Below are 57,671 nucleotides of genomic sequence, written 5' to 3'. Positions count from 1 at the left end.
ATCCCCCTCCGGGTACACCGGAGGGGGTTTTCGCATGTCGGGGCTCGAACGGCAGCACAGCGCTCGTGGGCCAATGGGTTTCAGTGGACGGCCACCCGGCATCCATCACCTGCGACGCGGGTGAGCGTCACGTCTCAAGTGATGCGTCATCCGCACGTCAATTCGCTATGTTGCAAACCCGGGTGTCTGTTGACAAAAATCTGGGGGTTCTGTGCTTGACAAGGCCTTGAGTTGGTGCGCGCTGTTCCTCGCGATCGTCTCTCCGGTGATCACGGTCGGTTCGCTGTTTCAGGGGGAGTGGTGGACGGCGGCGACCTTCGCGTTCCTCTCCTACTACGGAATCAGGGAATGGTGCAAAGAGCGGAAGCGACGACGAGCTTTGGCCGAGTGGCCGCGGGAGCGGGTGACATCTGTTGTCAGTGAGTGTGACGATCTGTTGGACGCTGCCCGGCGGTTGCGCGAAATCGATCACCGGTTGGATCTGCTGAGCTCGCTGGAGTTGGTCACGCGCACCGAGGGTGGCGCGGGTGATGCCTGAAATCCAGGATTGTGACGGTGGGGACAATTCGGGCCACAAACCAGCACTCTTAACTAGGGCGTTTCTCCCAATTCCCTGTGCGGGTCTTGGCGGCCCGATTGCGCCTGGCCGCGTTGTCGTCGGTCACGGTAGCTGCCGCTATCGCTTCCTCCTCCGCCTTGCCAGAACGCAATCGTTCGCGCCAATCCCTCGCAGAAGAACTGGGAGACACACCCTAGCGGGTAAGGGTTCGAGCCCCTGATGGCACAGGCACGGCCCCGCGGCCGGTAGTGGCCAGTCGCGGGGGCCTTTTTCGTGGCCCGCGTCAGGTGCTCGAGTCGGCGCGACGCGTATCGAAGCGGTCACGGTCTCACGGGTTGAACTTGGCAATGGAGGCACCGAGCGCAACGATGTCTCCATGAGCGACAACCCCTCGACCGCGGCGCCCGACGACAAGCGCCAGGGCGGACTCCCATCGTGGGCGGTCAAAACCATCGCCCTCGCCGTGGTCGCCGTACTCGCGGTCATCGCGTACTTCGTCCTGGCGGCGCTTCTGCCGCGCTGGTGGTCGCAGAAGATCGGTTCGGCGGTGGACCAGAGCATCACCACCGGCAGCCTCTATGGCATCGCGTTCGGGGTGGTGTGCACGCTCGTCTCACTCTTGTTGCTGGTGCTCGCCTGGCGCGCCCGGCGTTGGGGTCAGACCCGATATTGGGCGCTGGCCTTCGTCGTGCTTGCCGTCGTCGCGTCGATACCGAATCTGCTCACCCTGACCGTGGTCGTAGGCAGAGGGAGTGGCGCGCATGCGGGTGAGCGCATCCTCGACGTCGAGGCTCCGGGATTTCGTGGGGGCACACTGGTCGGCGTGATCATCGCCGCGGTGATTTTTGTCGTCGGCGCACTTCTGCGGATTCGACTCCGCCATCGTCGGAGTGCGCCCACCACAACCGCCACGACGACCGAGCGGCCCGCCTAATCCACCATCGGCTGTGCGTGGCCTCCGGGCGAGGCCGGCACGCGCGTCATTTCGGTCGGGCGGGCTCGTCAGGCACGACAACTCGGTCATATCCGATATCTCGTACACTTGGTGCGGAATTCGCCGACTCTTTGATGTGAGGGTCGGTACCTGCGTCAGGTGGGAGTGAGATGGGGAACGGTCGGACTCGGCTGCGATCTTGGTTGATGATCAGCGGGCTCCTCGTGGCGGTCATCGCATTGATGACCGCGTGCTCGCAGAAGCCGCAATACTCCAACGCCGTCGGCAGTTCGGTGCTCTATGACGATCTCCTCAAGCCTGGGGTGGAGATCACCGAATGGAACGAGCAGACGCTCGCCGACAATGCCGTCGGAATCCAGCCGGGCGCGCCGATCCGGGTGAGGGCGAGTGAGGGCGCGCTGACCGGTGTGCGCATCGGCAAGGCTGACGGCTCCATCGTTCGCGGGACCCTGTCGAAAGACGGTACGGAGTGGGTCAGCGGAGAACCGCTGGGTTACAACCGGACCTACACATTAACCGCCGACGCGGCCGGTGTCGGCGGTTCGACCACCAAAGAGGTCTCATTCACCACGCGGGCGCCGAGCAACCTCACGCAGGCATATCTGACACCCAACAACGCCGAAACCGTGGGAGTCGGCCAACCCGTCGCGGTGAAGTTCGACGAGGCGATCACCAACCGCCGCGCTGCGCAGAACGCAATCCGGATCACCACTAATCCGCCGGTGCAAGGTGCTTTCTACTGGATCAGCGACACCGAGGTGCGCTGGCGTCCGGCCGAGTACTGGAAGCCCGGCACCACCGTGGACGTCGCGGTGAACACCTATGGCATCGACCTCGGCGGCGGACTCTTCGGCCAAGAGAACCTCAAGTCCGCTTTCACGATCGGCCGGTCGATGGTCATCACTGCCGACGACAACACCAAACAGGTCACGTTCGTCCAGAACGGCAAGGTCGTCCGGAGCATGCCGACGTCGATGGGCAAGGACTCCACCCCCACCGACAACGGGGTGTATCTCGTGTCGGACAAGCACGACAACATCATCATGGACTCGTCGACCTATGGAGTCCCCGTCGGATCGGCCGACGGTTATCGCACGCCGGTGGACTACGCGACCCGAATGTCCTACAGCGGCATCTTCTTTCACTCTGCACCCTGGTCGGTGTGGGCACAGGGCAATACCAACACCAGTCATGGCTGCCTGAATCTGAGCCCGGACAACGCCCTGTGGGTCATGAACAACACGCTGCGCGGTGATCCGGTCATCGTGAAGAACACCGTGGGCGGCACCCTGTCGGGCACCGACGGACTCGGGGACTGGAACATTCCCTGGGCGGTGTGGGCGAAGGGCAACGCCTGAACTCTGCGCCCCAAAACGACATTGCCATTGGTGATTGTTACGCTCATCTCTGACACGATTCTCGACGACGATGGGATTGCACCACCATGGGCGAACGCTCTTCCTGGGAAAACGACGACCTGACCGCCTTGCGTGACCTTGCTCGCAGCTTCTGTGAGAAGGAGGTCAAGCCGAATATCGACAAGTTCATCGAGCAGCACCATGTCGACCGCGACCTCTGGAACAAGGCAGGCGAGCTTGGTCTGCTATGCATGTCGATTCCCGAGGAGTACGGGGGCGGTGGCGGCACCTTCGCCCACGAAGCAGTGCTCATCGAAGAGCAGGCGCGCATCGCCGACTCGTCGTGGGGTGTCAGTCTGCACAACGGCATCGTCGCCCACTATCTCCTCCACTACGGGTCGGAGGAGCAGAAGACGACATGGCTGCCCAAGATGGCCAGCGGTGAGGTCGTCGGGGCCATCGCGATGACCGAGCCGGGCACCGGATCCGACCTGCAGAACGTCAAGACCAAGGCGATCGCGCAGGGCGATGAGTACGTCATCGACGGGTCGAAGACCTTCATCACCAACGGTGCCCAGGCCGACCTGATCATCGTTGTGGCCAAGACCGACGCGAGCGAGGGAGCCAAGGGGATTTCCCTGATTCTCGTCGAGGCCGACCGTGAGGGATTCCGCCGAGGCCGCGTACTCGACAAGGTCGGGCAGCGTGGCCAGGACACCTCGGAACTGTTCTTCGACGGGGTACGCGTGCCCACGAGCAACCTCCTCGGCAGCGAAGAGGGGCAGGGGTTTATCCAGCTCATGCAGCAGCTGCCGCAGGAACGGCTGATCATCGCCGTTGCGTCGGTCGCCGGCATGGAGACCGCGCTGCAGCACACGCTGGCGTACACGAAGGAACGAACGGCGTTCGGGCGCCCCATTTTCGGCTTTCAGAACACGAAGTTCAAACTCGCCGAGGTGGCGACTGAGTCCCGGATTGCGCGCGTCTTCGTCGATGACTGCATCACCAAACACATCGACGGCAAGCTCGACATCCCGACCGTGGCGATGGCCAAATGGTGGACCAGCGACCGTGCGATGGTCGTCGCCGACGAATGTCTGCAGTTGTTCGGGGGCTACGGCTACATGAACGAGTACCCCATCGCCCGGATGTGGGCCGATCAGCGCGTCCAGAAGATCTACGCCGGAACCAACGAGATCATGAAGGAGATCATCGCGCGGACGCTCTGACGAGTGCCTCGCGGCAGGCGCGATGTGCTGAGGTGGAATGTATGGCACGCCGCTGATGTCCCTGGCGCTCGGCAGGGCGACCAGGATCGGAAACGACATGTGTCGCAGCGATGCCGGTACTCGATACCTGCCACATTCACCGTCAGTGATGCCTGTGGTGAGGATCTTTCAGGTGATGATCGAGCTACCCTGACGTCACCGGTGGCCCGGGAGTTCGAACGCTGATGCATTGCAGTGCAACAGGATTCGTAGGATCTCCAGGTGGCTGGGGTGTCCCATCGCCGCGAATCTCTCCGTCGTGGTGGCGGCGGAGAGATTCGGAATCGCGGCCGCGTTGTAGAGCCGATTCGCCATCGGATGGGTCCGGCGAGTTCGACGCTGCCCTGGTTAAGGAGCTGTGTTCTCGTGCAGCGCGGCGTCCATCGTGGGCGGTCTCCCATCGGCCGGCGGTGCCGGCCGCCGTCGGTGGGTCGGTGCCGCCGACCTCCGGGCCGCGATCGTCGTTGTTGCCGACGCGGGCTTCGAGGAGCTCGATGCATACGGCCAACGCCTGCACCACGGGTTCGAGGTCGTCGCTGACGCCACGCACCGTAGCGCGGTGGAGCTGGGGGATTGGGGCAAGGCGTTGAGGAGCAGGCGCTCGACGCCGTCGCCGGAGATCGCCGAGGCCAACGAGGTCGATGACGACGCCGTCGCGGTGATCGATGACGCGGCCCGAGTGGCGCCGGATCAGTCAACAGAGGCCCGTCCGCACCCATTACGACGCGGCGACCGCCGGGTCGGCGTGAAACCGACGGCGGCCCGATCCTGGTCTGTCTCGGGTCTGCCGATCCAGGGCCCACATCGGTGCGGTGCCGGGCGATGTGGTCGACGCAGCCGACAACGGCGGATGGGTCCGACGTGGTGGTGCTCGGCCAGTCGGTGAGTGGGATGGTCAGCGCGCGCGAGCAGCCGATCGGTGCTGGCCGTCAGTTCGGCCAGAAGGACCAGTGACGATCGTGACGAGGGTGATGATGATCGTGCTCTTCACGACACTCGCTCGACGGCGAACCTCGCAGTTGGGACAACACCCGATGACGGACTATTCGGGAAAGAATCGAGGGCACAACCCTACTTGCGGTCCTTGATCAGTGCCGTGACCTCGTCGGGGCTGATGTTCTTCGCCACGAGCTTGCCGTTTTTGACCTTTCGCACCGAGTAGAGGTCCTTCTTCTTACCGGGGGCGACGCTGAGGCCGACCTTCTTGGCCGCCTTGTTCAAGTCCTCGAGCATGCGCCGCAGATTAGGGCATGAAAGTGAACAACAACGAATCGGCATTGATCGGTTCGGGTGCAGACAGCGGATCGGAGCCGCGCGCTGGTGCATGAGACGCCGTCGTCACCTCCCCTCCAGGTGACGACGGCGTGGCTGTTCGTCATGAACAGCGGTCGTCAGTGCAGAGCCACGACGCTGAACTAACTGTCAGGCACAGTACCGCAATATGGCGGTATCGCAAATCGGTTCATCAAAGTCGCGTAGCGCGAGCGCGAGAGATTTCGACGAGAATCGTCATCTGCCGGCGATAGAGGTAGTTTTGTTGCGTTCTGTGCCATGAACCGACTGTCACCAACGGGGATTGAGTGGTGGTCCACAATCGCCCATATCAACGTCGGAAAATGATAGGTGTATTTACATGAAGTGCCATGCGCGACATCTGACATCGCAGCCGGGCGTCGGGGAGTCCGGGTGAGCGACTCCGGCCGGAGGTTGCGGCGGGCCAATGGTCTCGGGCGAGTAGTTGTCGGTCACACCGTGCGAACAACGACCACGCGTGCCACGGCGCCGCTGCGGAGTGCCGAGGCGAATGCCCGTAGGCGCGACGAGGCAATTCTGTCGTTCGCCGATGATCTGGTGCGAGTCCTCGGCCCGATGAAGGGAGCCGCGCTCAAGATTGGACAGATCATCGCCCTGTTTGATTTCGGTCTGTCCAACCGGGCCACACGTGACGAGTTCGCGGCCCGTCTGGCGCCGCTCTTTGACGGGGTGGTGCCGATGGAGTGGTCGGCTATCGAGAAGGTGCTTGCCCGCGAACTCGGCCGCGGCCTGCGCCGACTGGACATCGACCCCGAACCGCTTGCGGCCGCCTCGCTCGGCCAGGTCCATTTCGCGATGCTCGACGGCACTATGCCGGTCGCGGTGAAGGTGCAATACCCCGGGATCGATGCGGCCGTACGCGCGGACCTCAAGAACCTCAAGCTGTTCGCGAAGGTGGGCGGCCCGGTGATGCCGGGTTTGAATCTCGACGCGATCATCGACGAGATCGCCGTCGAGGTCGCGCGTGAGTGCGACTACATCACCGAGGCCGGCAACCAGGCCAGGGCGTGGTCGCTGTGCGTCGACCATCCGTGCTGGAAGGTGCCACGCGTGTTTCCCGAGATGAGTACGGGACGGGTGATGGTGAGTGAGTTTCTCGACGGGGTGCAGTTCGCAGATATCGTCTCCGGCGACCGGGATCGTGCGGAGTACGCGGCCGAAGCGATCTATCGCTTCTACGGTGGCGGGATCTACGAGGCGGGCGAGTTCTGTGCCGATCCCCATCCGGGAAACGTGCTCGGCCTGCCCGACGGACGCCTGGGCTTCATCGACTTTGGGCTCTACATTCGGATGTCGGCCGAATCGCTTGCCGACCAGGCACGAGTACTTCGCGCGCTGATCGAGGGTCGATACCATGACGCGTACCGCGACTGTCGGGATCTGGGTATGGCCACTGCCGGATCGGTCGGTGAGGCCGACATCGTCTCGATGATGAGCGACATCGGATTCTGGTTTCTGACGGAGGATCAGGTGACGATCACGAAAGATGTTGCGCGCCGCGCAGTCACGTCGCTGTTTGTCCCGGGTGCCGCGCATCTGAGCACTACCCGCGACACCGCGTTGCCCACCGGTCACATCTTCTCGCGGCGGACCGACCTGGCGGTGTGTGGTCTTCTCGGACAGCTCGAGGCGACCAATCGGTGGGGCGCGATCATCCGTGAGTGGATCGAAGGCCGTCCGCCCGCAACCGAGATGGGCGCCGATATCCAGCGGTGGCGTCAAGGACAATGACCGTACACGCTAAGGCGGACACGACTCATCGAGATTCACGGCCCGCACGCGAGCGTATCTCGGCGGCCGCCTTCGACATTCTGTGCGAGGACGGGTACGACGCGGCGAGTGTCTCGGCGATAGCCCGGCGCGCCGGCATCAGTACCGGTGCTGTGTACCAACACTTCGTCGACAAACAGGAGATCTTCGATACCGTCTTCGACGAAGCTGTGGTCACTCTCGTGGCGGCGATCGATCCGGACTCGCTCGCACAGCTCCCCGAGGATCGTGCACAAACGGTGGATCTGGTCCAGATCATTGTGCAGCGTGGGTTCGATCTGGTGGACAACCAGTCGCGGGTCCTCAAGTTCATTGTTGCCCAATGTAGTTCGAACAATGTGGAGATACGCCATCGGATTCTCGGACTCGAAGCGATGGCGGTCGGCCGGATCGGTGAAGCCATCCGGCGAGCCGTCGAACATGGCTGGATCGCCGCCGACCCGCGCTCGGTGGACCTCGTCGCTCGAACCCTGCTGGTCGTGTTGGTGGCGATGATCACCGCGCCGCCGCGCTCGGCGCCGACCCCGAACAGCACCACCAGAGACGCGTTCGGAGCGACCTGCGATGCCGTGCTGCGTCGAGGGCTGATCCCCAATGTCGGTGAACTCGAGTCGCTCGAAGCGGCCTTGGCGGAACTTGCGAGCGAGCAACGCCGCGTGGACCTGGCCGTGTGCCACCCACATGACCGGCGGTCACGCCTGCTCGACGCGGCGCTCGACCTCTACGCCGTGCAGGGGTACCGACGGGTCCGCCCCGCCGATGTGGCTGCCACCGCGGGATTGGGCTATGGCACCTTCTACAACTACTTCGACAATCGCCGCGAATGCCTGCAGCAGGTGCTCGACCGCGAATTGCTGATCGTCGGGGGGCTGGTCACCATGGTCGCGCCAGTCCCTACGTCGCATGCGGGTATGGTCGACGATCTCACCCGCCTGATCGCGCGGGTGGCGATGTATGCCGAGGAGCGGGGTGTACGACTGGCAAGTGTCATCCTCGACACCGCCGGGATCGACGCGGCTGCACTGCAGTTCATTACCGGAGCATTTTCCCGTCTCGCGCAGATTCTCGCCGACTACCTTTCTCGCTGCCGCAATGCGGGACTACTCGACGATCAGGTCGATCCGGAGGCCGCTGGTGCGTTGGTGATGGCCGCGCTGGTCGCGATCTGCCTTCACTATGTGCAGGAGAGCCCGCAGGTGCCCTCGGTCAAGATGGTCACCGGCACCATCGTGCGGACCATCGGCTGGGGCGCCGAGCACACCTTCTGAATCTGCCGTTCAGCTGCGGGCCGGACCGAGTCCGAGGCCGCCCGCCAAGGTGGAGAGGGTGATTGCGACGGCGGCGTCCCAGTCGCCCGCGACGACGTCTGCTGTGGCGATGGTGTAGTGATTGGCCGGTCCGCTGACCGACGCCGACTGGAGAGTCATCGCGCGGTCGCGGTCGCCGCTATCGCCGAACCGGGTGAGCGCGTCCTGCAGGGCATGCAGGATACGGGTGATGGCCCCACAGGGGTCGTCGACGAGTGCCGTGGGAACCCGGGGCCTCGTCGTTGAGCACCTTCTGCCTGTCGATGCCGCGGCCGACCGGGTGGGTGCGAACGGGGTGGCGCACAGCGTGGGTGCAGACGAGGCGGTCTCGGTCTCGGGACCGATTGTGCGCTGCTTGTGGGAGTACGAAAACGACGCGAACAGGAGTTGGCGGGCAACTCCGGTTCTTGTCTCGGGGTGGATGACGGGACTCGAACCCGCGACAGCCAGGATCACAACCTGGTGCTCTACCAACTGAACTACATCCACCATCGGCGTCGGGAACCAGGGATGACTCGCCGGGTTCCAGAGCCAGGGTCATACTCTAGCGAATCGACGGCGCCGAGACCAATCGCTTTCTTACCTGGGCATTCGGGTCGGCAGCAGTCACGCGGGGCCGAGATGGGCGACGATCTGGCGGAGTCGGTCGGTGTCGGGGCCGGGGGCCGGGACGAAGGCTGCGGCTCGGTAATACGCGAGTTCTCGGATCGACTCACGGATGTCTGCCAGGGCGCGGTGGGCGAGGCCCTTTTCCGGTTGGCCGAAGTAGATCTTCGGGTACCAGCGACGGCACAGTTCCTTGATCGAGCTGACGTCGACCATCCGGTAATGCAGAAAGCTGTTCAGCTCGGGCATGTCACGGGCGATGAACCCGCGGTCGGTGGCGATCGAGTTGCCGGCGAGGGGGACCGCACCGGATGCGGAGATATGGGTCCGTAGGTAATCGAGCACCAGCTTCTCGGCTTCGGCCAGCGTGACGGTGGACCGCCGGACCTCCTGGGTCAGGCCGGAGGCGGCATGCATCTTCTGCACCACCTCGGGCATCGCGGCGAGGGCGTCGTCTGCGGCATGAATCACGACGTCGACGCCGTCACCGAGGATATTGAGGTCACCGTCGGTGACCAGAGCCGCGATCTCGATCAATTTGTCTGATCCGAGTTCGAGTCCGGTCATTTCGCAATCGATCCACACCAATTTGTCCTGCACCCGTCAACCTTAGCCAACCGCAGATGCCTTCCACCCAGAACCGACCGACTATCGTGATCGATGCATTTGTGATGGTCTGCGGCCCCGGCTTTCACCGGAGTGTCACAAGCCCCCGTTGTGTACTCGAGAGGACCCGACAGTGACCGATCCCGCCCAGTCCGCCGCATCCATCGCCGCAGGTTACGCGTTTTCCGGCGCAGCGCTCGAACTTGGAACCGTCAGCGTCGACGGAACGGTCGTCAGTGACGCGCATGTGCGTATTCCGCTGTCGATGATGAACCGCCACGGATTGGTCGCCGGGGCTACCGGTACCGGTAAAACCAAGACGTTGCAGTTGATCGCCGAGCAACTGTCGGCCAACGGGGTGCCGGTGGTGATGGCCGACATCAAAGGCGACCTCTCCGGACTGAGCAATCCGGGTAGCGTCAACGAGAAGATCACCGCCCGCGCGGCGCAAACCGGCGACGACTGGCAGCCGTCGGGTTGCCCGGTCGAATTCACCTCGCTCGGCTCGACCGGGATCGGGGTCCCGGTGCGCGCCACCATCACCTCCTTCGGCCCGATCCTTCTGAGCAAGGTGCTCGGCCTCAATGACACTCAGGAGTCGGTGCTGGGCTTGATCTTCCACTGGGCCGACGGCAAGGGTCTGCCGCTGCTCGACTTGAAGGACCTGCGCGCGGTGATCGCCTATCTGACCAGCGACGAGGGCAAGCCGGAGCTGAAAGCCATCGGTGGGGTGTCCACGCAGACCGCCGGCGTCATCCTGCGCGCTCTGAGCAACCTCGAGGCCGATGGCGGGGACACCTTTTTCGGTGAGCCCGAGATCGAGCCGGCCGATCTGCTGCGCACCGCGCCGGACGGTCGCGGGATCGTGACCCTGTTCGAACTCGGCGCGCAGGCCGCCCGACCGGCCTTGTTCTCGACCTTTCTGATGTGGATCCTCGCCGATCTCTTCGAATTCCTGCCGGAGGTCGGCGATCTGGACAAACCGAAACTCGTCTTCATCTTCGACGAGTCCCATCTGCTGTTCGACGATGCCTCCAAGGCGTTCAAGGACCAGGTGGTGCAGACGGTAAAACTCATCCGTTCCAAGGGCGTCGGTGTGTTCTTCTGCTCGCAGCTGCCCACCGACATCCCCAACGAGGTGCTCTCACAGCTCGGTGCGCGCATACAACATGCGTTGCGCGCGTTCACCCCCGACGATCAAAAGGCACTGACCAAGACGGTCAAGACTTATCCGGTCTCGGATGTGTACACGCTCGATCAGGCCCTGACGTCGCTCGGTACTGGTGAGGCGATAGTCACCGTCCTGTCCGAGAAGGGCGCGCCCACGCCGGTCGCCTGGACCGTCATCCGCGCGCCGCGGTCGTCGATGGATGCCATTGGTGCCGAAGGCATCACGGCCGCGGCCAAGGCGAGTCCGCTGTACGCCAAGTACGGTCAGTCGATCGATCGTGAATCCGCCTATGAGAAGCTGACCGCCAAGACGCTCTCGCCAGGCGAATCCTCGGATGCCCCGGCGCCGACTCCTCTACCCGCCCCGGCACCGGCACCCGCGCCGACTCCGGCTCCGCAGCCCGAGGAGCCGGGTATCCTCACCGAGGTGCTGACGAGCAAGCCGATGCAGAGCTTCCTGCGATCTGCGGCCACCGCGGCCGGTCGCGAGTTCAGTCGTGCGATCTTCGGCACCGGACGGCGTCGGCGGTGACATTAACCGGTATGCACCTCGGCCAACGCATCGAGACCACGTTGCGTTGCCGCGCTGCCGGCCCGGAGAAGTGGCAAACGCACCGATGAGCTTGGAATGCGTCGCTGTGCGGCCAGGACTGCCTTGATCACGACGGGATTGGGTTCGGCCATTAGGGCAAGGCTCAGAGGCACCAGCGCGTGGGTCAGTGCACGCGCACGTGCGACCTCGCCGCATCGCCAACGGTTGATCATGTCGACGAAGTGTTCTGTTGCGACACAGGCCGATGCGAGGATGGCTCCGCTACCGCCCATGGCGAGCATTGCGCCCGCGAGCGCGTCGTCGCCGGACAGGACGTCGATGTGATGGGGAACCTGCGCGAGAAGCTGTGCTGCGGTGTCGTCGAAAGTTCCTGCTGCGTACTTGAAACCGCAGATGTTCGGGATCTCGGCCAGGCGTAATAGCGTCGGAGTCGACAGTGGCATAGCGGTGCGGTGTGGGACGTGGTACACCACTACCGGCACCGGACTGGATGTAGCCACTTGTCGGAAGTGTTCGACCACGCCGTCTTCGGTTGGACGCGTATACGACGGGGTTGTGACGAGCGCCGCCGACACATCGGGAGCCAGCTGGGAAATCGCCCGCACGGTCTCCGACGTCGAGTTGGATCCGACTCCGATGATGTGGTGCGCGCGATGACGGGCGGCGACACCAGCGCAGACCTCGGAGATCGATAACCGTTCTGCGGAGGTCAACGTCGAGGCCTCCGCAGTGGTACCCAGCGACACGAGACCCGCCGCTCCGGCGGCGAGAACGGTGTCGGCGAGCGTCTCCAGTGCATCGAGGTCGACGGAGTCGTTCTCGGTGAAGGGGGTGATGAGAGGGACGAAGAGCCCGGAAAGAGTCATGACATCCACCATGACCCCGGTTAAGTCATCAAGAAAAGTTCGTATTCGTGGGATTGAGCGTAAGTTGATCTTATGCTCGATCTGCGTAAACTCCAGCTCCTCCGTGAGCTTTCGTATCGGCGCACCATCGCTGCGGTTGCCGACGCTGCGGCCTACACACCGTCGGCCGTCTCCCAACAGCTCTCGGCGCTCGAGCGGGATGTGGGCGTCCGACTTCTCGAACGCAGCGGCCGCAGTGTCGAATTGACTCCGGCGGGCCGGATGCTGGTCGCGCATTCGGAGGTCATTCTTGCCGCCGTCAATGAGGCGGAGGCTGACCTCGCAGTGAGTAAGGGTGCCCTTGTCGATGAGTTACGCATGGGGGCATGTCCGAGCGTCATCCGAACACTCGTGACGCCTGCGATTGTGTCGCTGAGCACGGCCAATCCGGGGTTAGGGATCGTGGTGAATGAAGTGGACCCGGCCCTTGCCCCCGACGCGCTCCGTGCCGGCAGTCTCGACATTGCGCTCGTGCAGGAGTATGACCATGTGCCATTGGTACTCGGTGACGGACTGGATTCCGAGCCGCTGCTCACCGAACGGGTCTATCTCGCCGCAACAATTCCCGATCTGACGAGTGCGCAATTGCGGGCCGCGACGTGGATCTCCGGGTCGGCAGGTACGCTGTGCGACACGCTTACCGAAAGATTCTGCTGGGCAGAGGGTTTCGCTCCCCGCGTGCGTCACCGCGTGGACGACTTCTCGGCGATGGCGGCAATGGTCTCGGCCGGACAGGGCCTCGCCTTGATACCGAGGCTAGGTGCCGACGACGTGCCTTCCAATGTGGTACTGAACCGGACCGGGATCACGCGCACCACATCACTTGCCTTCCGTCGAGGAACCCAACGTTCGCCGAGCGTCGCCGCAGCACGCGTTGCCCTCGTCCTCGCCGCTCGCACCGGCCCCGGGGATCGGTCAACCGCCGATCAGCCCTCACCGAGCTTGCGATAAAACGTGCCCACGATCGGTGCGACCACAGCGCGCGGGCTATAGCCCCCGGCCACCGACATGGCCTTCGACAAGGTGCCCGGGACGACACGCATCTTGTTGTGTTCCAGCGCATTCAGGCTCATCTCGGCGACCTTGTCGCTGGAGTGCCAGAGGAAATCGGGAACCAAACGGTCGACCACGGACGCGTCCTCGGGTGAGGGGATCTCGGTCCGCACCGGGCCGGGAGCGAGGAGCGTGACATGCACGCCGTGGATGGAGACTTCACCGCGCAGTGATTCGCTGAAGGTGTTCACGAACGCCTTGGTCGCCGCGTAGGTCGCGTTGTTCGGGATCGGCATGTTGCCGGCGGCAGAACCGACCATCAGGATGCCGCCGGCGCGGCGTGCCACCATGCCGGGCAGGACGGCCAGGGTCAGGTCGTGGACGGCGTTGACGTTCAAGCGAACCTGGGCGCGTTCGTAGGCGGCGTCAAGTTCGGCGACCGGCCCGAAAGTTGCGATGCCCGCGTTGTTGGCCAGGATGGAGATCTCCCGGTCGGCGAGCTCGGCGGCGAGGATTGCCACCGAGCTTGGATCCGAGAGATCGGTGGGGCGTACCTCGGCGGTCACCCCGTGATCGGCGCGGAGCTCCTCGGCGAGTTCCTCGAGGACCTCGCCGCGCCGTGCCACCAGGATCGGCGCGTGACCGCGTCGAGCCAGGGCACGGGCGAGAGCCATCCCGATACCGGACGAGGCGCCCGTCACGACGGCGCGGGCGGATTCGGACGGCACAGGCACTCCCATGCCGTCGATCGTATCCAGAGAGTCCCGTACTGACGGCGGCGGGCGCCGTCGGTTGGGTATGGGCCGTGGGCGGCCGGAGTCGCTGGGCAGGCGCGGTCAGCCGATGCCTGCGGCCACCTCGGTGCCTTGCCGGATGGCTCGTTTCGCGTCGAGTTCGGCGGCGACATCGGCGCCACCGATGACGTGGGTACGCACGCCGGCCACCGTCAACGGATCGACGAGGTCGCGGACCGATTCCTGTCCGGCGCAGATGACGATGTTGTCGACTTCGAGCAGGCGCGTGTCGCGGACGGTGCCGTCTTCTTCACGGAAGCTCAAGTGCAGGCCCGCGTCGTCGATACGGTCATAGGTGGCACCCGAGATCTGTTCGACGCCTTTCATTTTCACCGTCGCGCGGTGTACCCAGCCGGTGGTCTTCCCCAGTGACTTGCCCTGTCGGCCGGGTGTGCGCTGCACCAGGTAGACCTCGCGCACCGCGGGCAGCGGGCGCGGCTTGGTGACGAAGCCCGGCTTGCTCAGATCCTCGCTGACACCCCACTCCTGCTCCCATTCCTTGAGATTCAGGGTGGGTGACTCATCGACCGTGAGGAATTCGGTGACGTCGAATCCGATTCCGCCGGCACCGATCACGGCCACGCGCTTGCCGATCTCACGGTGTCCGAGCACGGCATCGGCGTAGGAGACGACCATCGGGTGGTCGACGCCGGGGATGGCGGGCATGCGTGGGGTGACACCGGTGGCGATGATCACCTCGTCGAAGCCCTTGGCGATGATGTCCTGCGCGGACACCCGAGTATTGAGATGCACTGTCACATTGTTGATCTCGAGTTCACGGGTGAAGTAGCGCAACGTCTCGTTGAACTCCTCCTTGCCGGGAATGCGCGCCGCGATCGAGAACTGGCCTCCGACCGATTCACCGGCCTCGAACAGTTCGACCCGATGGCCACGCTTGGCCGCCGACACCGCCGCCGACAGCCCTGCCGGACCCGCGCCGATCACCGCGATGCGCTGGGCGAGTCGAGTGGCCCCGAGGGTCAGCGTCGTCTCGCGGCCGGCGCGGGGATTGAGTAGGCATGACACCTTCTTGCCGACGAAGGCGTGATCCAGACATGCCTGATTGCAGCCGATGCAGGTGTTGATCTCGTCGGCCCGGCCGGTGCGCGCCTTGTCAGCGAAGTCCGGATCGGACAGCATCGGTCGCGCCATCGAGATCGCGTCCACTCGGCCGCGTTCGAGGATCTCCTCGGCCAGTTCCGGGGTGTTGATGCGGTTACTGGCGATGAGCGGGATGCTCACCTCGTCGCGCAGGCGCTCGGTGAACTTGACGAACGCTCCGCGCGGTACCGAGGTCACGATCGTCGGGACACCGGCCTCATGCCAGCCGATGTCGGTGTTGATCGCGTCGACTCCGAGTTGTTCGGCCTTGCGCGCCATCAGCGCGATCTCGTCCCACGTCTGCCCGCCCTTGACGAAGTCGGCGATGGACTGGCGCAGGATGATCGGGAAGTCACGGGGGACCTGGCGACGCATCTCGGTGATGATCTCGACGAGGAAACGCTGTCGGTTCTCGGTGGTGCCGCCCCACCGGTCGGTGCGGTCGTTGGTGTGCGGGCACAAGAATTGATTGATCAGATAACCCTCGCCGCCCATGATCTCGACGGCGTCATATCCCGCGCGGCGCGCCAGCTTGGCCGACGCACCGAACGTGCGGATGACGTGTTTGATGATCGGTTCGGTCATCTTGAGGTGTTTGAAGGGGTGGATCGGTGAGGGCTCGGAGCCCGCGGCCACCTTCAACGGCGTGTATCCGTAGCGCCCGGCATGAATGAGCTGCATCGCGATCTTGCCGCCCTCGCGATGAACCGCACCGGTGATGCGTCGGTGCCGGGCGACGTCGGCGTAGTTGGTCATCTTGCCGGCGAACGGAAGGAGCAGGCCGGTGCGTGAGGTACCGAACCCGCCGGTGATGATCAGTCCCACACCGCCTTTGGCGCGCTCGGCGTAATAGGCGGCCAGTTTGTCGGTGTCCCACAGACGGTCCTCGAGTCCGGTGTGCATCGAGCCCATGATCAGACGGTTGTTCAGGGTGACGCCGCCGAGTTGCAGCGGTTCGAACAGGCGCGGGTAATGAGGATTGGGCTGTGCGGATGGGGCTGACATCGCGTCACCTTTCGGTCGGTGCCGGCTGGCCGGCAGTGGGGCACGTTCTGGTGGTCTTCGTGATCTGGGGATGTCCGGTCAGGACGAGGCGTCGAGTTCTCGTTTCAGTGCGGTGAGGACCTCGTCACACCAGTCGATGAACCCTTCTTCTATCCGCACGCCACCCCGGAGCACGAGGTATTGGTGCAACTTTCGGCCGGTGAGGCGGTCGGGGGCGGGGTAGTCGTCCTTTTCGAAGGACTGGAACAGGTGCAGTCGCGCCACGTGGAGTTCGCGGTGGCGTTCGAGTTCGGTGATGAGATCGGGCAGTCCGGGCACGTCGGCGGCACGGATCTTCAGGCCGAGATCGTCTCGCAATGTCTGGATCGGGGTCGGGGTGGCGACCCACTCGCGCAACGCCGATCGACCTGCGTCGGACAACGAATAGACCTTCTTGTCGGGCCTGCCGTCCTGCACGATCGGCTCGTAACTCACCAACCCGTCCGCATGCAGTTTGCGCAGCGTGCGATAGATCTGCTGGTGGGTGGCCGACCAGAAGTGACCGATCGACCGGTCGAATTGGCGGCTGATCTCGTAGCCGGTGCCGGGCCGTTCGGACAACGACACCATGATCGCGTGTTCCAGAGCCACATGCGCACGGTAGCAGTGCACCAACGCGCTATGCAACAAGGTGAGTATGTGCGGGAGTGCATATCGGCGACTGTCGCAAGAGGCGTGGTGGCACCCTGGTGGCATGGGCGAGAACACCGGCCACGCCCCGCGGGCGGCCGCCGACGTCGAGCACACCGCGGACGGCCGCTACATCGTGGTGAACGGCCGCCGATGGCGCGCAACGGATCCGTTGATCCCCGCCGGCCGGCGGGAAGAACTGCAGCGCATCCTCATGGCGTGGCGACGCGAGGTACGACGAACCCGCGGTGCCGATGACGCGCGCGCCGGGGTTCAGGCGGCGAAAGTCGCTCTGGGCGAACGCGGTACGCCGTGGTGGGAGCAGACCGATGCGCAGCGCCGGCAGCGTTGGGAGACCGCCGTCGACGAGCCGTGACGCGGGCAGGTCAGTGTCGGCGCCCGCCGAGTGTGGGCACGTAGAGACGGGTGCCCTCGGCGAGTGAATCGAGGATCGGCGCGATCGCCAGGTTCTCCGTCCGTTCCGCGCTCGCGGCCGAGTCGTCGATCGTGTCCTCGGGGGCGATCCAGGGGGAACGATCGCGCAGGTGACCGTCGCGGAGTTCGACGACTCGGTCGGCGATCGCGGTGACCCGGCGGTCGTGGGTGATCAGCAACGTGGTGCGGCCCTGCGCAATACGCCGTAGCGGCTTCAGGATTCGCGACACGCTGGCGTCGTCGAGCCCCGACGTCGGCTCGTCGAGGATGAGCACCGGGGTGTCGCGGACCATCGCTCGTGCCATCGCGATGCGCTGGCGTTGACCTCCGGACAGCGTGAGTCCGCCGTCGTCGAGCCGGGTGTCGTAGCCGTCGGGGAGATCGCGGATGAAGGCGTCGGCGTCGGCGGCGACGGCCGCTCGCACGATCTGTGTCCGGTCGGCGTTCGGTGCGCCGTAGGCGATGTTGTCGGCGACGCTGGCGCCCTTGATGATCGGGGTTTGGGGGAGCAAGGTCACCAGGCCACGGATGTGAGCGCCGGTCAGCGTGTCGTAGTCGTCGCCGCCGAGGCGGATCGTTCCGGAGTCGGGGTGCTCGAAGCGGCACAGCAGTGAAGCGAGACTGGTTTTGCCCACCCCGCTCGGGCCGATGAGTGCCACGATCCGGCCCGGCCGCAGATCGAGCGACACCTCGTCGAGGACGGTGGTCTCACCGCGCTGCAGCGAGACCGAGCGCAACGACACGGGCAGTGCGGCGCCCGGTGTGGGGGAACTGTCCCGCGCGTCGGGTGCGTCGTGCTCGGCGGGTTCGAGGTCGAGGATCTCCGCGACGCGTTCGGCACTGACCACTGCCGAGGCGATCGCGAGCCGGGCATCGGCGATCTGTTGCATCTTCGGATAGAGCAGACCGAGGTAGCCGGTGAGGGCGAGCAACTGGCCGACGCTGAGATGGCCTTGGCGAACCTGCCACACGCCGGCGACGGCGATGGCCAGGGTGACCACCACCTGGCCGAAGCCCATCACCGCGCCGAACCCGGCCTCGACCCGAGTCTGGGCGAGACGTGCTGCGCGCCAAGCCAGTCCGTGGGCGTGCAGGGCTTGGTGTTCGCGCGCCTGCTGGTTGTAGGCGACGGCGGTCTCGTGGCCGGCCAGCGCGGTTTCGACGGCGTCGGAGATGTCGCTGTTGGCGCCCCGCTCGTCGCGGGTGACCGCCATCTGGCGGCGGGCGAAGATCGAGGACACACCCCACAGCATCGGGACGGCGGCCAGTGCGACCAGTGCAACCTGCCAGCTCATGAGGAACGCGGCGATCACCAGGCCGACGGTGTTGAAGATCGCGATGATGATCTGCATCACCCCGGACCCGACGAGATATTCGACGGCCTCGAGGTCGCCGGAGTGGCGACCGACGAGGTTGCCGAGACCGAGTCGACGATGCAGCACCGGGTGGAGCCGCTGGACGTGGGCGAAGAGTCGGTCCCGCAGCCGCAGGACCACCTGCTCGGAGACGCTCACCGCGACGACCTGGCCGAAGTAGTCGCCGGCCGTGGACACCGCGGTCAAACCCAGCCACAGACCGGCAAGACGGGCGAAGTCCCACACGCTGTGCGAATCGAGGGCGCCGTCGATGACGTCGGCGAGGACGAAGACCGAGACGATCTCGCAGAGTGCGGCGACCCCGAGGAGACTGCCGGCGAACGCGAATCGCGTGCCCTGGCCGCGCATGGCGGGCAGGAATCGTCGAATGGCAGTGAGGGTGTTCATCGGGACTCCGCAACCTGGTCATCGAGTGTGTCGTGGAAGAAGTGCGTTCGGACGCGCGTCGACGTTCCATGCGCGTCGACGCGTCGGAACCCGGCGCGAGTAAGCGGTTCGCGCCGGGTTTCCGATCGGGAGTGGTCAGGCGATGCGGGTCACTGCCACACCCAGATCCACCGGAAGGTCCGCCAGTCCCAGATGCGAACGCGGCGGCGGCGCGGCTGGGGCTCGAAACGGCGCTGCGGACCGGACTGACGGGGCTGTCCTGGCATGAGTTGTTCTCCTTCGGTCATGGCCGGCGTCGATGCCGACAGAAATGAAACTAGGAGCCGTTGCTGCGTCCGCGCTGCCTCGTCGCTGAGAGCCCGCTATCAGCGAAACCTGTACAGCAGCTGTGTGTTTCGCCGACGAAGAGGGCACGTCGCAGACCGGCCCGAGTCACCACATGCGCAGCGGTACATCGGGGATCAGAGGAGTGGGGAGCGAGGGAGGTGTGCCCGGTGGACCCGCATGCCCGCCATTGCCGGGCAGCGGCGGCACCGGACCGATCGTGGGTTGTGACGCGTCACGGATCCTGTCGAGGATCTCCGCGAGCGTCTCAGTGCTGGTGTGGTGTGTCCCGGTGATCACCCCGACCATCGACGCGAAGGCGTCCGACTCGGGGTCGTTGAAGTACGACCCGTGCGCCGACAGTCCGAACAGCCACTCCCCATTGCCATCTCGTCCGGTGGGCAATGGTTGGTAGCCCGCCAGGTCGGGGCTGTCGCCGAGGGTGTTGTCGGGTATGAGGCGCGACATCATGATGGGGTCGAAGGGTGCGGTGATGGTGTACCGGTGCACACCTGGACTGGTCGCAGCCGCCCCCAGTACGCCGGTTCCGGCCGACGACGCGTGAATGACGTTGTCGGCGCGCAATCCGAGCTGATCGGCGGTTCCCACGATGGTCCCGCCATAGGAGTGCCCGAGGTAGGTCGTCGTAGCCGACGGCGCGATCGAGGCGATCTCGGCGTCGAGGGCGTGGCCGAAATCCACCAGCCGCGGCGCCATCTCGAGTGCGAACTGCGGATCGACGGCGGAGTCGTCGAGGACCGATGCCAAGGCCTTGACCTGGTCCAGGGGATTGGTCGAGATCGGCAATTGCGGTGGGTTGACTACGTTTTGCGGAAAGTCGCCGTCGAGGTAGATGAACACCGGACCACGCGTCTGCTTCGCCAGGTTGTACGCCGCTGTCCAGTTGCCACCACCGTAGCCGCGCGCGTTGGTGCCGGTACCGGGTACGTAGACGGTGGCGTTGCGGGTAGCGGGTGTGAGCGCGCCGACCATCTCGACCAGACGCGGGTTGTCACCGTCGGTGAAGGAGACGAACACGCGCTCGGTGTGCGCCGTCAGTGGGGCGTTGGGAGCGTCGCCCTGGATCGGAGAATACGGCGCCGTGCGCTGCTCGAGAAAGGACTGCAGCATTCGTGCCCGGTCGGTGTCAACGCCGTGCGTGCGGATCTCGCCGGCCAGCGCGTTGCGGATGCTGATCTCGTTGGCGATGCCGCGCATCTCGAAGGGAACGCCGTTCAGGTTTCCCATGGTCTCGGGGTCGGCCTGGATCAGCCGCCGCAGATCGTCGGCGTCGGTCTGGGCGAGCACAGTGCGCCGCCGGTCGACATCGAGCGACTTCAGGGTCCGAACCATCGCATCCGGGTCCATGGTGCCAAGACCCGGCACCGTCACGTCCGGCTGACCGAGGATCATCGAGGCGAGGTCGGCGCGCAGATCGTCGAGTCTGGTGCCGTAGCGTTCGTCGACCTCGTCGAGAACTCGAAGACCCTGCTGTATCCAGGACTCGAAGGCCGCGGCGTCCGCCGATCTCGTCGCCCGCGGATGCGAGACCGTGCCCCCGTCGTCGACGGTGAAGCCCAGCCGCCGCGCCTCGTCGACGGCGGCGAGGAGCTCACGCCGTGCCTGCTCGAGGTCTGTGCGGGCGTCGGTGGCTTCATCGGCGATCTGCTGCAACACATTTCGCACCTCGTTGGCGTGATCGTGTTCCTGGCGTAGGCGGGTGAGGGCCGCGTCATGGGTCTTGCCGTGCCACTCGCTTGCCCGATGTGCGCTGCCGAGCGCGACGTCGAGTCCCTGCTCGAGAACACCCGCGGCAGTGGTGGCTGCGTCTGCGGCAGCAGAGATGTCGGCCACCGGCCAGGCTCGGGCAGCGGAGATGGACAGGCGCATCAGCGTTGTGGCAACAGGTCGAAAGCGCGTCCGGCCGCGGTGTCGCTAGCCTCCGAGTCGGTGCTGAATTGCTGCAGCGCAACGCTCATCGCCAGCAGGCGATCGGCGATCGAGTCGGCGGCCGCGCGACTCGGTTCGGCCAGTGAGCGCAGGGCTGTGGTGACGCGGGCCGGTGGTCCGTCTACATGCAACCCGTCGAACGGAATGTCGGCGATGAATCGGGCGCGTTCTCGCCAACTGGCGCAAATTCCGGCGAGTTCGTCCGGGTCTATGCCGAACAGTGTGTCGTCTTCTCCGAATACGCGCTCGATGGTGTCGGGCAGCATCGTCAGCAGGTGTGCGAGCGGTGTCATGGGGTCCCCTCTGGCGTCGTGGTTAGGTCGAGTCGGTTGACCTGATGCATTGGACGTGACGAGGGTGCCGATCGGTTCCATGCTCAGAGCTGAGTGTGCACACCTGACGGGGCGGCGCGCCCAGGGCCGTCAAGGTCCTTGCCGTTGGATGGGCCAGGTGTGCAGGGTGCGTCGGTCGTATTGGATGTACAAGACAACAGTGCCCATCGGGATGTGGAGGCACCGCAGACGGGGCGACGCTGTTCTGCTCCCACACCGCATCCGGCCGGCCGGAGCCGGAAGGGATGTCACAGTGCGCCTGCATGGATCTCTTTCACACACAGCAGGCGCACACCGGCCGGAGCCGGAAGGGATGTCACAGTGCCCCCGGCAGGATTCGAACCTGCGACCAGCTGATTAGAAGGCAGCTGCTCTATCCCCTGAGCTACGGAGGCGCGCCTCGGCCGTGAGCGGCTGAAAAGGCCTGGGAAGTATATCCCGGCTGGTTGCCAAGACGGCGACCGTCCCCTCCGCGGTCGCCGCCCTTGCCTGATCAGCATGCCCGACCGGGGGGTCTGTGTGGCGGACTCCGGCGCGTCCCTGTGGACAACTCTGGCCCGCCTCTCTACGGACCGGGTCAGGCGACGCATCGGAAACCGAGGTGTGAGGTGGCGGAGTCATCGGATTGCGGCGAGCGCGCGGCGGGCCGGTAGCGACGACAGTACTGGGGTGAACACAGGTGCGAGCCCCCTTTGGTGACTCGTATGGCAGTAGGAGAAGTACTGGGCGCCAAAAGATTCGGGCGTCCGTCGGCGGTGACCACCGGCATATCCGGTGAGAGGTGGCGTGATGTGAACACATCGCAGGTGCGCTCCCATACGTTGCCGATCATGTCGAACAGCCCGAATGGGTTGGGCGGGTAATGTCCGACCGGGCTGGTCCCGCCCCAGCCCTCGTTGCGGTAGGGGAATCGTCCGATCCACGTGTTGGCCACGACTACGCCGTCCGGGTGGAGTTCGTCGCCCCATGCGTAGTCGTGTCCGTCGAGCCCGCCACGGGCCGCGCATTCCCACTCGGCCTCGGTGGGCAGGCGGCGCCCGGCCCACCGGGCGTACGCGTCGGCATCTGCATAGGCGATCTGGGTGACCGGGTGGTCGAGCCGGTCGTCGACTCCGGAGTCGGGGCCGAGGGGATGGCGCCACGATGCTCCCGGTACGTAGCGCCACCACGCGCGCCAGTCGGTGAGGTTCACGGGGCCGTCGGTCGGGGTGAATACCACTGCGCCGGGAACGAGCTCTGCGGGGTCGGCGCCGGGGAAGTCGGCCGGGTCGAGTGATCGCTCGGCGACGGTGCGGTAGCCGGTGTCGGCAACGAACGCTGCGAACTGTGCATTCGTCACCGGGTGAACCTCGATGGAAAAGGCTTCCACGTGGCGGGTGTGGGCGGGTCGTTCCTCGGCGTAGAAGCGGTCCGAGCCCATCTCGAACTCGGTCGTGGGGACGGTGACGAGGTCGGTCAGTCCCGATGCCCACCCAACGCGGGTGTGCTGGTCGGGATGGGAGGTGTCTCCATACACACATCGATGGTGCCATCGGTGGCGTTGTCGCGTCCGCTCCGTACGCGCCCACACGGCAGACCGGACGGTGCGATTAGACTGATTCACCGTTGTGTCAGGGCCCGGCTCTCTCCGCGCCCGGGGATCGCTCGCCGCAGATGAGACCCGCGAGTAGTCGTCGGCCCCACGACCCGAAAACCACTGGTAGAGAGGCTCACGCGTGGCAGAGTTCATTTACACCATGAAGAAGGTGCGCAAGGCGCACGGCGACAAGGTCATCCTCGATGACGTCACGATGTCGTTCTTCCCGGGCGCGAAGATCGGCGTCGTCGGTCCGAACGGTGCGGGTAAGTCATCGATCCTGAAGATCATGGCCGGCATCGACCAGCCGTCGAACGGCGAGGCGTTCCTCGACCCCGGCGCGACTGTCGGCATTCTGCAGCAGGAGCCTCCCCTCAACGAGGAGAAGACGGTCAAGCAGAACGTCGAGGAGGGGATGGGCGAGATCAAGGTCAAGCTCGACCGCTTTAACGAGATCGCCGAGTTGCTCGCTACCGATTACTCCGACGAGCTCATGGAGGAGATGGGCAAGCTTCAGGAGGACCTCGACAACGGTGACGCCTGGGATCTGGATTCTCAGCTCGAGCAGGCGATGGACGCCCTGCGTTGCCCACCCGGGGACTCGCCGGTCACCCATCTCTCCGGTGGTGAGCGGCGTCGCGTCGCGCTGTGCAAACTGTTGCTGAGCAAGCCTGATCTGCTGCTGCTCGACGAGCCGACCAACCACCTCGACGCCGAGAGCGTGCTGTGGCTCGAGCAGTTCCTGGCAAGTTACCCGGGTGCGGTGTTGGCCGTCACCCACGACCGCTACTTCCTCGATCATGTGGCCGAGTGGATCTGCGAGGTCGATCGCGGCAAGTTGATCCCGTATCAGGGCAACTACTCGACCTATCTGGAGAAGAAGGCCGAGCGTCTGGAAGTCCAGGGCAAGAAGGACCAGAAACTGCAGAAGCGACTCAAGGAGGAGCTGGCCTGGGTCCGCTCGGGTGCCAAGGCCCGCCAGACCAAGAACAAGGCACGTCTGGCGCGCTACGAGGAAATGGTGGCCGAGGCGGAGAAGACGCGCAAGCTCGACTTCGAAGAGATCCAGATCCCCACCCCGCCCAGGCTGGGTGACGTCGTCGTGGAGGTCTCGCATCTGGACAAGGGCTTCGATGGTCGGGTGCTGATCAAGGATCTGTCGTTCACGTTGCCCCGCAACGGCATCGTCGGTGTGATCGGCCCGAACGGTGTCGGCAAGACGACCCTGTTCAAGACGATCGTCGGGTTGGAGAAGCCGGACTCGGGCACCGTCAAGGTCGGCGAGACGGTCAAGCTCAGCTACGTCGATCAGAATCGCGCGAACATCGACCCCACGAAATCGGTGTGGGAGGTCGTCTCCGACGGTCTGGACTACATCGAGGTCGGACAGAACGAGATGCCGTCGAGGGCGTATGTGTCGGCGTTCGGTTTCAAGGGCCCCGATCAGCAGAAGCGTTCGGAGGTCCTCTCCGGAGGTGAGCGCAACCGCCTCAACCTGGCGTTGACCCTCAAGGAGGGGGGCAACCTGATCCTGCTGGACGAGCCGACCAACGACCTCGACGTCGAGACCCTCTCGTCGCTGGAGAACGCGCTCGAGCAGTTCCCCGGCTGCGCGGTCGTCATCAGCCACGACCGTTGGTTCCTCGACCGCACCTGTACCCACATCCTCGCGTGGGAGGGCAACGTCGAAGAGGGCACGTGGTTCTGGTTCGAAGGCAACTTCGAGGCCTACGAGGCCAACAAGGTTGATCGCCTCGGCGCCGACGCCGCGCGCCCCCACCGGGTCACGCATCGCAAGCTTACGCGCGACTGACCGCCGGGGGACGCCGCAGGGGCTAGGCTCGCCATGGAGCCAACGGCGGCGCCTCCGTCACCCCTGCGCCGCGCACGAGAGGGTGATGGTCGTTGTCGGATGTGACTGCGCTTCTGCTGCAAGTCATTCCCAGTTATCTGGCGACCTCGGTGGGTGGCACTGCAGATGCTGCGGACACCGATCGATCGCGCGTAGATCCGAGCACTCTCGACCCGGCCGTCCTCGACCGCATCCGGGCGCACATGGAGATCGCCGCGGTCCGTCGACCCGGCGAATCGGTGGTCGAGGTCAGCACCGACCGATCGGGCGGCACAGAGGTGGTGGTGGTGACCGACGACATGCCGCTGCTGGTGGAGTCGGTGCTCGCCGCGCTCGAGGGGCGGGGGATGACGGTTACCCGCATCGATCACCCGATCATGGCGGTCACCCGCGATGAAGCGGGCGCCCTCACCGACATCTGCGGCCCCCACGCAGGCCTGGCCGAGTCGTGGATCTCGGTGTCGGCGTTGTCGAGTCGGGAGTCGGCTGACGATGCGCAGCTGCGGTACGACATCCGGCGGGGGATCGATGTGGTCGCCGTCATCGACGGTGACGCCACCGCGATGCGGGCGCGTCTGACCGAATGTTCGGTGGAGCGCGCCGGCGCGTATCTCGGCGAGGAGTCGGGTGCGTCCGCCGACGTGCAGCGCGAGTACGCACGGCTGCTCGAATGGTTTGCCGGCAACCACTTCGTGCCACTCGGATATGCGCGGCTCGACCCCTCCGGTGCAGTGACCGACCGGCTGGGTCTCAACCGTGCCGGGTCCGTCGACCTTGACTTCCCGATCATCGATTCCTCACCCCTGACGCCCCGAGTGTCGCGGGTGTTTCTCGATACCGGAATCCAGCGCTCGAAGTTCCCGATCCTGATCGCGGTGCCGGCATTCGATGCGGCGGGAGCGCACGTCGGCGAGCACCGCTTCCTCGGCGTCTTCACCTCCTCGGGTCTGCATCAGACGGTGCTCGATGTCCCTGTTCTTCGCGGCAAGGTGCACGAGGTGGTCGCCCTCGCGGGCGTCGACGAGGACTCGTTTGCCGGACGCACGATGGTCGAACTCCTCCAGAACTACCCGCTGGTCGAGATGTTCCAGGACACGACCGCAGAACTGCATCGGCGAATCGACGAGATGCTCGACGCCGTCGCGACGCGATCGCTGAGGGTGTTTCTGCGTGTACACCCCGCAGGCGCAGCCGCCACCGCGCTCATCTACCTACCGCGCGACCGGTACAACACTGCGTCACGAACTGCGCTGGGGACGGCGGTTACCGCGATGCTCGAGGGCAGCGACCTCGAGTACTCGGCGCGTGTCAGTGAGCGGCCGCTCGCGCTTCTGCAGGTGATGGTCAGGGTGGACCCCGACCTTGCGCGCACATGGGGGTCGGTCGACATCGGCGCCGATGTGCAGCGTCGGATGCAGATCACCCTGTCCGAGGCAATCCGTAGTTGGGACGAGCGGGTCCGTGAGCTGATCACCACCACCGCCACGGAGCGGGCCCTGCCGCCCGGTGGCGCCGACGCCATGCTGCGGCTCATCAGCACGCTGCCTGCCGACTACAAGGACCGGCGAGTGCCCGCCGACGCGGTCGGCGACCTCGCGCACGTGGCCGGACTCGAGCCCGGGCATCTGGCCGTCACATTCGCCAAGCACTCGGGTGCGCTGAGCCGAACCGACCGGGATCCCTGGGATTTCACCCTGTACCTGTGCGACGAGTCGGCCACCCTGACCGACGTGCTGCCCGTTCTGCACAGTCTCGGCCTCGACGTCATCGACGAACACCCGTATGCCTTGCGTGGCATCGGCGACACGAACTGTCACGTCTACGAATTCGCAGTGGTACTGACCGCCGGGATAGATGTCGACGTCGATCACGCCGACGACCTCCCCGAACGGTTCACCGAGGCATTCGCCCAGATCTGGCGGCAACACGCGCAGATCGATGCGTACAACGAACTGATCATCCGATGTGGGCTGGACTGGCGGGCTGCGGCGATGCTCCGTGCCTACGGCCGCTATCTCAAGCAGTGTGGATTCTCCTACAGCACAAGTCATGTCGCGTCCACATTGGGTCGCTATCGTGAGGTCACACGAGGTTTGGTCGCTTTGTTCGAGACGTCGTTCGACCCTGCGGTCGCCGACGCGAGCCGTCGTGCCGATGTCCTCGAGCAACTGCGATCTGATGTGGGGGCAGTGCTGAGTCTGGACGCCGACCGTATCGTGTCAGCGTTCCTCGCGGTCATCGCCGCCACCGATCGGACCAACTTCTACGTGCTCGGCGCTCCGGGAAACTCCAGCGACTCGACCGACAGCGACTCGACCGACAGCGACTCGACGAACAGCGACGACGAGCACCGGCCGGTGATGTCGTTCAAGCTGCGTCCGCGCGACATCCCGCAAACCCCGGAACCCCGTCCGCTGCACGAGATCTTCGTGTACTCGCCACGCGTGGAGGGGGTGCATCTGCGGTTCGGTGCCGTCGCCCGAGGTGGGCTGCGGTGGTCGGATCGGCGTGAGGACTTCCGCACCGAGATCCTCGGTCTGGTCAAGGCGCAAGCGGTCAAGAATGCGGTGATCGTGCCGGTCGGGGCCAAGGGCGGATTCGTCCTGACCCGGCCGCCGGCTCCAACCGGAGATGCCGCCGCCGACCGAGAGGCGTTGCGGGCGGAGGGAATCGACTGCTATCGCATGTTCATCTCCGGTCTGCTCGACGTCACCGACAACATCGACCGGGCGACCGGCGAAGTGATTGCGGCCCGATCGGTGGTCCGCCGCGACGGTGACGATCCGTATCTCGTCGTCGCCGCCGACAAGGGCACCGCGGCGTTCTCCGACATCGCCAACGACGTGGCGGAACGGTACGGCTTCTGGCTCGGTGATGCCTTCGCGTCCGGCGGCTCGGCCGGTTACGACCACAAGGCCATGGGCATCACTGCGCGCGGTGCGTGGGAATCGGTGAAGCGTCACTTCCGCGAAATGGGGATCGATACCCAGACAAAGGATTTCACGGTAGTAGGAATCGGCGACATGAGTGGTGATGTGTTCGGCAACGGCATGCTGCTCAGCGAGCACATCAGACTCGTCGCCGCCTTCGATCATCGCCACATCTTCGTCGACCCCACCCCCGACGCCGCATCCTCGTATGCCGAACGGGCACGGATGTTTGCGCTGCCGCGCTCGTCGTGGGCCGACTACGACGAGCGAATGATCAGTCCTGGCGGAGGTGTCTGGTCCCGCGAACGCAAGTCGATCCCGATCGGTCCCGAGATGCGCACGGCCCTCGGGCTTTCCGGCGATGTCATCGCCTTGTCGCCGCCCGAGCTGATCCGGGCTGTGCTACTCGCACCGGTCGACTTGCTGTGGAACGGGGGTATCGGCACTTACATCCGGGCCTCGACCGAATCCGACGCCGACGTCGCAGACAAAGCCAATGACGCTATCCGTGTCGCGGGAGACGAGTTGCGTTGCAAGGTGATCGGTGAGGGGGGCAATCTCGGAGTGACCGAGCGCGGCCGCATCGAGTTCGATCTCGCGGGTGGCCGGGTCAATACCGACGCCATGGACAACTCGGCCGGTGTGGACTGCTCCGACCATGAGGTCAACATCAAGATCCTGCTCGATGCCGCGGTGTCCTCGGGCGGCTTGTCGCCGGACGATCGCAACCCGTTGCTCGAGTCGATGACCGACGAGGTAGCTCGACTTGTGTTGGCCGACAACATCTCCCAGAACTCCGAACTGGGTTTCGGTCGCGCCTACTCCCGTGAGCGGGTGGATGTGCACGTGCGATTGCTGGCCGCCCTCGCGGCCCGTGGGGTGAATTTGACCCTCGAGGCGCTGCCCAGCCCGGCCGCGTTGCGCAAGCGATTCGACTCCGACACCCACCGCGGACTCACCTCACCAGAACTGGCCACGCTGATGGCGCATGTGAAGCTGGTCGCCAAAGACGACCTGCTCGCCGGTGACCTCCCCGACAACGACGTATTGGACCATCGGCTCATCCGCTATTTCCCGATGCCGTTGCAGGACCGATTCGCCGCCGAGATCCACGATCATCGCCTGCGTCGGGAGATCGTGACCACGGTGCTCGTCAATGACGTCATCGACCGCGCGGGCATCACTCATCTGTTCCGACTCGGTGAGGCGACCGGAGCGACCACCGAGGAGCTCGTCCGCGCATTCGTGGTGGCCGAGCAGGTCTTCGGGATGGCCGATCTGCTCGACCGTATCCAGAGCGCGTCGGCCTCGATCGACGCGGTCGACGAGATGATGCTCTACGCGCGGCGGCTGTTGTTCCGTGTGTCGCGCTGGCTTTTGGCATTCCGGCCGCAACCGCTGCCAATGGCAGCCGACATCACCCGCTACCGCGAGCGGGTCGCCGACCTCACCGCACGCCTCGACGGCTGGTTCGGTCCGGCCTCGGCGCGCGACGTCGACGCGCGGGTGCGCCGGTATCACTCCCTTGGGGTGGCTGCGGAACTCGCTCACGACGTGGCGGTCAGTCTGCATAGATTCTGCCTGCTCGACATCATCGACGCGGCCGAGATCGCCGACCGCGATCCGGGCGAGGTGGGTGAACTGTACTTCGGCGTGATGGAGCACTTCGGTCTCGAGGAATTGCTCACCGCGGTGTCGAATCTCGACTACGGTGACCGATGGCATGCGTTGGCGCGCTTGGCATTACGTGACGACATGCACGGTGCGCTGCGGGCGTTGACGCTGACGATCCTCGAGAGCAGCGAGCCCGACGAACCGTGTGCGGAGAAGATCAGCGAGTGGGAGAGCGCGCACTCGTCTCGTCTGGCCCGGGTGCGCTCGATGTTGGCCGAGATCGAGGCGGCCGGCAACATCGACCTCGCCACGCTGTCGGTGGCTGCCCGGCAACTCCGTAGTGTCATCCGGTGAGTGGGATCATCCGATGAGCCGTGACGCCGTCAGACCGGACGCGGTTCACGACGAGGGGAGTCGCAATGCTCTACGAGAATGAGGGAATGGCCACTGAGAAGGGATATGTCGTGCGGGTCCCGGTGCGGTGGTCAGACATGGACGTCTTCCAACACATCAACCACGCACGGATGGTGACCCTCCTGGAGGAGGCTCGAATCCCGTGGCTGTTCTATGACGGACGGCCCACCGCCGATCTGCGGCGCGGCTGTCTGGTCGCCGACCTGCACGTGAAGTACGCAGCGCAGATCCGCCACGACGAGGCTCCCATTGTGGTCACCATGTTCGTGGAAAAGGTTCGCGCGGTGGACTTTACCGTCGGCTATGAGGTGCGCCCCGACGGTGCGCAGCCCTACGACGCACCGGCGGTCATAGCCTCCACCCAACTTGTCGCGTTCGACGTCGATGCGCAGCGTCTGCGGCGCCTGACCGCGGACGAACGCTCGTACCTGGAGAGCTTCCGGCTGCCGAGTACCACCGAGCAGACCGCACAGCGTCATGGAGGGTGAGCGGTATTTGGTGTTGCAGCGCGCCGACGACCTTTCCGACGCTCTGGCCTTCCTCGGTCGTGCACACCGGCTCAACGACGCGGCCGTTGTGCGCGTGGCGGTGCGCGGTGACGGCCTGCTCGGCCTGTGGTCGCACACCGGGTTCGACGTTCTGGTCACCCGCTCGGTGTTCGGGCGGATGGCGCCCACCGATCTGGTTGCAGACGTGACCGCCTTGCGTGCGGCGCTTTCGGGTGCAACGCCCGGGACACCCGTCGACCCTGGTATGCCGTTTGACTCGGCGTGGCGCGGCGCACTGCCGTTGCCCACCGGTTTCTGCCAGGTCGATGACGTGCCCGCGCGCACGGTGGTGGGGCTCGTCCGGGACGGTGCTCGCGTCGCACGTGAGGAGGGCAGCGCGCACGGCCCGGCGACCGGCGTACTCGATCAGAACGTGCTGGAGGTCACCTCGACCGACGGCGGACTACGGGCCGCAGTGTCCCTGCGCGCGCTGTTCGCGCTCACCGGAATGGGTTTCGTCCGCGACGCGCAGGGCCGTGCGATCACCGAGGACTCCGATATCGAGGCGATCGACGCTGGTGAGCCGATCCGTATCCGAATGTCGTCTACCTGGATTCGGATCGACGCGAGGTTCGGCGCGGTTTACCTGCGCCGCCACCGCGACCTCGGCGTCACAGTGCTGTGACCACCTCCCGGTGGTCCCTCGGTGCGCGGTCTCACACCAGCCAGGCGGCGGAGTTCGGCGCGAGATGACCATCGACAAGAGGCGCGCTGAGTAGCAGGACTTCTCCAGGCGGGAGCGGTACCGGCTCCTCGCCGGCGTTGAGGGCGCAGATCAGGCCGCCACCGGCTCTGCGGAATGCCAGGCAGTCGGTGGGTGCGCCGTACCACTCGACCGTATCTCCACTGAATTCGTCTCGGCTGAACCGTAATTCGATTGCCTGCCGATACAACGAGAGGGTTGAGGACATGTCCTCGAGCTGTTTCTCGACCGTGTAGGGCGCCCAACCATCGGGCATCGGCAACCACGTCTGCGCCGAGGTACTGAAACCATAGGGCGGCTGTGTGCCCTCCCACGGCAGTGGCACCCGGCAGCCGTCGCGCCCTCGTTCGGTGTGATCCGAGCGCTCCCATACCGGATCCTGCAAAGCCTCGTCCGGGAGATCCACATTGGGCAGTCCGAGCTCGGCCCCGTTGTAGATGAAGATCGTTCCGGGGAGAGCGAGTTCGACCAGGGCCATCGCGCGCGCCCGGGCACTGCCGATGTCGAGGTCGACCTCGGAGTGCGGGTCGTGCTGATCGAGGCGACCGTAGCGCGAGACCTCCCGGTCGACGTCATGATTGGACAAGGTCCACGTTGGTGTCCCCGCGACCCGAAGCACCGCATCGAGAGAGTTCTCGATCGCGGCGCGGATCTCGTCGGGATCAAACGCGGCCTTGGCAAGTCGGAAATTGAAGCCGAGATGCAGCTCGTCCGGTCGCAGGTACTCGGCGAAGCGCTCGTTGTCCTCCACCCAGATCTCGCCCACGTTGGCCGCGCCCGGATACTCGTCGAGAACCTTGCGGATCTTTCGGTGGATCTCGTGCACCGCATAGTTGTTGAATCGCGGGTCGTCGTCGCTGTTCGTCAGCAGCCCGACCGAGTCGAGGTCCATGTCCGGCAGATCCGCGGGCTTGGCCATCCCGTGTGCGACGTCGATGCGGAAGCCGTCGACACCGCGGTCGAGCCAGAATCGAAGGGAGCGTTGGAGATCCTCGAAGACCTCGGGGTTCTCCCAATTCAGATCGGGTTGCTCGGCGGCGAAGATGTGCAGATACCACTGGCCGGGCGTGCCGTCGGACTCGGTGACCCGTGTCCACGCCGGTCCGCCGAACACGCTGTGCCAGTTATTGGGCGGTTCGTCGCCGCTTTCACCGAGGCCGTCGCGGAAGATGTAGCGGGCGCGTTCGGGGCTGCCGGGTTCTGCGGCGAGGGCGGCCCGGAACCACTGGTGTTGGTCGCTGGTGTGATTGGGGACAAGGTCCATCGTCACGCGTATCCCGCGGTCGTGTGCCTCGGCAACGAGTTCGTCGAAGTCCCGGAGATCACCGAAGAGTGGGTCGATGTCGCGGGGGTCGGAGACGTCGTAACCGTGATCGGCCATGGGGGAGCACATGATCGGACTCAGCCAGAGGGCGTCGATCCCGAGGAGTTCGAGATATCCGAGTTTGTCGATGACCCCGGCCAGATCGCCGACACCGTCTTCGTCGAGGTCGGAGAAGGACCGCGGGTAGATCTGGTAGAAGATGGCCGATCGCCACCATGTGGTGTCGGACGGGTCGAGTTGCGGCACAACCGAACCTGGCGCTGCAAAGTCGGTCGGTTCACCGGCGGGGTCATTCTCGGAAGTCGCCTCATACCCACCGGTCCCGTGGGTTCCTTCACCCGGGTCGGCGGGATTCGGGCCGGGGCCGCTTGGGCCGGAGACGTGCTCGTGGGTGAGTACTCCCTCGGAGATGGTGTCCTCCGAACCCATTGGCACAGCGCTCGATGTCTCATCGCTCACGTCGTAATTGTGCCTCACCAGACAATTCGGTGACCCATGCAGGTCCGTGCGGCGAGTCGCCGATGCGAGCGCCGAGGGTGGGGCGTTGGTCAGAACGGTGAATTCACCATCGACTGTGCAGCCATTTCCATGTAGTCGGTGAGCGCACGGCGATGTTCGTCGTCGAGAGTCTGCGAGTCGATCTCCGCGATCGCGGTGTGCATACAGCGCAGCCAGGCATCGCGTTCGATCGGTCCGATCTTGTAGGGGTGGTGCCGCATCCGTAACCGTGGATGGCCGCGTTCCTCGGAATAGGTTCGCGGCCCACCCCAGTACTGTTCGAGGAACATGCGGAGTCGGCGTTCGGCCGGTTCGAGGTCTTCTTCGGGATAGAGCGGACGGAGTATCTCGTCTTTGGCGACCTCGGAGTAGAAGGTGTGGGTCAGGCGGGCGAAGGTATCGGCACCGCCGACCTCGTCATAGAAGGATCGGCTCTCGGGTGCGGGCACGGGCTGGGAGGCACTCACCCCACCAGTGTCCTCCACCGGCGCCGGAGGTCTCAAACCTCACGCGTGCCCACCGGTGGTGGACACCGTGGGTATCGGAGGTCGGTGGCCTGTACCGACATCCATTGTTCATGCAAGTGACCTGCGTCGGCACCCGAGATTTGTCGTGCACGACAGCGCTCATCGTGTTCCACTTGACACGTCCGGCGCGCGTACGGGAGGCGGGATGACACGCAGGAGCCAACGGCAAGTTCGCGATGTGACGGTGTTGCGCGGCGAGCCCCGGTCGCTGCGCCCAGCCCAGGAGAGCCCGGTGTCCACCGCCCCGGAGGTCACCCAGAAGCCTGATGTTGCCGACGCGTCCCGTCCGGCTGCGGGACCGTGGGGACGCCGCCGCGTTCTGCTGCTCAACGCGACCTACGAGCCGCTGACCGCGATCTCCCTGCGCCGGGCGATCATTCTCGTCCTGCGTGAACGCGCCGACGTGGTCCACGCCGCGGCCCCGGGCAGGGCTGTGCATTCCGCGGCACGTACGGTCCCGATCCCATCGGTGATCAGGCTGCGGACCTACGTCCGCGTGTCCTATCGTGCGGTCACCCCGATGACCAGGGCGGCATTGATGCATCGGGACCACTCCCGCTGCGGCTATTGCGGGGCCAAGGCCACCACGATCGACCACGTACTTCCCCGAAGCCGTGGCGGTGGGCACTCCTGGGAGAACTGCGTGGCCTGCTGCGCGAGCTGCAATCACCGCAAGGCTGACCGCCTACTCAGCGAACTCGGCTGGACCCTGCACACCCCGCTCACCGCCCCCAAGGGGCGGCACTGGCGACTGCTGGCCACGATCAAGGAAATCGATCCGGCGTGGGTCCAGTACATCGACGCAGGGGCGGCCTGACAAGCCGCACGCTTCTCGTGGACGGAGTCCGCCGCATCGGCTCGGTCGGAGTCCGCCGCATCGGCTCGGTCGGAGTCCGCCGCATCATCTACGACACGTTGTAGGCCCCGCTGGGACGCACACGCGCCGGTGGGCTAGATTGATCACACAACCTGGTGGTGCGGGCGGTTTTTGGCCGTTCGAGGAACACCGATCGAAAGGATGTCATGGATAGCGCCATGGTCGGTATCGGAGTCGTGGTCACGGTCATCTGTGTCGTGATGGTCGTGCTCTGCGTCGTCTCGATGATGCTTTCGTCCGGCCCGAAATACCCGAAGGTGCAGGAGTACACGCTCGACCAGGCCTGGACGCGTCAGCCCTTGCTGTTCAGCGCCACCGAGATCGAGCCGATGGCACTGCCGCACCACGCGGGACCGACCGATACGGATGGAGGCTCGGCCAGTGGCAAGTGGTGAAGTGACTCAGGCAGGCACACCCGGCGCCCCGCAGGGCAACGTCAAGCTGTCGCCGACCACCGCGCTCCCCATGGGAACCGTGATCACCAACAGTGGTCGGGTCTCGGCGACCAGGTTCCCCGGTCAGTCACCGAGCACCCCGCCGTTCTCGCAGCGGGATCTGATCGACCTTGACGACGCGCTCAAGGCCGCCAGCGAGAAGGCTCTCGTGCGATTCTCGGTCTATATCGGTGAGCTCGGTGAGGATGCCGTCGCCGATGCGCGCGCGGTCCTCGCCCATGCTCCCGAACCTGCCCACGGTGCTCTGATCGCTGTGTCGCCCAACACCCATGACGTCGTTGTTGTCTCGGGTGCGCGGGTGGCCGACAGGGTCAACGATCGGGTCGCCCAGCTCGGTGTGACCGCCGCGATCGGCAGCTTCCGCTCGGGTCAACTCATCGACGGGCTGATCGCCGCACTGCACGTCGTCGCGACTGCTGCCGCTCCTTCCTGATCACCGGATCTCGCTTCTTCTCGCCGATGCGGGGCTCTCCTCCGAGAGCCCCGCATCGGCGTTTTCGGTAGGTGTCGAGCCGGAAGCCGGGCGTCTGCGCGTATCGGACCGCCCGTGCACCCCGGCCGCCATGTACGGTCCGTGCGCGCCATGTACGTACGGAACCGGCGCCGCTCACCCCTGGTGTGAGTGAACGGCGCCGGGTTCTCGTGGTTCCTGATGATGTGCCAATCGGCCTTCAGCGTGCGGCAAATTCCTTCTCGGTGACGAGGGTGTCGTCGTGGGTGCGTGGCCGGTCGATCGGTTCCTCGTCGACCATGTCTTGTTCGTTGAACGGGGCGCGGCCGGCGAGCACCTCGTCGACCCGCGCCTTGTTGACGGTTCCGGTCCACGAGCCGACGAGCAGGGTGGCCACGGCGTTACCGGAGAAGTTGGTGACCGCACGCGCCTCCGACATGAAGCGGTCGATCCCGACGATGAGGCCGACGCCGTCGAGCATCTCCGGTCGGTGGGCCTGTAGCCCGCCGGCCAAGGTGGCCAGGCCGGCGCCGCTGACGCCGGCGGCGCCCTTGGAGGCGATGATCATGAATACCAGGAGACCGATCTGTTCCGAGATCGACAACGGATCACCCATGGCGTCTGCGATGAACAGCGAGGCCATGGTCAGGTAGATCGCGGTGCCGTCGAGATTGAACGAATATCCGGTCGGCACGACGACACCGACGGTCGACTTCTCGACACCGAGGTGTTCCATCTTGGCGATCAGCCGGGGCAGCGCGGACTCCGACGACGAGGTTGCGAAGATGAGGAGGTACTCGCGGGCCAGATACCGGACCAGCTTGAAGATCGACACCCCGGCGGAGGTCTTGAGCAGCGCTCCCAGTACACCGAACACGAACACCAGGCAGGTCAGATAGAACGCGGCCATGAGTACCAGTAGTTGGCCCACCGCAGCCCAGCCGGTCTGGCCCACGACGTTGGCGATCGCGCCGAAGGCGCCGATCGGGGCGACCCACAGGATCATGGTGAGGATCTTGAAGACCAGTTTCTGGACGTAGGCCACCGCGGTGAGGATGGGCTCGCCCGTGCGCCCCATGGCCTGGATGGCGAAGCCGACGAGCAACGCTACGAACAGGGCTTGCAGCACGCTGCCCTCGGTGAGCGACGACAGCAGCGAGGTGGGAATGATGCCCTCGACAAATGCCATCGTGCCGCCCGATTCGTGTGCCTTCTCCGCCAGCTCTGCGCCTTGACCGGCGACCGCCGAGATGTTGAGACCGGTGCCGGGCTTGATGAGGTTGCCCACCACCAGGCCGATGGCCAGGGCGACGGTCGACATCACCAGAAAGTAGACGAAGGCCAGGCCGCCGACCTTGCCGACGGTGGCGGCCTTGCGGACCGATCCGATGCCCAGGACGATGGTGCAGAAGATCACCGGCGCGATCATCATCTTGATGAGGGCGACGAACATCGTCCCCAGCACGCCGATGTCCTTGCCCACCTCCGGCCAGATCAACCCGACGGCCACGCCGGCGACCACCGCGATGATCACCGAGAGGTAAAGCCAATGAGTACGGTCCCGCTTCTTGCGCTGGATGGCCGGGAAATCGGCGGTGGCCGCCGCGTTTGACCTGATATTCATCAAGTGACTCCTTTCTCGTCCCGCCCTCGCATACGGCGATGGGAGGTGCTGACCGAGAATTCTTCGGCGTCACGGTGACCCCGGTCACCATTGAGTTCATTTCGTTCAGTGGCGTGGACCACCTCGATCGGGCAATGTGAGTGCGCCGGTACGGCACCATGTGTCAGGTTGGGGCCGGGTGGCGGAGAACGAGGAGGCGCACGGGTGAGGGTACGGTCGCTGGCCGGGCAGGCAGTCGCATTGCAGGTCGCGGTGGTCATCGCGATCGTCGTGGTGGGCAGCCTGCTCGCGGTCGTCGATGCCCGCGCCGACGCGAATCGTGCGGCGCGGGAGCAGGTGACCGCGGTGGCGGTGAGTATCGCCGACGCGCCGTCGACCGCCGCGGCAGTCACCTCGCCGGACCCGACGACGCAGCTACAACCGGTCACCGAGCAGATCCGGCTGGCCACCGGCATCGCGTTCATCACGATCATGAACACCCGCGGCATCCGCTACACCCACACCGATCCCCGGTTCATCGGTGGTCACTACCTGGGTACCATCGAACCGGCCCTGCGGGGGCAGACGTTCACCGAGATCTACACCGGCACACTCGGTCCGTCGGTCCGCACCATCGCTCCGGTCCGCGCCGGCGACGGCACCGTCGTCGGCGCGGTGGCCGCGGGCATCACCCAGTCGACGTTGACCGAGGACTGGGTGAGGCAACTCCCGCTCATCGGCGCCATCGGCGGCGCCGCGTTGGTGATTGCGTTGGTCGGGTTGTGGGCGATCCGTCGGCGTCTGCTTCGGCATACCGGTGGACTCACTCCGACGGAGTTGCGGGTGATGTACGACCATCACGACGCGGTCCTTCATGCGGTCCGTGAGGGACTCGTCGTCGTCGATTCGTCGCGGCCGGTACTCGTCAACGACGAGGCGCGTCGTCTGCTGGGAACCGAAGAGCCACATCGTATCCCGGAGTTCATGACGTCGGGCACCGAACCTTTGCGCGACGTTCTCGTCGCTGAGGGAGGGCGAGTGCTGATGGTGAATCGGTCACCCGTGCCCGATCGGGATGCCGCGGTGATCACCATCCGCGACCGCACCGAGGTGGCCGAGGCGATGGGTGAACTCGACTCGATGACACGCTTCGCCGAGGCGCTGCGGTCGCAGGCACACGAGTCGGCGAATCGCCTCCACACGATCGTGGCGTTGATCGAGATGGGACGGTCGGCCGACGCCGTACGCATGGCCACCGAGAACCTCGAGCTCTCCCAGAAACTCGTCGATCGGGTCGGTGACGCTGTGGTCGAGCCGACGCTGGCGGCATTGTTACTGGGCAAGACGGCACAGGCTGCAGAACGCGGTGTCGAACTGACTCTGACCGAGGACTCGATGGTCGATGACCATGCGACGCAGATCCTTTCGGCCGGTGAGATGATCACCGTGGTGGGCAATCTGATCGACAACGCGCTCGACGCCGTCGAGCCGTCCGATCCGTGGGTCGAGGTGACTGTCATCGGCGACGCTGCCCATGTGCACCTGGTCGTCGCCGATTCCGGGCCCGGCATGACTCCCGCCGAGTTCGCTCGAGCGCGACGCCGCGGTTACTCGACGAAAGCCGGTGGCGACACGGCCGGCCGCGGACTTGGTCTCGCGTTGGTGGCGCAGGTCGTGCACCTGCACGGCGGTACGATCCGAGCGGAGAACACCTACGGCTCGGTGATCAGCGTGGAGATCACGGCCGGCGGGCAGGCGTCGACACCGACCGAACCGAACGCCGGGAGGTTCAGATGATGCGAGCAGGGACGAGATGATCCGGGTGCTCGTTGTCGAGGACGACCGGGTGATCGCCGCCGCACACGTCGACTATCTTTCCCGGATCGGCGGATTCGACGTCGTCGCCCATGCGGCCACCGCGCAAGAGGCGCTGCGCCGGGCTGCCACGGCCGCAGACGGCGCTCACCCCGTCGATCTCGTCCTGCTCGACCTCGGTCTGCCCGACGCGAGCGGCATCTCGCTCGCCTCGGCATTGTCGGGCATCGTCCCGTCGCCTGACATCATCGCGATCACCGCGCAACGAGACCTGGATTCGGTTCGTAGCGCGATGGCCCACGGTGTGCTGCTCTATCTCATCAAGCCGTTCACCTTCGCGGCATTCGGTGAGAAGATCCGGCAGTACCGCAGCTACCGCGAGGCACTGACCGGTGGGGGAGACGCGGTGAGTCAACGCGACATCGATCGTGCGTTGGCGAACCTACGCACCGCCGACAGCCGGCGTACCGCTGCCCCGGGGCGCGCCCCGGACACCGAGGACGCCGTCGGGCGTGCCATCCGCGACAGCGGCGGCGGTCTGACCGCCTCGGAGGTCGCCGGAGCGATCGGTAGCTCACGGGTGACGGCCTGGCGCTACCTGGAACGTCTCGCCGACGACGGCACGGTCGACCGGGTCACCGAGTACGGCAACACCGGTCGACCGCAGATCCGCTACGTCTGGCGGTCGCGCTGAGTATTTGGCCGTCGGCCGCATGGTCACCGCTTAGCGTCAAACGCCCGGGCACGTAGTGAACGTTCCACTCCCGCACGGCCTTCGGCGATGAGACGCTTGAGCGCGGCGGGATGATCGCCGACCAGGAACTCATCGGCGGCGGCGAGACCGGCCTCACTGAACTCCCACGACGGGTAGAGCCCGACCACCACGGTCTGTGCGACCTCGCTCGAGCGTCGCGACCACACGCCGGGCACGGCGTTGAAGAACTTCGCGACGTACTCGCCCAGAAGTGCACCCTGACCGGGTCGGGCGAAGCCTGCGACGACCGATCGGGTGAAGATGTTCGAGGCCGAATCGTCGTCGACGGCCTGGGCCCAGGCGTCGGCCTTCGCCTGCGCAAGCGGACGGGCGGCACGGGCCGTCGCGGCCTGCCGGGCACCGGCGGCGGTGTTGTCGCGCTCGGCCTCGGCATCGATGACCGGGGTCGAGCCGGGGTCGGTGTCGATGGCGCCCGCGGTGGCCAGTGCGATTACCAGGCGCCACCGCAGGTCGGTATCGATGGTGAGTCCGGACAGTCCGTGCGCCCCTGGGTCGTCACCGTCGAGCAAGCCTTTGGCCACGCCGACCTGGTCGTCGTCGAGGGCGCCGGCCAACAGAGTATTGACAAAGGCCAACTGGTGGTCCGAGCCGGGTTCGGCGGCGCGGGCGAGTTCGAGCAGTCGCGCCGAGAAGCCGGAACGCCCGGTCTCTTCGGCCCACGTCGGGTCGGCATAGGACTCGATGGCGGTGGTGGCCTGCAACAGCACTCGCTGGACAACCCCGATCTCGGTTTCGGCAGCGATCCCGCGCTCGACCAGCTCGACGAAGTCGCGGGCGGCCATCTCGGCCTGACGGGTCATCTCCCACGCCGCCGACCACACCAGGGTGCGCGGCATCGAGTCGCTGATGTCGCCGATCCGGGTGGTCGCAGTCAACAACGAGTCGGGGTCGAGCCGCACCGAGGCGTAGGTGAGGTCGTCGTCGTTGATCAGGATCAGCTTGCCGCGGTGGACGCCGAGCAGATCGGCGACGTCGGTGCGTTCGCCCTCGACGTCGAGTTCGACGCTGTGGGTACGGGTCAACGCGCCCGAGTCGCCGTCGTCATAGATGCCGACCCGCAGGCGGTGCACCCTTGTCGCGCCTACCGCCGACGAATTGTCGGCGCCACCCGCGCCCGGGACCGCGCCGTCCTGCACGATCGTGAACCGGGTGAATGCGCCCGAATCGTCGAGCTCGAAGTCTGGGCGCAACACGTTGATCCCGGTGGTCTTGAGCCACTGCCCGCCCCAGTCGGACAGGTCGCGGCCCGAAGATTTCTCCAGTGCGGCAAGGAGATCGGCGAAGGTTGCGTTACCGAAGCGGTGCGCCGAGAAGTAGTCACGGAGACCGGCGAGGAAGTCCTCGAGTCCGACGTAGGCGACGAGTTGCTTGAGTACCGACGCGCCCTTGGCGTAGGTGATGCCGTCGAAGTTCACCTCGACCGCGGCGATGTCGGGGATGTCGGCGGCCACCGGATGCGTCGAGGGCAACTGGTCCTGCCGGTAGGCCCACGACTTCTCGACGTTGGCGAAGGTGGTCCAGGCACTGGTGTACTCGGTCGCCTCCGCCTGGCACAGCACCGACGCGAACGTGGCGAAGGATTCGTTGAGCCACAGGTCATCCCACCATTTCATGGTGACGAGATCGCCGAACCACATGTGGGCCATCTCGTGCAGGACGGTTTCGGCCCGGCGTTCGTAGAGATAGTTGGTGACGCGGGACCGGAAGACGTAGTCCTCCAGGAAGGTCACCGCTCCGGCGTTCTCCATGGCGCCCGCGTTGAACTCCGGAACGAAGAGCTGATCGTACTTACCGAAGGCGTAGGGGATGCCGAAGTTCTTGTGGTAGAACGCGAATCCCTGCTTGGTCTCGGTGAACAACCGGTCGGCGTCCATGAACTCCGCCAGCGAGGCCCGGCAGTAGATCCCCAGGGGGATGGTGCCGTGCTCGTCGGTGTAGGAGTCGGTCCATTCGGCGTAGGGACCGGCGATCAGGGCCACGAGGTAGGTGCTCATCGTCGGCGTCTCACCGAAGCGGTGTACGCCGGGTTCGGCTGCTACGGTGTTGATCTCAGGCGCGTTGGAGATCACCTTCCAATCGGTGGGTGCGGTCACCGTCAGCGTGTAGGTGGCCTTGAGATCGGGCTGGTCGAAACACGCGAACATCCGCTTGGCGTCGGCGGTTTCGAACTGCGAATACAGGTACACCGAGTCATCGGTGGGATCGACGAAGCGGTGGAGGCCTTCGCCGGTGTTCGAATATGCGCAGTCGGCCACCACGGTCAGGGTGTTCTCGGCGGCAAGCCCAGGCAATTCGATGCCGACGGACTCGTCGAAGTCGGTGACGTCGAGTTCGGTGCCGTTGAGCGTTGCCGAGCGCAGGGTCGGCGCAACGAGATCGATGATGGTCGATGCGCCTTCCGTGGCGGTGAAGGTCACCGTCGTGGTGGAGGCGAAGGTGGTGGCGCCCGGCGCGCCGTTGCCGTCAGTGAGATCGAGGTCGATGGCGTAGTGGGACACCTCGACGGTGGCGGCGCGCTCACGGGCCTGATCACGGGTCAGATTAGGGGCAGTCACAGTGGCCAGCTTAGTGCTCGGCGACAATCGGGGGTGCCGACCCGACGCCGGGGGAGCAGGATCGCAGGGAATGGGCTCGGCCGCCCGCAGGTTGAGTGTGCCGAGTTCGCCGCGCGCCCGATGTGAGCAGAGGGGTGTCCGGAAATTGTCGAAAGAAGGGAAGACCTATGTCGAAGGATCGTGTGGATTTCTGGTTCGATCCGCTATGTCCATGGTGCTGGATCACCTCGCGGTGGATTCTCGAGGTCGAGAAGGTGCGCGACATCGACGTCACTTTCCACCTCATGAGCCTGGCCGTGCTCAACGAGGGGCGCGAGATTCCCGACAGCTACCGCGAGGGCCTCAAGCAGGCATGGAAGCCGGTCCGCGTGATCGCCGCCGCGGCCTCGGCAAAGGGTGAGTCGATCCTCAATCCGCTCTACACCGCGATGGGTACTCGTATCCACAACGGACAGAACAAGGATCTCGACGTGGTGATCGCCGAGTCGCTCACCGAACTCGATCTCGATCCGACACTCGCCGCCGCCGCCGACTCCACCGAGTTCGACGAGGCGATCCGGGAGAGCCATCACCGCGGGATGGACAAGGTCGGCGACGACGTCGGCACGCCGACCATCCACATCAACGATGTGGCCTTCTTCGGTCCCGTGCTCTCGCGTATCCCGCGTGGGGAGACCGCGGGCACGGTGTGGGACGGCGCGGTGGCACTGGCGTCCTATCCACACTTCTTCGAACTCAAGCGCTCTCGTAACGAGAACCCTGAGTTCGACTGACCGCCTCGGAGCGTGCGCTCCGCCTCGACGACTCTCCTCGGTCGTCGGTGGCGGAGTCGTTCGGGCTGACGATGACCCGGTCCTCACCCGGCACCGGAATCGCAGGTGGGCGGGATCTATAGTGAGGCGCATGCGCGTATACGTGGGTGGAGATCATGCCGGCTTCGAACTCAAGACGGCTATCGCCGAGCATCTGCGATCCAACGGTCATGAGGTGATTGACTGCGGAGCGCACGTCTACGACGCCGTCGACGATTATCCGGCGTTCTGCATCGCCGCAGCGGAGAAGGTGGTGGCCGATCCGGGCAGCCTCGGTATCGTGCTCGGCGGCAGTGGAAACGGTGAACAGATCGCCGCGAACAAGGTGCCCGGTGCGCGGTGTGCACTCGCGTGGAGCGTGGAGACCGCCCAGCTCGCTCGCCAGCACAACAACGCGCAGTTGATGGGGATCGGTGGACGGATGCACACCACCGAGCAGGCGCTGGCGATCGTCGACGCCTTTCTGGCGGCGAAGTGGTCGGAGGAACCGCGCCACCAGCGTCGCATCGACATCCTCTCGGAGTTCGAGAATACGGGTGTGGCGCCGGCCGTCGGAGAGTCCTGAGCGCGGCATTCCCGGTGACGGTGACAGCACCGGCGAGTTCGGTGACGGTGGTCGTCGATGCCTGAGGGGCATACCCTGCATCGCCTCGCCCGTCGTCAACAGAAGCTCTTCGGCGGGCAACGGACTCGGGTGTCGAGTCCGCAAGGCCGATTTGCCGAGGGTGCCGCGGTGGTCGACGGCATGGAGTTCCACCGTGCTCAGGCGTGGGGTAAACACCTCATTCAACGCTACCGCGACGGTAAGCGGACCCAACTGCTGCACGTCCACCTCGGGCTTTATGGTTCGTTCACCGAATTGGCGGTGCCGATGGGGGCGCCCGTCGGAGCGGTCCGGATGCGGATCGTCGGAGACGAGGTGGGCACCGATCTGCGTGGGCCGACCGCGTGCGAGTTGTACACGCCGGCCGACCTCGAGGACCTCGTCGCGAGGCTCGGCCCGGACCCACTACGGTCCGACGCCGATCCGGAGCGTGCGTGGCAGGCAATCCGCCGCTCGTCACGACCGATCGGCGCTCTGTTGATGGATCAGAAGGTGATGGCCGGCGTCGGCAACGTTTATCGCGCCGAGGTCCTTTTCCGTGCACGTCTCGACCCGATGCGGGCCGGGCGCACCGTCGATCGGGAAGCCTTCGACGAGATCTGGGCCGACCTCGTTGACCTCATGCGAATCGGTGTGCGGCGCGGGCGAATTCACGTGATTCGGCCGGAGGACGACCACGGGCCGGGGTCGTACGCACCGGATCGGCCACGCACCTATGTGTACCGGCGCAGCGGAGACGCCTGTCGGATCTGCCGAACCCCGATCGCGACCACCGAACTCGTGGGTCGAAATCTGTACTGGTGTCGCCGCTGTCAGCGGTAACGGCCATACCGGCGGTGCGTCAGCGGGCGAGGTGCTTGAGGGTCAGCGACTTTTCGTGAGGCTGCGCGATGACGAGCAGCTCGGCGCGCTGGGTTCCGGACGACCATCAGGGCGATGCGTTCGTAGAGCCGACGGTGGTTGCGTCCGGAGGGGTAGGAAGCGTTCACGCAGACGTGCGAACGACATTGGTACCGCCTTCCCCGTCCTTCCCGGCGATGGTGATCGTCGATGGTTCGCGACCGTGCTCGTTCTCAGCCAGTGCTCGCGTTACAGATGTGTGACGCAACCGGAATCCAGGTGCTGTTGGGTGCCTTTGGCATGGCGATGACCAGGCATCACAGCACGATCGTCCAACTCTTACCCGGCCCTCAGCCGACTGTCCGGCACCTCTCATCGACCACCACGACGATGGAGTGATGACAGCGCACGCAGACCCGGTGCACGCGGTGACGGTCCTGGTGGTCGGCGGAACCGGCGAGTCCTACGACGGAGACACCCGCACCGAGGTCACCGGGCTGCTCTCGGGCGTCACCGATGCCCTCGATGACCGGTTCGACACCCGATGGGTGGGTTACCCGGCGAGTTACGGTCCGGCACCTCATCTTTCGGGGATCAGCTACGCCGATAGCGTCGCCGCCGGGGAACGCGCACTGGCCGCGGCTTTGCACGCGGTCGTCGGACCGGTGATGATGATCGGCTACTCACAGGGCGCGGTGGTGATCCGACGCCTGCTGGCCGATCTCGATGCACGTGCCGACATACGCGCGCTGAGCCGTGTCGGGGCGGTTGGATTCGTCGCCGACCCCCATCAGCCGCCCGGAGTGGTTGCGGGATGCGACGGGTGGGGAGTGGCCGGGCCGGGTCCGGCGATCCCCGAGCGAATCCCGGTCTGGTGGGTCGGCGCCCCCGAGGACATGATCTGCAACGCCTCGCGGGATTCGTTCGTCCGCGATATCGCCGATCTCACCGAAACCCTCGCGCTCGCCACTCCCCGACGCTGGTTGTCACAGACGTGGAAAATGGTGCGCAGCAACTCCTTTCAGAATGCCGGGGCAACCTCATTGCGACCTGCGCAGTGGTTGCGCGACGTCGAACGGTTGGGTTTGGCATGGCGGGAAGTCCGCGGCTATCTGCCCGGTGTGATCTCCTGGCGCGGAATGGTCATTCGCAATCGGGTCGGCGGTAGGCACACCGCTTATCACGAGGAGCCTTACCGCCGGAACTCGGTGACCGATCCACTGACCACCGGCTGTGAGGCGCTGGCCCAATGGATGCAGGTGCAGGCCACTTTCACCCTGGGCCCGGCCGACTGGGTGGCCTAAAGGCTTCCGCTCGAGTCGTGGGATCAGTCGACCTGGGTGACACTTGTCCGGGCGGTATATCGATCACCTGCGGTGACCGATATTCCGCCGAGCCACGGACACATCGAGCGAAGGATCCACGGTGGATCATTACGACATCATCGTCATCGGGTCAGGACCGGCAGGTCAGAAGGCGGCGATCGCCGCGGCCAAACTCGGCAAACGCGCCGCGGTCGTCGAACGCAAACACATGATGGGCGGCGTGTGTATCAACACCGGCACCATCCCTTCGAAAACCCTCCGAGAGGCCGTGCTCTATCTGACCGGCCTGAACCAGCGAGAGCTCTACGGACAGTCGTACCGACTCAAGACCGACATCACCGTGGCCGATCTCACCGCACGGACGATGCACGTCGTCGGCAAGGAGATCGACGTCATCCAGAGTCAGCTGACCCGCAACGGCGTGGCCACGCTCATCGGCAGCGCGACCTTCACCGGCCCGCACGAGATCGCGATCGAGGATGCCACAGGAGACCTCAAACACGTATCCGCCGACCACTTCGTCATCGCGGTCGGCACCCGCCCGGCGCGGCCGTCGTCGGTCGACTTCGACGGGGAGACCGTCGTCGACTCCGATCAGATCCTCGAACTCGACCGCGTTCCGGGATCGATGGTGGTGGTCGGCGCCGGGGTGATCGGCATCGAGTATGCGTCGATGTTCGCGGCACTGGGCACCAAGGTCACCGTGATCGAGCAGCGCCCGGCCATGCTCGACTTCTGTGACCGGGAGATCATCGAGGCCCTGCAGTATCAGCTTCGGGAACGTGGCGTCACCTTCCGTTTCGGCGAGCATGTCCGCACCGTCGAGACCCACCCCTCCGGGACCCTGACCATCCTGGAATCGGGAAAACAGATCCCGGCCGACACCGTCTTGTATTCCGCAGGGCGTCAAGGTGTTTCCGACGAGCTTGCGGTCGAGGCCGCGGGGCTCACCGCCGACAACCGCGGGCGGCTGAAGGTCGACGAGCATTTCCGCACCGAGGTCGGGCACATCTATGCCGTCGGCGACATCATCGGATTCCCGGCGCTGGCCGCCACCTCGATGGAGCAGGGACGCCGCGCGGCCTATCACGCCTTCGGCGAGCCGGTCGGGCACACCTCGACCGATCTGCAACCCATCGGGATCTACGCGATTCCCGAGATCAGCTTCGTCGGCCGGACCGAGGATCAACTGACCACCGACAACATCCCGTTCGAGGTGGGTGTGGCCCGTTACCGCGAGCTCGCGCGCGGAGCCATCATGGGGGATTCCTACGGTTTGCTCAAGCTTCTCGTGCACGCCGAGGACCGTACGCTGCTCGGCGTGCACGCCTTCGGGTCGAATGCCGCCGAACTGGTCCACATCGGTCAGACCGTGATGGGTCTCGGCGGCACCGTCGACTACCTCGTTGATGCAGTGTTCAACTACCCGACGTTGGCCGAGGGGTACAAGGTGGCCGCACTCGATGCGTCGAACAAGATGCGGGCGATCGCGCGGGTGCGCGCCCAGGGGCGGTCGCTGGATCTCGACGTGTCAGCGCCGGTGGCCTGACTCGATCAGCGCGCAGACGACGAAGGGCCGGCCCAGAGGGGCCGGCCCTTCATCGGTACGAGGAGCGGTGAGTGGTCAGTCGCCGGTGTACTGGCCGCCGACGGTGCCGCGAACGACGATCGGGGTGCCGCGACCGATGGTGTCGTAGACCCACTTGCCGTTCTCGGTGCTCACGTTGATGCACCCATGGCTGACATTGCTGTGACCCTGCTGTTCGAGTGACCACGGAGCGGCATGGATGAAAATCCCGTCCCAGGACATGCGGGTCGCGTACTCGACGTAGGTGCGGTACCCACCGGGCGAATCGACGGGGACTCCGTAAGTCGAGGAGTCCATGTACATGTCGCGGTACTTCTCCTTGGTGTGGTACACGCCGTTCGGGGTCGGGTGGGCTTCAGAGCCCATCGAAATCGGCATCGACTTGACGAAGGTGCCGTCCTTCCACCAGTAGATGGTGTGCGTCGAATCCTGGGCGAGGGCCACCCAACCGGTCGGGGTCGAGACGTTCGGCTCCGCGGGGACTCCGGGGGTTTCCGGAGTGGTGGTGGTCGTCGACGGCGGGGCGGCCGGCGGAGTCGGCAGACCCGGGATCGACGGGATCTGGACCGGCGGTAGTCCGGGGATGATCGTGACGGGGGCGGCCTGAGCCATGCCCGGCAGCGCAAGGGCCACAGCGATCACGCCGAGGACGATGGCCACGAGGCGGCTCATGCCGCGACGACGGCGAGGTGAGTTTGTGGTGTTCAACACGGAAGTGGAAACCTTTGCTTGTGGGACATCCGGGCGCACCCCCGGGGCGCAGGCACCATCGTTACACAACTGTTGTCATGCGGCCAAAGGCCATTGGGCGATCAGGCTAGGTCACCGTCGTGTAGTCGCGATCCGGCATCTGGAAACCTCAGGTGAGCGCGCCGGAAGCAGTCAGTGTGATTGCGGTCACATAAGCCGGCCCCTGTCCCCACCTCATGCGACATCAGTAGGTGCTGGGAGCCGGCAACCCGGCGAACCTGTCACCGAGATGGTCCAACGCGGGGACCAGTCCGATCGCCGCCGCCAACAGGTGGATCGAGACCGTCGCTGATGACGTCGAGGTGATCGCCCGGGCGATGCGATCGACGCGGACCCGGCGATGGGTCGGCCGGCGACCGAGACGCTTTTCCGGGGTCGGTGCCATCGTATCTGTGCACCGCGCGAGACCGAGCTGCGATGGAAGGACGGCAGCAGTGCCGTGTGCTGCCTGCGGGGCTGCTCGGTGACTTTGGTGAGCACCGGGTCGGTGGTGCTCGGTCGATGCGGTCATGCGCAAACCGCCGCCGGTCGGGTCGCACCCGGCAGTCGTGGCATCGACGACAGGGGTGCCGTGCGCATCCGCGACGGTCGGGGTCGGCGCGCCGAACGTGCGCGATTCTCTGGTGGTGCCTAGGTGATGTCGGTTTCACGGCTACGGAAGTTCATGTCATCAGGTCAGTGCGCGAGCCAGAAGTGGGTGATGAGGCTGGCGGCGGCGATCGGCAGATCAGCATGGGTGATCCTCGTCCGGGGTAGCCGGTCAATCCGGGTACCCCGCACGCTCTGGAGATCGAGTTTTCTGGTCAGCGCACGGGAAGGATCTTTGTTGACCCACGCGGGGTGGAGGGGACCTCCGAGGGCGGATGGATGTGCCAACGCGTCGGCGGCGACGCGCGGGGCGAATGCGCCGGTTGGAGGTACACCACCGGCATGCCCGGGTGATCGTCGGATTCGATTACCCAACCAGTGACGTGCTGATCTGGAACCTCGGTGTATTTCACACTCGCCGTCGCGGCGGTCGCGCAGCGTTGTCGTTTACCCGTCCGGTACGCAGTGGATTCCGACGGCGGCGGACATGGTGCTCGCGCCGGTGGCGTAGTTCTGGCAGGTTCCGGTTGAGCTCGATGTGCCCACTCAGTTGCTCCCACGATGTGCAACGATCTTCGCCGCGGTGGCCATCCGGCGGGAGGCCATCATGTCGATGATCGTCCGGTCGGCGACTGTGATCGGTGGCGGGCTTGCCGGGGTCATCGCCGCGGGGGCGTGAACGTCCTGATCGTCGGCGCCGAACGGGTGGGCCACGCGGCGATGCAGGACGTGCCGCGCACGGTGGAGGTGCTGCGCACCAGCGACGCCGAGTCGTCCACCTCGCATCCGGGATTCGCCGACCTTGCCGACCTCGCCGACCTCGCCGACCTTGCCGACCTCGCCGACAGAATCCGCAGGGCCGGAGTCGATTTCGAATCCGAGATTGTTGAGTATGCCGAAACAATCACCGGTGGAACCGGATTGGCCGTCTATCGCGTCGTCTACAATCATTGTCGAACGCGGCACGGCACGCGCCGGGCGCGCGGTGGCTCCGGGCTCGTGAGGATGGCTGCTCGCGTCGACAACTGCGGAGGTACCTTCGTGGCGAGAGTGGTCGACCGACACTGGTGTGCGGATGTCTCAATTCCGGTCGCGGCGGTCGCAAGCTCCGATGCCGGTCTTGTCGCTGTCGCTGATGATCGACAGGGGATTGGCGAGATGCGTTATCCACCAATGATTGTCGGGTCAGGGTAGATGGTCCGGCCAAACGGTGCGCCGGTGAGCGAGCAGCGGTGATGGGCCGGGCTGCCGTGGACAGTGACCAGGGCCTGGTGCGGGCAGGACCACGACGCATCCTGAGGCAATGGGACGGCTTGGAGGTGGTAACTGCGCCGAATACTCCGATGGCGAGGAGATGCCTGACGTGGTCCTCCGGCTCCGACCCGGCGTCGTCGTGATCGACCTCCGGATGTGCAGTATCGCGGGAGCGCAGGCAACGCGACGCCGCCGCGACGAACTCGAAAGCCCTCGAGTGTCGACGCCGGTGTTGGTTCTCTCCATCTTCTGTGACGAGCAACTGCTGTTCCCGGGCATTGCGGTCCGCCGGGGTTCGTGTTCAAGGCTTCACCGACCGAGGAGCTCATCAGGGCGGTGCGGCTTGTGGCGCACGGCGCGGCGGCCCTCGACCCCGCGGTGTCCGCGCGTGTCCTCGACCCAGCGGTGTCCGCGCGTGTCATCGACACCTATCGCCGGGCGCTCGGACCTACCGCACCGCAGGCGGCGCCCGACGGTCTGACCTCGCGGGAGCCGACCGTTCTCGGCCTCATCGGTCGGGGGTTCACCAACGACGAGATGGCGCGGAACTCGTGACCTCGGTGGTGAGGGTGAACTGCCACATCGGCAAGATCGTCACCACACCCGGCGTCGGTGACCGAGCCGCTGTAATGGACTACCCCCGTCTGCAGCGGGATCATCGAGTCCCGTCGCTGACGTGAGAGACCAGGCGGGCAAGACGCTCGCGAGGCCAGATGCCGAGAGCCCGGCACGTATGGCGTGCCGGGCTCTGGTGATCGCGAGCGGGTGACGGGAATCGAACCCGCGTAGCTAGTTTGGAAGACTAGGGCTCTACCATTGAGCTACACCCGCGTGCCCCGGCAGCGGTGCTTTCCGGTGTTGCCGGAACCCGCTGTGGTGCCCATGAGACTGTACCTGCTCGGTGTGCCCGAACCGAAATCGCCCCTCTGTCGCGAATCCGAGAGATCATGCGCAGGGCGATCCGGGTGGCCGGGTTTCGTCCGATGGACGGTGACCCGTAAGATCATCGGTCGGTCCTGTCCGCGCATCCCACCCCGGTGGTGTTGCCGCGATGCGGGCGCCGGGATGTGGCGCAGCTTGGTAGCGCATCCGCTTTGGGAGCGGAGGGTCGCAGGTTCAAATCCTGTCATCCCGACTCTGTACCGACCGAACGACAGCAACGGCCGGGCCCGTCAGAACGGGCCATGACGCACATGACGTCCGCAACGCGAGAAATAGGAGCATTCCAAGCGTGAAGAGCACCGTCGAGCAGCTGAGCCCCACCCGGGTGAAGCTCAACGTGGAAGTACCGTTCGAGGAGCTCTCGGGCGATTTCGATCGGGCGTTCAGGTCCTTGGCCCAGCAGATCCGGATCCCCGGATTCCGTCCGGGCAAGGCGCCGGCCAAGCTGATCGAGGCCCGCGTCGGACGCGACTCGATCCTCGCGCAGGTCGTCAACGATGCGCTGCCGGGCAAGTACAGTCAGGCCGTCGCCGAGACCGATACCAAGGCGATTGGTCAGCCCGAGATCGATCTCGAGGAGCTCAAGTACGGTGAGACGATCACCTTCTCGGCCGAGGTCGACGTTCGTCCCGAGCTCGATCTGCCGGACTTCTCGACCCTCTCGGTCGAGGTGCCCGCCGTCGTCGACGACGAGAACGCCGTCGACGAGCAAATCGAGCAACTGCGGAGCCGCTTCGGCACCCTGGCCGGTGTCGATCGAGCCGCCCAGAACGGTGACATGGTGTCCATCGACCTGGCAGCCAGTGTGGATGGCGAGGAAGTCGAGGAGGCATCCACCGAGGGACTTTCGCACGAGGTGGGTTCCGGTGACCTCGTCGACGGACTCGACGAAGCCCTCGTCGGTCTCAAGGCCGGAGAGTCGAAGGTCTTCACCACCAAGCTCGTCGCCGGCGACCATGCCGGGGAAGAAGCGCAGGTGACGGTGACGGTCAACACCGTCAAGGAGCGTGAACTGCCGGAACTCGACGACGACTTCGCGCAGATGGCCAGCGAGTTCGACACCGTGGACGAACTGCGGGCCTCGCTCGCCGAGCGCGTCGATCAGTCCAAGAAGCTCGAGCAGGCCAACCAGATCCGCGACGCCGTGGTCGAGGAACTCCTCGCCAAGGTCGACGTCCCGCTGCCGGAGAAGGTGGTCGAGTCGCAGGTCGAGTCGCAGCTCGAGCAGGTGCTGCACAGCATCGGTCACGACGAGGCGGTGTTCGCCCAGCTGCTCGAGGCGCAGGGCACCACACGCGAGGCATTCGAAGCCGAGGCCCGCGAGAGCGCGGAGAAGTCCGTGCGCACCGAGCTGCTGCTCGACGCGATCGCCGATGAGCTCGAGACCGTTGTCGGTCAGGATGAGCTGACGCAGCAGATTCTCTTCTCGGCACAGCGCTACGGGATCGCGCCGCAGGACTTCATCCAGCAGATGACGCAGGCCAACCAGCTCGGTGCGGTCTACGCCGACGTCCGCCGCAACAAGGCGCTCGGTGACGTCATCCGGAAGTTCAGCGTCACCGACTCCGACGGTAACTCGATCGACCTCGCAGAGTTTTTCGGTGAGGACGAGGTGGACGATTCGGCCGCCGCCGACGAGGCAGCCACCAGTGGCGTAGAGAGCTCGGACTCCGCCGACGCCGACAACGCCAAGAGCGCAGACGCCGAGGGCGCAGACGCCTGATCTCTTCGCCACGAACAGCCGGATTCCAGCGATGGACTCCGGCTGTTCGTGTCTGACATGCCGAGGCGGGCCGTGTTCTGCTGTGAGCGAAGTACGGCGCCGCCGGGAGTGCCGGACGCACTGCATTGGTTAGTGTCGGTGACAACGCCGGAACGGATACGCCGAACAACAGATTCCGGGATGGGACCAACAACAGCCGATGCGGTAGATGGCACCGGTGAACGAGAAGCAAGTAACGAGCATCAACGCAACGGGTGCGAGTCGAGCAGACCCGCACAACGCCGGTTGGGTTGCCCCCGACCCGGCACCACACCGACAGGTAAAGGTAGGAATCGTGAGCAAGCCCACTGATGACATCCCTTCGATGAGCCGCACTCCTCTGATGAGCTCGGGAGTTGCCGGGCTCAATCTCACCGATTCGGTGTTCGAACGACTGCTGCGTGAGCGCATCATCTTCCTCGGTACGCAGGTTGACGACGACATCGCCAACCGGCTGTGCGCGCAGATTCTGCTACTCGCCGCCGAAGACCCGACCAAGGACATCCACCTCTACATCAACTCACCCGGTGGGTCGGTGACCGCAGGCATGGCGATCTTCGACACGATGCAGCTTGCCGAATGCGATGTGGCCACCTATGCGATGGGGATGGCTGCGTCGATGGGTCAGTTCCTGCTGGCCGCAGGCGCCAAGGGCAAGCGGCACGCGCTGCCGCACGCGCGGATCATGATGCATCAGCCCTCGGCGGGTATCGGCGGTACCGCCGCCGACATCGCCATTCAGGCCGAGCAGTTCGCGGCGACCAAGAAGGAGATGAACCGGCTCAACGCCGAGTTCAGTGGCCAGCCGCTGGAGAAGATCGAGGCCGACGCCGACCGCGACAAGTGGTTCACTGCGGTCGAGGCCCGGGACTACGGTCTCGTCGACCACGTGATCTCCCGCGCCGCGATCGGTTCGCAGTAGCCCTTCGCCCAGCAGCCGAGCCCATCCCGTCACCACCACCCTTCACGGAGCAGACCATGACTCACCAGTACGACTCATTGCCGGCCGATGTGGCCGCCGGAATCCCTGCGTCGGCGTTGGCCCTCAAGAGCATCGAGGCGCGCTACATTTTCCCCTCGTTCATCGAGCACACCCCCAACGGGGTGCGCCAGTATGACCCGTACTCGAAGCTGTTCGAGGAGCGGATCGTGTTCGTCGGTACGCCCATCGACCAGACCGTGGCCAACGACGTGATGTCGCAGCTACTGGTGCTCGAGTCGCAGGACCCCGACCGCGACATCACCATGTACATCAACTCGCCGGGCGGCAGCGTTCCCGACATGCTGGCCATCTACGACACGATGCAATACGTGCACTGCGACATCGTGACGGTGTGCCTGGGTGAGGCGGCCTCGGCGGCGGCGATCCTGCTCGCCGGCGGTACGCCCGGCAAGCGCGCGGCCCTGCCGAACGCGACGATCTTGATCCACCAGCCACGCACCGGTGGTGCCTATCAGGGACAGGTCTCCGACCTCGAGATCCAGGCGGCCGAGATCGAGCGCATCCGTAACCGTCTTGACGAGATCCTCGCCTCGCACACCGGCCAACCGGCCGAAAAGATCCGCAAGGACACCGATCGGGACAACATCCTTACTGCCGAGGCCGCGAAAGAGTACGGCATCGTGGATGAAGTGTTCGATTACCGCAAGAAGTCTATGAAGAAATAGCCGGTGTCCATCACCGGCACGCTCATGGTGCGGTCGAGCCGTCGGGGAATGTCTCGGGCGGCCGACCGGACGACATTCTCGCGACATTTGGCCCAAGCGGTCGAAGTAACGGGCATCCGCGGGTACCGTCGGAAGGGCGAGCACTCGTGGCTAGCCCGTTCGAGCACGGTATGGGCCGCACGCCATGATAGTCCGCGCCGCGCCTGCCCCATCGTCGCCGATCCGGTGGCGGCGACGACCCCCGGCAGCCAGGCAACATCGAGGAAGTAGGTACAGCACACGATGGCACGAATCGGAGACGGTGGCGATCTGCTGAAGTGCTCCTTCTGCGGAAAGAGCCAGAAGCAGGTCAAAAAGCTCATCGCCGGTCCCGGCGTGTACATCTGCGACGAGTGCATCGACCTGTGTAACGAGATCATCGAGGAAGAACTCGCCGAGAACGGCGACGTCAAGCTCGACGAGCTGCCCAAGCCCGCCGAGATCAAGGAGTTTCTCGAGAACTATGTGATCGGTCAGGACACGGCCAAGCGCACGCTCGCGGTGGCGGTCTACAACCACTACAAGCGCATTCAGGCCGGAGAGAAGAAAGAGGCTCGTGGCGGTGAGACCGTCGAGCTGATGAAGTCCAACATCCTCATGCTCGGCCCGACCGGTTGCGGCAAGACCTACCTCGCGCAAACGCTCGCCAAGATGCTCAACGTTCCGTTCGCGATCGCCGATGCCACGGCGCTCACCGAGGCCGGGTACGTCGGAGAAGACGTCGAGAACATCCTCCTCAAGCTCATCCAGGCCGCTGACTACGACGTCAAGCGCGCCGAGACCGGCATCATCTATATCGACGAGGTCGATAAGATCGCCCGCAAGAGCGAAAATCCGTCGATCACGCGCGATGTATCCGGTGAGGGCGTGCAGCAGGCGCTGCTGAAGATCCTCGAGGGGACGCAGGCCTCGGTGCCGCCGCAAGGCGGTCGCAAGCATCCGCACCAGGAGTTCATTCAGATCGACACCACGAATGTGTTGTTCATCGTGGCGGGCGCCTTCGCCGGCCTGGAGAAGGTGATCTCCGAGCGAATCGGCAAGCGCGGCATCGGTTTCGGCAACGAGGTGGCCTCCAAGAATGACGTGGATGTCACCGATCACTTCGCCGAGGTGATGCCCGAGGATCTCATCAAGTTCGGGCTGATCCCGGAGTTCATCGGTCGTCTGCCGATCATCGCGTCGGTGACCAATCTGGACAAGGAATCGCTTGTGTCGATCCTGTCCGAACCCAAGAACGCGCTTGTCAAGCAGTACACCAAGCTCTTCGAGATGGACAACGTCGAACTCGAGTTCAGTGCCGACGCGCTCGAGGCGATTGCCGACCAGGCCATCCATCGCGGTACCGGGGCTCGCGGTCTTCGCGCGATCATGGAAGAGGTCCTGCTCCCGGTCATGTACGACATCCCCAGTCGGACTGACGTCGAGAAGGTCGTTGTCACCGCCGAGACGGTGAACGACAACGTGCTCCCCACGATCGTTCCGCGCGCCGAGAGTGACGACGAACGGCGCGACAAGAGCGCCTGAGGCCGTAGCCGACGAGAACGCGGAGTTCGATCCTCATCGAGTTCCGCGTTGTCGTCGTGCGCGCTGACCGAAGCGAGTCAGCTTGCTGTCGCGTGATGCGGTACGAGTCGGATGATCACCGCCTTGGAGACCGGAGTGTTTGAGTCGCGAGCGACCGACCCGAGAGCGACGAGTGGGTTGGTCTCCGGGTAGTACGCCGCAGCATTGCCGCGCGGTGTGTCGTAGGCGACGATCTCGAAGTCGTCCACCTGGCGCTCCTCAAGCCCATCCGGACCCTCGTACTCCGAGATGATGTCGACGTGATCGCCGCGCATGAAGCCGAACGCGGTGATGTCGTCGGGGTGCAGCATCAGCACCCGCCGGTTGCCCTTGATACCGCGATATCGGTCGTCGTGGCCGTACACCGTGGTGTTGTACTGATCGTGGCTGCGGAGTGTCTGCAGGACCAGACGTCCGGCGGGTACGGGTACCGATCTCAACGGGTGGGCGGCGAAGTTCGCTCGCCCGGTGGAGGTCTCGAACCGGCGGTCGTCCCGCGGCGGATGCGGCAGGACGAAACCGTCAGCGGCCCGAACGCGTGTGTTGAAGTCCTCGAAACCAGGGATGACGCGCGAGATGTGCTCGCGGATCACCCGGTAGTCGCGCTTGAGTGACTGCCAGGCGACTGGATGGTCGGGGCCGAGAGTGGCCTGGGCAAGATCGCAGACGATGGCTACCTCACTGCGCAGGAGATCCGACGCCGGGGTCAGTGAGCCGCGTGACAAATGGACCACCGACATCGAGTCCTCGACCGACACCTGTTGTGCCACACCGTCGATGACATCCTTGTCTGTCCTGCCGAGGGTCGGCAGGATCAACGCCGACCTGCCGGTGGCCACATGGGACTCGTTGAGTTTGGTGCTCACCTGGACCGTCAGCGCGCATCGCGCCATCCCTGCCTCGGTGAGCCTGGTGTCAGGTGCGGCCGAGACAAAGTTGCCGCCCATCGCCATGAACACTCTGACCTCGCCCCGCCGCATGGCGTTGATGGCGCCAACGGTGTCATACCCGTGGGCCCGCGGGCTGGTGATGCCGAACTCGGTGTCGAGGGACGCGAGGAACGCTTCGGGCATCTTTTCGTAGATGCCCATGGTGCGATCACCCTGCACGTTCGAGTGACCACGGACAGGGCAGACACCGGCGCCGGGCTTGCCGATCATCCCGCGCAGCAGCAACATGTTCACGCCCTCGGCGATCGTGGCGACTCCGTGCTCCTGCTGGGTCAGGCCCATTGCCCAGCAGAGAATGATGCGCTCGGAAGTCGCAACCCGCTCGGCGAGGGCCCGGATCTGGGCGTCATCGAGTCCGGTGGCCTCGATGATCTCGTCGAGTTCGACATCGGCGAGCAATGCGAGATACTCGTCGAGGCCGGCACAGTGGTCGCGGAGGAACTGGTGGTCGAAAACAGTTCCGGGATGCGCTTTCTCGGCCTCCAGCAGGAGGCGGCAGATGCCGCGGAACAACGCCATATCGCCGCCGATCCGGATTTGCAGAAAATCGTTGGCGAGCCGGGTGCCCTCGCCGACCACGCCGCTGGGTTTTTGCGGATCCTTGAACCGCATCAGTCCCGCCTCCGGCAGCGGGTTGATCGCGACGATATGCGCCCCGTTGCGGGTCGCCTTCTCCAGCGTCGAGAGCATCCGCGGATGATTCGTGCCCGGATTCTGGCCGGCGATGATGAT

The 57,671-nt window shown here is 65.2% G+C and carries 48 protein-coding genes and 4 tRNA genes (1 of these 52 only partly in view); 30 read left to right on the top strand and 22 right to left on the bottom strand.

Annotation, left to right across the window (positions count from 1 at the left end; genetic code table 11):
• Window positions 1-265: 265 nt before the first annotated feature.
• From EF294_RS16185 to EF294_RS21525, 5 genes are all read left to right on the top strand, one after another.
• On the top strand, window positions 266-538 hold the full coding sequence (locus tag EF294_RS16185) for a hypothetical protein (RefSeq protein WP_123931906.1): 273 nt from the start codon (window positions 266-268) through the stop codon (window positions 536-538).
• Between the two features lie 397 nt (window positions 539-935).
• Window positions 936-1,493, top strand: coding sequence for a permease (locus EF294_RS16180; protein WP_123931904.1), 558 nt, complete (start codon window positions 936-938; stop codon window positions 1,491-1,493).
• A 170-nt stretch (window positions 1,494-1,663) separates the two neighbouring features.
• Entirely contained in the window at window positions 1,664-2,872 is a 1,209-nt protein-coding gene (locus tag EF294_RS16175) for a L,D-transpeptidase (protein ID WP_123931902.1), read from the top strand.
• An 86-nt stretch (window positions 2,873-2,958) separates the two neighbouring features.
• Window positions 2,959-4,101, top strand: coding sequence for an acyl-CoA dehydrogenase family protein (locus tag EF294_RS16170; protein WP_123931900.1), 1,143 nt, complete (start codon window positions 2,959-2,961; stop codon window positions 4,099-4,101).
• Between the two features lie 397 nt (window positions 4,102-4,498).
• Window positions 4,499-5,026, top strand: a complete 528-nt coding sequence (locus EF294_RS21525) for a hypothetical protein (RefSeq protein WP_185091120.1) — start codon at window positions 4,499-4,501, stop codon at window positions 5,024-5,026.
• Between the two features lie 185 nt (window positions 5,027-5,211).
• Here the strand turns inward: EF294_RS21525 and EF294_RS21520 are convergent, their stop codons facing one another.
• Window positions 5,212-5,373: a hypothetical protein gene (locus tag EF294_RS21520; protein WP_185091119.1), complete on the bottom strand. Its 162-nt coding sequence runs from the start codon at window positions 5,371-5,373 to the stop codon at window positions 5,212-5,214.
• A 519-nt stretch (window positions 5,374-5,892) separates the two neighbouring features.
• Here EF294_RS21520 and EF294_RS16155 point away from each other — a divergent pair.
• Together EF294_RS16155 and EF294_RS16150 are read left to right on the top strand one after the other, a co-directional pair.
• The gene (locus EF294_RS16155) at window positions 5,893-7,185 is read left to right on the top strand and encodes an ABC1 kinase family protein (protein WP_246007904.1); all 1,293 of its coding nucleotides are present in this window, start codon (window positions 5,893-5,895) and stop codon (window positions 7,183-7,185) included.
• Window positions 7,182-8,492, top strand: coding sequence for a TetR/AcrR family transcriptional regulator (locus tag EF294_RS16150; protein ID WP_123931896.1), 1,311 nt, complete (start codon window positions 7,182-7,184; stop codon window positions 8,490-8,492). Before EF294_RS16155 ends, EF294_RS16150 begins: the two co-directional genes overlap by 4 nt.
• Before the next feature lie 9 nt (window positions 8,493-8,501).
• On the opposite strand, the gene EF294_RS21515 is transcribed toward EF294_RS16150, so the two are convergent.
• The 3 genes from EF294_RS21515 to orn form a co-directional block, all read right to left on the bottom strand.
• Window positions 8,502-8,651 (bottom strand): hypothetical protein, encoded by a 150-nt coding sequence (locus EF294_RS21515; protein WP_185091118.1) that lies wholly within the window; start codon window positions 8,649-8,651, stop codon window positions 8,502-8,504.
• 296 nt (window positions 8,652-8,947) lie between these two features.
• Window positions 8,948-9,020 (bottom strand) — tRNA-His (locus EF294_RS16145).
• Window positions 9,021-9,137: 117 nt separating this feature from the next.
• The gene (orn, locus tag EF294_RS16140) at window positions 9,138-9,737 is read right to left on the bottom strand and encodes an oligoribonuclease (RefSeq protein ID WP_123931894.1); all 600 of its coding nucleotides are present in this window, start codon (window positions 9,735-9,737) and stop codon (window positions 9,138-9,140) included.
• A 139-nt stretch (window positions 9,738-9,876) separates the two neighbouring features.
• Here orn and EF294_RS16135 point away from each other — a divergent pair, with 139 nt between their 5' ends.
• Complete coding sequence (locus EF294_RS16135; RefSeq protein ID WP_123931892.1) at window positions 9,877-11,445, top strand: helicase HerA-like domain-containing protein; 1,569 nt, start codon at window positions 9,877-9,879, stop codon at window positions 11,443-11,445.
• 2 nt (window positions 11,446-11,447) lie between these two features.
• Here EF294_RS16135 and dapA read toward each other — a convergent pair whose 3' ends face one another.
• On the bottom strand, window positions 11,448-12,332 hold the full coding sequence (gene dapA / locus EF294_RS16130; protein WP_123931890.1) for a 4-hydroxy-tetrahydrodipicolinate synthase: 885 nt from the start codon (window positions 12,330-12,332) through the stop codon (window positions 11,448-11,450).
• A gap of 72 nt (window positions 12,333-12,404) precedes the next feature.
• Here dapA and EF294_RS16125 point away from each other — a divergent pair, with 72 nt between their 5' ends.
• Window positions 12,405-13,322, top strand: a complete 918-nt coding sequence (locus tag EF294_RS16125) for a LysR family transcriptional regulator (protein WP_123931888.1) — start codon at window positions 12,405-12,407, stop codon at window positions 13,320-13,322.
• On the opposite strand, the gene cmrA is transcribed toward EF294_RS16125, so the two are convergent.
• The 3 genes from cmrA to EF294_RS16110 all read right to left on the bottom strand — a co-directional run bounded on the left by cmrA (window position 13,298) and on the right by EF294_RS16110 (window position 16,894).
• Window positions 13,298-14,104 carry a mycolate reductase gene (cmrA, locus tag EF294_RS16120; RefSeq protein WP_123931886.1) on the bottom strand — a complete coding sequence of 269 codons (807 nt, stop codon included), beginning with the start codon at window positions 14,102-14,104 and terminating at the stop codon, window positions 13,298-13,300. The genes EF294_RS16125 and cmrA overlap by 25 nt on opposite strands.
• 96 nt (window positions 14,105-14,200) lie before the next feature.
• Complete coding sequence (locus tag EF294_RS16115) at window positions 14,201-16,264, bottom strand: NADPH-dependent 2,4-dienoyl-CoA reductase (protein WP_123931884.1); 2,064 nt, start codon at window positions 16,262-16,264, stop codon at window positions 14,201-14,203.
• Window positions 16,265-16,342: 78 nt separating this feature from the next.
• Window positions 16,343-16,894, bottom strand: a complete 552-nt coding sequence (locus EF294_RS16110; RefSeq protein WP_123931883.1) for a PadR family transcriptional regulator — start codon at window positions 16,892-16,894, stop codon at window positions 16,343-16,345.
• Between the two features lie 103 nt (window positions 16,895-16,997).
• On the opposite strand from EF294_RS16110, the gene EF294_RS16105 reads away from it, so the two are divergent.
• On the top strand, window positions 16,998-17,309 hold the full coding sequence (locus EF294_RS16105; protein WP_123931882.1) for a hypothetical protein: 312 nt from the start codon (window positions 16,998-17,000) through the stop codon (window positions 17,307-17,309).
• A gap of 10 nt (window positions 17,310-17,319) precedes the next feature.
• Here EF294_RS16105 and EF294_RS16100 read toward each other — a convergent pair whose 3' ends face one another.
• The 5 genes from EF294_RS16100 to EF294_RS16080 all read right to left on the bottom strand — a co-directional run bounded on the left by EF294_RS16100 (window position 17,320) and on the right by EF294_RS16080 (window position 23,253).
• A complete protein-coding gene (locus EF294_RS16100; RefSeq protein ID WP_123931881.1) occupies window positions 17,320-19,131 on the bottom strand; it encodes an ABC transporter ATP-binding protein in 1,812 nt (603 codons plus the stop codon).
• A 432-nt stretch (window positions 19,132-19,563) separates the two neighbouring features.
• A complete protein-coding gene (locus EF294_RS16095) occupies window positions 19,564-21,345 on the bottom strand; it encodes an alpha/beta hydrolase (RefSeq protein ID WP_123931879.1) in 1,782 nt (593 codons plus the stop codon).
• On the bottom strand, window positions 21,345-21,698 hold the full coding sequence (locus EF294_RS16090; RefSeq protein ID WP_123931877.1) for a hypothetical protein: 354 nt from the start codon (window positions 21,696-21,698) through the stop codon (window positions 21,345-21,347). Before EF294_RS16090 ends, EF294_RS16095 begins: the two co-directional genes overlap by 1 nt.
• 361 nt (window positions 21,699-22,059) lie before the next feature.
• Window positions 22,060-22,132 (bottom strand) — tRNA-Arg (locus EF294_RS16085).
• Window positions 22,133-22,314: 182 nt separating this feature from the next.
• Window positions 22,315-23,253: a formylglycine-generating enzyme family protein gene (locus EF294_RS16080; protein ID WP_123931875.1), complete on the bottom strand. Its 939-nt coding sequence runs from the start codon at window positions 23,251-23,253 to the stop codon at window positions 22,315-22,317.
• Window positions 23,254-23,452: 199 nt separating this feature from the next.
• Between EF294_RS16080 and ettA the strand changes: the two genes are divergently transcribed.
• The 4 genes from ettA to EF294_RS16060 all read left to right on the top strand — a co-directional run bounded on the left by ettA (window position 23,453) and on the right by EF294_RS16060 (window position 31,296).
• Entirely contained in the window at window positions 23,453-25,126 is a 1,674-nt protein-coding gene (ettA, locus tag EF294_RS16075; protein WP_123931873.1) for an energy-dependent translational throttle protein EttA, read from the top strand.
• A 92-nt stretch (window positions 25,127-25,218) separates the two neighbouring features.
• Window positions 25,219-30,063 (top strand): NAD-glutamate dehydrogenase, encoded by a 4,845-nt coding sequence (locus tag EF294_RS16070; RefSeq protein ID WP_425459444.1) that lies wholly within the window; start codon window positions 25,219-25,221, stop codon window positions 30,061-30,063.
• 65 nt (window positions 30,064-30,128) lie between these two features.
• A complete protein-coding gene (locus tag EF294_RS16065) occupies window positions 30,129-30,611 on the top strand; it encodes an acyl-CoA thioesterase (RefSeq protein ID WP_123931871.1) in 483 nt (160 codons plus the stop codon).
• The gene (locus EF294_RS16060) at window positions 30,601-31,296 is read left to right on the top strand and encodes a DUF8010 domain-containing protein (RefSeq protein ID WP_123931869.1); all 696 of its coding nucleotides are present in this window, start codon (window positions 30,601-30,603) and stop codon (window positions 31,294-31,296) included. The genes EF294_RS16065 and EF294_RS16060 overlap by 11 nt, the downstream gene beginning before the upstream one ends.
• 31 nt (window positions 31,297-31,327) lie before the next feature.
• On the opposite strand, the gene EF294_RS16055 is transcribed toward EF294_RS16060, so the two are convergent.
• Both EF294_RS16055 and EF294_RS16050 read right to left on the bottom strand, forming a co-directional pair.
• Entirely contained in the window at window positions 31,328-33,127 is a 1,800-nt protein-coding gene (locus tag EF294_RS16055; protein WP_123931956.1) for a glycoside hydrolase family 13 protein, read from the bottom strand.
• Between the two features lie 119 nt (window positions 33,128-33,246).
• Window positions 33,247-33,663, bottom strand: a complete 417-nt coding sequence (locus EF294_RS16050) for a globin (RefSeq protein ID WP_123931867.1) — start codon at window positions 33,661-33,663, stop codon at window positions 33,247-33,249.
• Between the two features lie 238 nt (window positions 33,664-33,901).
• On the opposite strand from EF294_RS16050, the gene EF294_RS16045 reads away from it, so the two are divergent.
• From EF294_RS16045 to EF294_RS16035, 3 genes are all read left to right on the top strand, one after another.
• The gene (locus EF294_RS16045; RefSeq protein WP_123931954.1) at window positions 33,902-34,540 is read left to right on the top strand and encodes an HNH endonuclease; all 639 of its coding nucleotides are present in this window, start codon (window positions 33,902-33,904) and stop codon (window positions 34,538-34,540) included.
• A 206-nt stretch (window positions 34,541-34,746) separates the two neighbouring features.
• The gene (gene ctaJ, locus EF294_RS16040) at window positions 34,747-34,995 is read left to right on the top strand and encodes an aa3-type cytochrome oxidase subunit CtaJ (RefSeq protein ID WP_185091125.1); all 249 of its coding nucleotides are present in this window, start codon (window positions 34,747-34,749) and stop codon (window positions 34,993-34,995) included.
• Window positions 34,982-35,488 (top strand): DUF5130 domain-containing protein, encoded by a 507-nt coding sequence (locus EF294_RS16035; protein ID WP_425459443.1) that lies wholly within the window; start codon window positions 34,982-34,984, stop codon window positions 35,486-35,488. Before ctaJ ends, EF294_RS16035 begins: the two co-directional genes overlap by 14 nt.
• Window positions 35,489-35,726: 238 nt before the next feature.
• On the opposite strand, the gene EF294_RS16030 is transcribed toward EF294_RS16035, so the two are convergent.
• Complete coding sequence (locus EF294_RS16030; protein ID WP_123931863.1) at window positions 35,727-37,130, bottom strand: cation:dicarboxylate symporter family transporter; 1,404 nt, start codon at window positions 37,128-37,130, stop codon at window positions 35,727-35,729.
• 204 nt (window positions 37,131-37,334) lie between these two features.
• Here EF294_RS16030 and EF294_RS16025 point away from each other — a divergent pair, with 204 nt between their 5' ends.
• Both EF294_RS16025 and EF294_RS16020 read left to right on the top strand, forming a co-directional pair.
• Window positions 37,335-38,906: a sensor histidine kinase gene (locus EF294_RS16025; RefSeq protein ID WP_123931861.1), complete on the top strand. Its 1,572-nt coding sequence runs from the start codon at window positions 37,335-37,337 to the stop codon at window positions 38,904-38,906.
• A 16-nt stretch (window positions 38,907-38,922) separates the two neighbouring features.
• A complete protein-coding gene (locus tag EF294_RS16020; RefSeq protein ID WP_123931859.1) occupies window positions 38,923-39,618 on the top strand; it encodes a response regulator in 696 nt (231 codons plus the stop codon).
• Between the two features lie 23 nt (window positions 39,619-39,641).
• Here EF294_RS16020 and pepN read toward each other — a convergent pair whose 3' ends face one another.
• The gene (gene pepN / locus EF294_RS16015; protein ID WP_123931857.1) at window positions 39,642-42,254 is read right to left on the bottom strand and encodes an aminopeptidase N; all 2,613 of its coding nucleotides are present in this window, start codon (window positions 42,252-42,254) and stop codon (window positions 39,642-39,644) included.
• A 167-nt stretch (window positions 42,255-42,421) separates the two neighbouring features.
• On the opposite strand from pepN, the gene EF294_RS16010 reads away from it, so the two are divergent.
• The 5 genes from EF294_RS16010 (at window position 42,422) to sthA (ending at window position 47,384) form a co-directional block, all read left to right on the top strand.
• Window positions 42,422-43,027, top strand: a complete 606-nt coding sequence (locus EF294_RS16010; protein WP_123931855.1) for a mycothiol-dependent nitroreductase Rv2466c family protein — start codon at window positions 42,422-42,424, stop codon at window positions 43,025-43,027.
• A gap of 130 nt (window positions 43,028-43,157) precedes the next feature.
• Window positions 43,158-43,631: a ribose-5-phosphate isomerase gene (locus EF294_RS16005; RefSeq protein WP_123931852.1), complete on the top strand. Its 474-nt coding sequence runs from the start codon at window positions 43,158-43,160 to the stop codon at window positions 43,629-43,631.
• 57 nt (window positions 43,632-43,688) lie between these two features.
• The gene (locus EF294_RS16000; RefSeq protein WP_123931850.1) at window positions 43,689-44,492 is read left to right on the top strand and encodes an Fpg/Nei family DNA glycosylase; all 804 of its coding nucleotides are present in this window, start codon (window positions 43,689-43,691) and stop codon (window positions 44,490-44,492) included.
• A 416-nt stretch (window positions 44,493-44,908) separates the two neighbouring features.
• On the top strand, window positions 44,909-45,814 hold the full coding sequence (locus EF294_RS15995) for a PE-PPE domain-containing protein (protein ID WP_123931848.1): 906 nt from the start codon (window positions 44,909-44,911) through the stop codon (window positions 45,812-45,814).
• A gap of 121 nt (window positions 45,815-45,935) precedes the next feature.
• Complete coding sequence (gene sthA / locus EF294_RS15990) at window positions 45,936-47,384, top strand: Si-specific NAD(P)(+) transhydrogenase (RefSeq protein ID WP_123931846.1); 1,449 nt, start codon at window positions 45,936-45,938, stop codon at window positions 47,382-47,384.
• A 75-nt stretch (window positions 47,385-47,459) separates the two neighbouring features.
• Here sthA and EF294_RS15985 read toward each other — a convergent pair whose 3' ends face one another.
• From EF294_RS15985 to EF294_RS21510, 3 genes are all read right to left on the bottom strand, one after another.
• The gene (locus EF294_RS15985; protein ID WP_123931844.1) at window positions 47,460-48,134 is read right to left on the bottom strand and encodes a L,D-transpeptidase; all 675 of its coding nucleotides are present in this window, start codon (window positions 48,132-48,134) and stop codon (window positions 47,460-47,462) included.
• Between the two features lie 223 nt (window positions 48,135-48,357).
• Complete coding sequence (locus EF294_RS15980; RefSeq protein ID WP_123931843.1) at window positions 48,358-48,558, bottom strand: hypothetical protein; 201 nt, start codon at window positions 48,556-48,558, stop codon at window positions 48,358-48,360.
• A 749-nt stretch (window positions 48,559-49,307) separates the two neighbouring features.
• Window positions 49,308-49,712 (bottom strand): hypothetical protein, encoded by a 405-nt coding sequence (locus tag EF294_RS21510; protein ID WP_185091117.1) that lies wholly within the window; start codon window positions 49,710-49,712, stop codon window positions 49,308-49,310.
• Between the two features lie 600 nt (window positions 49,713-50,312).
• On the opposite strand from EF294_RS21510, the gene EF294_RS22570 reads away from it, so the two are divergent.
• On the top strand, window positions 50,313-50,570 hold the full coding sequence (locus tag EF294_RS22570) for a hypothetical protein (protein WP_342774355.1): 258 nt from the start codon (window positions 50,313-50,315) through the stop codon (window positions 50,568-50,570).
• Window positions 50,571-50,775: 205 nt separating this feature from the next.
• On the opposite strand, the gene EF294_RS15960 is transcribed toward EF294_RS22570, so the two are convergent.
• Window positions 50,776-50,846, bottom strand: a tRNA-Gly gene (locus EF294_RS15960).
• Between the two features lie 230 nt (window positions 50,847-51,076).
• On the opposite strand from EF294_RS15960, the gene EF294_RS15955 reads away from it, so the two are divergent.
• From EF294_RS15955 to clpX, 5 genes are all read left to right on the top strand, one after another.
• Window positions 51,077-51,150 (top strand) — tRNA-Pro (locus EF294_RS15955).
• Window positions 51,151-51,246: 96 nt separating this feature from the next.
• A complete protein-coding gene (tig, locus tag EF294_RS15950; RefSeq protein ID WP_123931841.1) occupies window positions 51,247-52,680 on the top strand; it encodes a trigger factor in 1,434 nt (477 codons plus the stop codon).
• Window positions 52,681-53,062: 382 nt separating this feature from the next.
• Complete coding sequence (locus EF294_RS15945) at window positions 53,063-53,641, top strand: ATP-dependent Clp protease proteolytic subunit (protein ID WP_123931950.1); 579 nt, start codon at window positions 53,063-53,065, stop codon at window positions 53,639-53,641.
• A gap of 56 nt (window positions 53,642-53,697) precedes the next feature.
• On the top strand, window positions 53,698-54,387 hold the full coding sequence (locus EF294_RS15940; RefSeq protein WP_123931839.1) for an ATP-dependent Clp protease proteolytic subunit: 690 nt from the start codon (window positions 53,698-53,700) through the stop codon (window positions 54,385-54,387).
• 282 nt (window positions 54,388-54,669) lie between these two features.
• Window positions 54,670-55,950, top strand: coding sequence for an ATP-dependent Clp protease ATP-binding subunit ClpX (gene clpX / locus EF294_RS15935; protein ID WP_006371265.1), 1,281 nt, complete (start codon window positions 54,670-54,672; stop codon window positions 55,948-55,950).
• Between the two features lie 77 nt (window positions 55,951-56,027).
• On the opposite strand, the gene EF294_RS15930 is transcribed toward clpX, so the two are convergent.
• On the bottom strand, window positions 56,028-57,671 hold the 3' portion of the coding sequence (locus EF294_RS15930) for an FdhF/YdeP family oxidoreductase (protein ID WP_123931837.1). It continues 672 nt past the right edge of the window; only the last 1,644 of its 2,316 coding nucleotides appear in the window; the start codon falls outside the window, past its right edge; its stop codon occupies window positions 56,028-56,030.

It is taken from the genome of Gordonia oryzae (assembly GCF_003797185.1).
GTDB lineage: Bacteria > Actinomycetota > Actinomycetes > Mycobacteriales > Mycobacteriaceae > Gordonia > Gordonia oryzae.
The sequence above is the reverse complement of the archived record's forward strand: the minus strand, read 5'-3'. Positions and strand labels throughout refer to the sequence as shown.

Coding starts and splice junctions, on each gene's coding strand:
- EF294_RS16180 (WP_123931904.1), top strand. CDS start 936: ATGAGCGACAACCCCTCGACCGCGGCGCCCGACGACAAGCGCCAGGGC.
- EF294_RS16175 (WP_123931902.1), top strand. CDS start 1,664: ATGGGGAACGGTCGGACTCGGCTGCGATCTTGGTTGATGATCAGCGGG.
- EF294_RS16170 (WP_123931900.1), top strand. CDS start 2,959: ATGGGCGAACGCTCTTCCTGGGAAAACGACGACCTGACCGCCTTGCGT.
- EF294_RS21520 (WP_185091119.1), bottom strand. CDS start 5,373: ATGCTCGAGGACTTGAACAAGGCGGCCAAGAAGGTCGGCCTCAGCGTC.
- EF294_RS16150 (WP_123931896.1), top strand. CDS start 7,182: ATGACCGTACACGCTAAGGCGGACACGACTCATCGAGATTCACGGCCC.
- EF294_RS21515 (WP_185091118.1), bottom strand. CDS start 8,651: ATGACTCTCCAGTCGGCGTCGGTCAGCGGACCGGCCAATCACTACACC.
- dapA (WP_123931890.1), bottom strand. CDS start 12,332: ATGACTCTTTCCGGGCTCTTCGTCCCTCTCATCACCCCCTTCACCGAG.
- EF294_RS16125 (WP_123931888.1), top strand. CDS start 12,405: ATGCTCGATCTGCGTAAACTCCAGCTCCTCCGTGAGCTTTCGTATCGG.
- cmrA (WP_123931886.1), bottom strand. CDS start 14,104: ATGGGAGTGCCTGTGCCGTCCGAATCCGCCCGCGCCGTCGTGACGGGC.
- EF294_RS16115 (WP_123931884.1), bottom strand. CDS start 16,264: ATGTCAGCCCCATCCGCACAGCCCAATCCTCATTACCCGCGCCTGTTC.
- EF294_RS16105 (WP_123931882.1), top strand. CDS start 16,998: ATGGGCGAGAACACCGGCCACGCCCCGCGGGCGGCCGCCGACGTCGAG.
- EF294_RS16100 (WP_123931881.1), bottom strand. CDS start 19,131: ATGAACACCCTCACTGCCATTCGACGATTCCTGCCCGCCATGCGCGGC.
- EF294_RS16095 (WP_123931879.1), bottom strand. CDS start 21,345: ATGCGCCTGTCCATCTCCGCTGCCCGAGCCTGGCCGGTGGCCGACATC.
- EF294_RS16090 (WP_123931877.1), bottom strand. CDS start 21,698: ATGACACCGCTCGCACACCTGCTGACGATGCTGCCCGACACCATCGAG.
- EF294_RS16065 (WP_123931871.1), top strand. CDS start 30,129: ATGCTCTACGAGAATGAGGGAATGGCCACTGAGAAGGGATATGTCGTG.
- EF294_RS16060 (WP_123931869.1), top strand. CDS start 30,601: ATGGAGGGTGAGCGGTATTTGGTGTTGCAGCGCGCCGACGACCTTTCC.
- EF294_RS16055 (WP_123931956.1), bottom strand. CDS start 33,127: ATGGGTTCGGAGGACACCATCTCCGAGGGAGTACTCACCCACGAGCAC.
- ctaJ (WP_185091125.1), top strand. CDS start 34,747: ATGGATAGCGCCATGGTCGGTATCGGAGTCGTGGTCACGGTCATCTGT.
- EF294_RS16030 (WP_123931863.1), bottom strand. CDS start 37,130: ATGAATATCAGGTCAAACGCGGCGGCCACCGCCGATTTCCCGGCCATC.
- EF294_RS16020 (WP_123931859.1), top strand. CDS start 38,923: ATGATCCGGGTGCTCGTTGTCGAGGACGACCGGGTGATCGCCGCCGCA.
- EF294_RS16010 (WP_123931855.1), top strand. CDS start 42,422: ATGTCGAAGGATCGTGTGGATTTCTGGTTCGATCCGCTATGTCCATGG.
- EF294_RS16005 (WP_123931852.1), top strand. CDS start 43,158: ATGCGCGTATACGTGGGTGGAGATCATGCCGGCTTCGAACTCAAGACG.
- EF294_RS16000 (WP_123931850.1), top strand. CDS start 43,689: ATGCCTGAGGGGCATACCCTGCATCGCCTCGCCCGTCGTCAACAGAAG.
- EF294_RS15995 (WP_123931848.1), top strand. CDS start 44,909: ATGACAGCGCACGCAGACCCGGTGCACGCGGTGACGGTCCTGGTGGTC.
- EF294_RS15980 (WP_123931843.1), bottom strand. CDS start 48,558: ATGGCACCGACCCCGGAAAAGCGTCTCGGTCGCCGGCCGACCCATCGC.
- EF294_RS21510 (WP_185091117.1), bottom strand. CDS start 49,712: ATGATTGTAGACGACGCGATAGACGGCCAATCCGGTTCCACCGGTGAT.
- EF294_RS15945 (WP_123931950.1), top strand. CDS start 53,063: ATGAGCTCGGGAGTTGCCGGGCTCAATCTCACCGATTCGGTGTTCGAA.
- EF294_RS15940 (WP_123931839.1), top strand. CDS start 53,698: ATGACTCACCAGTACGACTCATTGCCGGCCGATGTGGCCGCCGGAATC.
- clpX (WP_006371265.1), top strand. CDS start 54,670: ATGGCACGAATCGGAGACGGTGGCGATCTGCTGAAGTGCTCCTTCTGC.